General features: G+C 71.3%; 51 protein-coding genes and 2 pseudogenes (2 of these 53 running past the window's edge). 25 read left to right on the top strand and 28 right to left on the bottom strand.

From position 1 onward, the window contains the following. Nucleotides 1–297: the 5' portion of a prolyl oligopeptidase family serine peptidase gene (locus AB0C35_RS22425; protein ID WP_358458818.1), read on the bottom strand. It extends 1,785 nt beyond the left edge of the window; only the first 297 of its 2,082 coding nucleotides appear in the window; its start codon is at nucleotides 295–297; its stop codon lies beyond the left edge, outside the window. A gap of 194 nt (nucleotides 298–491) precedes the next feature. Here AB0C35_RS22425 and AB0C35_RS22420 point away from each other — a divergent pair, with 194 nt between their 5' ends. The 3 genes from AB0C35_RS22420 (at nucleotide 492) to AB0C35_RS22410 (ending at nucleotide 3,572) form a co-directional block, all read left to right on the top strand. Then, a complete protein-coding gene (locus AB0C35_RS22420; RefSeq protein ID WP_358458816.1) occupies nucleotides 492–1,949 on the top strand; it encodes a serine/threonine-protein kinase in 1,458 nt (485 codons plus the stop codon). Nucleotides 1,950–2,033: 84 nt separating this feature from the next. Beyond that, nucleotides 2,034–2,933, top strand: a complete 900-nt coding sequence (mshB, locus tag AB0C35_RS22415) for an N-acetyl-1-D-myo-inositol-2-amino-2-deoxy-alpha-D-glucopyranoside deacetylase (protein ID WP_358458810.1) — start codon at nucleotides 2,034–2,036, stop codon at nucleotides 2,931–2,933. Between the two features lie 96 nt (nucleotides 2,934–3,029). Further along, nucleotides 3,030–3,572: a DUF6113 family protein gene (locus tag AB0C35_RS22410; protein ID WP_358458808.1), complete on the top strand. Its 543-nt coding sequence runs from the start codon at nucleotides 3,030–3,032 to the stop codon at nucleotides 3,570–3,572. A gap of 24 nt (nucleotides 3,573–3,596) precedes the next feature. Here the strand turns inward: AB0C35_RS22410 and AB0C35_RS22405 are convergent, their stop codons facing one another. From AB0C35_RS22405 to rocD, 3 genes are all read right to left on the bottom strand, one after another. After that, complete coding sequence (locus tag AB0C35_RS22405; RefSeq protein WP_358458806.1) at nucleotides 3,597–5,210, bottom strand: DHA2 family efflux MFS transporter permease subunit; 1,614 nt, start codon at nucleotides 5,208–5,210, stop codon at nucleotides 3,597–3,599. A 51-nt stretch (nucleotides 5,211–5,261) separates the two neighbouring features. Further along, nucleotides 5,262–6,230 carry an LCP family protein gene (locus AB0C35_RS22400; RefSeq protein WP_358458804.1) on the bottom strand — a complete coding sequence of 323 codons (969 nt, stop codon included), beginning with the start codon at nucleotides 6,228–6,230 and terminating at the stop codon, nucleotides 5,262–5,264. A gap of 173 nt (nucleotides 6,231–6,403) precedes the next feature. Further along, nucleotides 6,404–7,597, bottom strand: coding sequence for an ornithine--oxo-acid transaminase (gene rocD / locus AB0C35_RS22395; RefSeq protein ID WP_358458802.1), 1,194 nt, complete (start codon nucleotides 7,595–7,597; stop codon nucleotides 6,404–6,406). Nucleotides 7,598–7,776: 179 nt separating this feature from the next. Here rocD and AB0C35_RS22390 point away from each other — a divergent pair, with 179 nt between their 5' ends. The 4 genes from AB0C35_RS22390 (at nucleotide 7,777) to AB0C35_RS22375 (ending at nucleotide 12,399) form a co-directional block, all read left to right on the top strand. Continuing rightward, a complete protein-coding gene (locus AB0C35_RS22390; protein ID WP_358458842.1) occupies nucleotides 7,777–8,232 on the top strand; it encodes an Lrp/AsnC family transcriptional regulator in 456 nt (151 codons plus the stop codon). Nucleotides 8,233–8,259: 27 nt separating this feature from the next. Beyond that, nucleotides 8,260–8,742 carry a ribonuclease E activity regulator RraA gene (gene rraA, locus AB0C35_RS22385; protein ID WP_358458800.1) on the top strand — a complete coding sequence of 161 codons (483 nt, stop codon included), beginning with the start codon at nucleotides 8,260–8,262 and terminating at the stop codon, nucleotides 8,740–8,742. 190 nt (nucleotides 8,743–8,932) lie between these two features. Then, nucleotides 8,933–11,014, top strand: a complete 2,082-nt coding sequence (locus tag AB0C35_RS22380) for a M6 family metalloprotease domain-containing protein (RefSeq protein ID WP_358458798.1) — start codon at nucleotides 8,933–8,935, stop codon at nucleotides 11,012–11,014. A gap of 167 nt (nucleotides 11,015–11,181) precedes the next feature. After that, nucleotides 11,182–12,399 carry a hypothetical protein gene (locus AB0C35_RS22375; protein ID WP_358458796.1) on the top strand — a complete coding sequence of 406 codons (1,218 nt, stop codon included), beginning with the start codon at nucleotides 11,182–11,184 and terminating at the stop codon, nucleotides 12,397–12,399. On the opposite strand, the gene AB0C35_RS22370 is transcribed toward AB0C35_RS22375, so the two are convergent. From AB0C35_RS22370 to AB0C35_RS22345, 6 genes are all read right to left on the bottom strand, one after another. Further along, nucleotides 12,367–13,566: a Cmx/CmrA family chloramphenicol efflux MFS transporter gene (locus AB0C35_RS22370; protein WP_358458794.1), complete on the bottom strand. Its 1,200-nt coding sequence runs from the start codon at nucleotides 13,564–13,566 to the stop codon at nucleotides 12,367–12,369. The two genes, AB0C35_RS22375 and AB0C35_RS22370, sit on opposite strands and share 33 nt — an antisense overlap. Before the next feature lie 74 nt (nucleotides 13,567–13,640). After that, nucleotides 13,641–14,216 carry a TetR/AcrR family transcriptional regulator gene (locus AB0C35_RS22365; protein ID WP_358458792.1) on the bottom strand — a complete coding sequence of 192 codons (576 nt, stop codon included), beginning with the start codon at nucleotides 14,214–14,216 and terminating at the stop codon, nucleotides 13,641–13,643. Between the two features lie 43 nt (nucleotides 14,217–14,259). After that, nucleotides 14,260–18,696: an SAV_2336 N-terminal domain-related protein gene (locus AB0C35_RS22360; protein ID WP_358458790.1), complete on the bottom strand. Its 4,437-nt coding sequence runs from the start codon at nucleotides 18,694–18,696 to the stop codon at nucleotides 14,260–14,262. Then, nucleotides 18,686–19,765: a MoxR family ATPase gene (locus AB0C35_RS22355; RefSeq protein WP_358458788.1), complete on the bottom strand. Its 1,080-nt coding sequence runs from the start codon at nucleotides 19,763–19,765 to the stop codon at nucleotides 18,686–18,688. Before AB0C35_RS22355 ends, AB0C35_RS22360 begins: the two co-directional genes overlap by 11 nt. Beyond that, entirely contained in the window at nucleotides 19,766–21,436 is a 1,671-nt protein-coding gene (locus AB0C35_RS22350) for a trypsin-like peptidase domain-containing protein (protein ID WP_358458786.1), read from the bottom strand. Nucleotides 21,437–21,443: 7 nt separating this feature from the next. After that, nucleotides 21,444–21,791, bottom strand: coding sequence for a CU044_2847 family protein (locus AB0C35_RS22345; protein WP_358458784.1), 348 nt, complete (start codon nucleotides 21,789–21,791; stop codon nucleotides 21,444–21,446). A gap of 85 nt (nucleotides 21,792–21,876) precedes the next feature. Here AB0C35_RS22345 and AB0C35_RS22340 point away from each other — a divergent pair, with 85 nt between their 5' ends. Both AB0C35_RS22340 and AB0C35_RS22335 read left to right on the top strand, forming a co-directional pair. Further along, entirely contained in the window at nucleotides 21,877–22,221 is a 345-nt protein-coding gene (locus tag AB0C35_RS22340; protein WP_358458782.1) for an MmcQ/YjbR family DNA-binding protein, read from the top strand. Next, entirely contained in the window at nucleotides 22,167–23,504 is a 1,338-nt protein-coding gene (locus AB0C35_RS22335; RefSeq protein WP_358458780.1) for a hypothetical protein, read from the top strand. The genes AB0C35_RS22340 and AB0C35_RS22335 overlap by 55 nt, the downstream gene beginning before the upstream one ends. Before the next feature lie 16 nt (nucleotides 23,505–23,520). On the opposite strand, the gene AB0C35_RS22330 is transcribed toward AB0C35_RS22335, so the two are convergent. Next, nucleotides 23,521–24,999, bottom strand: a complete 1,479-nt coding sequence (locus AB0C35_RS22330; RefSeq protein ID WP_358458778.1) for a hypothetical protein — start codon at nucleotides 24,997–24,999, stop codon at nucleotides 23,521–23,523. 220 nt (nucleotides 25,000–25,219) lie between these two features. Then, a complete protein-coding gene (locus AB0C35_RS22325) occupies nucleotides 25,220–25,771 on the bottom strand; it encodes a dihydrofolate reductase family protein (protein ID WP_358458776.1) in 552 nt (183 codons plus the stop codon). Between the two features lie 137 nt (nucleotides 25,772–25,908). On the opposite strand from AB0C35_RS22325, the gene AB0C35_RS22320 reads away from it, so the two are divergent. Further along, nucleotides 25,909–27,126 carry an alpha/beta hydrolase fold domain-containing protein gene (locus AB0C35_RS22320; RefSeq protein ID WP_358458774.1) on the top strand — a complete coding sequence of 406 codons (1,218 nt, stop codon included), beginning with the start codon at nucleotides 25,909–25,911 and terminating at the stop codon, nucleotides 27,124–27,126. 8 nt (nucleotides 27,127–27,134) lie between these two features. Here the strand turns inward: AB0C35_RS22320 and AB0C35_RS22315 are convergent, their stop codons facing one another. Continuing rightward, on the bottom strand, nucleotides 27,135–27,788 hold the full coding sequence (locus AB0C35_RS22315; protein ID WP_358458772.1) for a hypothetical protein: 654 nt from the start codon (nucleotides 27,786–27,788) through the stop codon (nucleotides 27,135–27,137). 536 nt (nucleotides 27,789–28,324) lie between these two features. On the opposite strand from AB0C35_RS22315, the gene AB0C35_RS22310 reads away from it, so the two are divergent. Continuing rightward, complete coding sequence (locus tag AB0C35_RS22310) at nucleotides 28,325–29,773, top strand: MFS transporter (protein WP_358458771.1); 1,449 nt, start codon at nucleotides 28,325–28,327, stop codon at nucleotides 29,771–29,773. 84 nt (nucleotides 29,774–29,857) lie between these two features. Here the strand turns inward: AB0C35_RS22310 and AB0C35_RS22305 are convergent. From AB0C35_RS22305 to AB0C35_RS22285, 5 genes and pseudogenes are all read right to left on the bottom strand, one after another. After that, a pseudogene (locus tag AB0C35_RS22305) lies at nucleotides 29,858–31,315 on the bottom strand (Hsp70 family protein); the annotation flags it as partial. Nucleotides 31,316–31,444: 129 nt separating this feature from the next. Continuing rightward, nucleotides 31,445–32,254: pseudogene (locus AB0C35_RS22300) on the bottom strand (serine/threonine-protein kinase); the annotation flags it as partial. Between the two features lie 45 nt (nucleotides 32,255–32,299). Next, a complete protein-coding gene (locus tag AB0C35_RS22295; RefSeq protein WP_358458840.1) occupies nucleotides 32,300–32,872 on the bottom strand; it encodes a hypothetical protein in 573 nt (190 codons plus the stop codon). Between the two features lie 165 nt (nucleotides 32,873–33,037). After that, nucleotides 33,038–33,217 carry a DUF397 domain-containing protein gene (locus AB0C35_RS22290; RefSeq protein WP_358458769.1) on the bottom strand — a complete coding sequence of 60 codons (180 nt, stop codon included), beginning with the start codon at nucleotides 33,215–33,217 and terminating at the stop codon, nucleotides 33,038–33,040. Next, nucleotides 33,205–33,987: a helix-turn-helix transcriptional regulator gene (locus AB0C35_RS22285; RefSeq protein ID WP_358458767.1), complete on the bottom strand. Its 783-nt coding sequence runs from the start codon at nucleotides 33,985–33,987 to the stop codon at nucleotides 33,205–33,207. The genes AB0C35_RS22290 and AB0C35_RS22285 overlap by 13 nt, the downstream gene beginning before the upstream one ends. A 131-nt stretch (nucleotides 33,988–34,118) precedes the next feature. Between AB0C35_RS22285 and AB0C35_RS22280 the strand changes: the two genes are divergently transcribed. The 6 genes from AB0C35_RS22280 (at nucleotide 34,119) to AB0C35_RS22255 (ending at nucleotide 40,790) form a co-directional block, all read left to right on the top strand. After that, nucleotides 34,119–34,499: an ATP-binding protein gene (locus AB0C35_RS22280; protein WP_358458765.1), complete on the top strand. Its 381-nt coding sequence runs from the start codon at nucleotides 34,119–34,121 to the stop codon at nucleotides 34,497–34,499. Nucleotides 34,500–34,735: 236 nt separating this feature from the next. Then, nucleotides 34,736–35,518, top strand: coding sequence for an IclR family transcriptional regulator (locus AB0C35_RS22275; protein WP_358458763.1), 783 nt, complete (start codon nucleotides 34,736–34,738; stop codon nucleotides 35,516–35,518). A 132-nt stretch (nucleotides 35,519–35,650) separates the two neighbouring features. Continuing rightward, nucleotides 35,651–36,820, top strand: coding sequence for an aromatic ring-hydroxylating dioxygenase subunit alpha (locus tag AB0C35_RS22270; protein WP_358458761.1), 1,170 nt, complete (start codon nucleotides 35,651–35,653; stop codon nucleotides 36,818–36,820). Then, nucleotides 36,817–38,214: an aldehyde dehydrogenase family protein gene (locus tag AB0C35_RS22265; RefSeq protein ID WP_358458759.1), complete on the top strand. Its 1,398-nt coding sequence runs from the start codon at nucleotides 36,817–36,819 to the stop codon at nucleotides 38,212–38,214. The genes AB0C35_RS22270 and AB0C35_RS22265 overlap by 4 nt, the downstream gene beginning before the upstream one ends. A 4-nt stretch (nucleotides 38,215–38,218) precedes the next feature. After that, on the top strand, nucleotides 38,219–39,553 hold the full coding sequence (locus AB0C35_RS22260; protein ID WP_358458757.1) for an FAD-binding oxidoreductase: 1,335 nt from the start codon (nucleotides 38,219–38,221) through the stop codon (nucleotides 39,551–39,553). A gap of 46 nt (nucleotides 39,554–39,599) precedes the next feature. Then, complete coding sequence (locus tag AB0C35_RS22255; protein ID WP_358458755.1) at nucleotides 39,600–40,790, top strand: FAD-dependent oxidoreductase; 1,191 nt, start codon at nucleotides 39,600–39,602, stop codon at nucleotides 40,788–40,790. A gap of 288 nt (nucleotides 40,791–41,078) precedes the next feature. Here AB0C35_RS22255 and AB0C35_RS22250 read toward each other — a convergent pair whose 3' ends face one another. The 3 genes from AB0C35_RS22250 to AB0C35_RS22240 are packed head-to-tail and all read right to left on the bottom strand — an operon-like array spanning nucleotide 41,079 to nucleotide 43,989. Then, nucleotides 41,079–42,614 (bottom strand): serine/threonine-protein kinase, encoded by a 1,536-nt coding sequence (locus AB0C35_RS22250; RefSeq protein WP_358458753.1) that lies wholly within the window; start codon nucleotides 42,612–42,614, stop codon nucleotides 41,079–41,081. Beyond that, nucleotides 42,611–43,390: a hypothetical protein gene (locus tag AB0C35_RS22245; protein WP_358458751.1), complete on the bottom strand. Its 780-nt coding sequence runs from the start codon at nucleotides 43,388–43,390 to the stop codon at nucleotides 42,611–42,613. The genes AB0C35_RS22250 and AB0C35_RS22245 overlap by 4 nt, the downstream gene beginning before the upstream one ends. Next, nucleotides 43,384–43,989: a hypothetical protein gene (locus AB0C35_RS22240; RefSeq protein WP_358458749.1), complete on the bottom strand. Its 606-nt coding sequence runs from the start codon at nucleotides 43,987–43,989 to the stop codon at nucleotides 43,384–43,386. The genes AB0C35_RS22245 and AB0C35_RS22240 overlap by 7 nt, the downstream gene beginning before the upstream one ends. Nucleotides 43,990–44,145: 156 nt before the next feature. Here AB0C35_RS22240 and AB0C35_RS22235 point away from each other — a divergent pair, with 156 nt between their 5' ends. Continuing rightward, nucleotides 44,146–45,090 (top strand): zinc-binding dehydrogenase, encoded by a 945-nt coding sequence (locus AB0C35_RS22235; protein WP_358458747.1) that lies wholly within the window; start codon nucleotides 44,146–44,148, stop codon nucleotides 45,088–45,090. A gap of 36 nt (nucleotides 45,091–45,126) precedes the next feature. Here the strand turns inward: AB0C35_RS22235 and AB0C35_RS22230 are convergent, their stop codons facing one another. Both AB0C35_RS22230 and AB0C35_RS22225 read right to left on the bottom strand, forming a co-directional pair. Continuing rightward, nucleotides 45,127–45,900 (bottom strand): methyltransferase domain-containing protein, encoded by a 774-nt coding sequence (locus AB0C35_RS22230; RefSeq protein WP_358458745.1) that lies wholly within the window; start codon nucleotides 45,898–45,900, stop codon nucleotides 45,127–45,129. Between the two features lie 70 nt (nucleotides 45,901–45,970). Continuing rightward, entirely contained in the window at nucleotides 45,971–47,143 is a 1,173-nt protein-coding gene (locus tag AB0C35_RS22225; RefSeq protein ID WP_358458743.1) for a prolyl oligopeptidase family serine peptidase, read from the bottom strand. A gap of 125 nt (nucleotides 47,144–47,268) precedes the next feature. Between AB0C35_RS22225 and AB0C35_RS22220 the strand changes: the two genes are divergently transcribed. Then, a complete protein-coding gene (locus tag AB0C35_RS22220) occupies nucleotides 47,269–48,789 on the top strand; it encodes a TNT domain-containing protein (protein WP_358458741.1) in 1,521 nt (506 codons plus the stop codon). A gap of 7 nt (nucleotides 48,790–48,796) precedes the next feature. Here AB0C35_RS22220 and AB0C35_RS22215 read toward each other — a convergent pair whose 3' ends face one another. Beyond that, nucleotides 48,797–49,471 (bottom strand): hypothetical protein, encoded by a 675-nt coding sequence (locus AB0C35_RS22215; protein WP_358458739.1) that lies wholly within the window; start codon nucleotides 49,469–49,471, stop codon nucleotides 48,797–48,799. 68 nt (nucleotides 49,472–49,539) lie between these two features. Continuing rightward, nucleotides 49,540–50,334, bottom strand: coding sequence for a class I SAM-dependent methyltransferase (locus tag AB0C35_RS22210; RefSeq protein WP_358458737.1), 795 nt, complete (start codon nucleotides 50,332–50,334; stop codon nucleotides 49,540–49,542). Nucleotides 50,335–50,392: 58 nt separating this feature from the next. Between AB0C35_RS22210 and AB0C35_RS22205 the strand changes: the two genes are divergently transcribed. Both AB0C35_RS22205 and AB0C35_RS22200 read left to right on the top strand, forming a co-directional pair. Continuing rightward, nucleotides 50,393–50,734 carry a hypothetical protein gene (locus AB0C35_RS22205; RefSeq protein ID WP_358458735.1) on the top strand — a complete coding sequence of 114 codons (342 nt, stop codon included), beginning with the start codon at nucleotides 50,393–50,395 and terminating at the stop codon, nucleotides 50,732–50,734. Between the two features lie 83 nt (nucleotides 50,735–50,817). Next, complete coding sequence (locus AB0C35_RS22200; RefSeq protein ID WP_358458733.1) at nucleotides 50,818–51,690, top strand: crotonase/enoyl-CoA hydratase family protein; 873 nt, start codon at nucleotides 50,818–50,820, stop codon at nucleotides 51,688–51,690. A 39-nt stretch (nucleotides 51,691–51,729) separates the two neighbouring features. On the opposite strand, the gene AB0C35_RS22195 is transcribed toward AB0C35_RS22200, so the two are convergent. Beyond that, a complete protein-coding gene (locus AB0C35_RS22195) occupies nucleotides 51,730–52,731 on the bottom strand; it encodes a CU044_5270 family protein (protein ID WP_358458731.1) in 1,002 nt (333 codons plus the stop codon). Beyond that, a complete protein-coding gene (locus AB0C35_RS22190) occupies nucleotides 52,728–53,333 on the bottom strand; it encodes a sigma-70 family RNA polymerase sigma factor (protein WP_358458729.1) in 606 nt (201 codons plus the stop codon). The genes AB0C35_RS22195 and AB0C35_RS22190 overlap by 4 nt, the downstream gene beginning before the upstream one ends. A gap of 250 nt (nucleotides 53,334–53,583) precedes the next feature. On the opposite strand from AB0C35_RS22190, the gene AB0C35_RS22185 reads away from it, so the two are divergent. Then, the gene (locus AB0C35_RS22185) at nucleotides 53,584–54,429 is read left to right on the top strand and encodes a polysaccharide deacetylase family protein (RefSeq protein WP_358458727.1); all 846 of its coding nucleotides are present in this window, start codon (nucleotides 53,584–53,586) and stop codon (nucleotides 54,427–54,429) included. A 45-nt stretch (nucleotides 54,430–54,474) separates the two neighbouring features. Here AB0C35_RS22185 and AB0C35_RS22180 read toward each other — a convergent pair whose 3' ends face one another. Continuing rightward, nucleotides 54,475–54,729, bottom strand: a complete 255-nt coding sequence (locus tag AB0C35_RS22180) for a hypothetical protein (RefSeq protein WP_358458725.1) — start codon at nucleotides 54,727–54,729, stop codon at nucleotides 54,475–54,477. Between the two features lie 112 nt (nucleotides 54,730–54,841). Here AB0C35_RS22180 and fdxA point away from each other — a divergent pair, with 112 nt between their 5' ends. The 3 genes from fdxA to AB0C35_RS22165 form a co-directional block, all read left to right on the top strand. After that, nucleotides 54,842–55,168: a ferredoxin gene (fdxA, locus tag AB0C35_RS22175; RefSeq protein ID WP_141966697.1), complete on the top strand. Its 327-nt coding sequence runs from the start codon at nucleotides 54,842–54,844 to the stop codon at nucleotides 55,166–55,168. A gap of 171 nt (nucleotides 55,169–55,339) precedes the next feature. After that, entirely contained in the window at nucleotides 55,340–56,425 is a 1,086-nt protein-coding gene (gene dapC, locus AB0C35_RS22170; RefSeq protein WP_358458723.1) for a succinyldiaminopimelate transaminase, read from the top strand. A gap of 175 nt (nucleotides 56,426–56,600) precedes the next feature. Then, nucleotides 56,601–57,175, top strand: partial view of a DUF4178 domain-containing protein gene (locus tag AB0C35_RS22165; RefSeq protein ID WP_358458721.1) — the 5' portion only. The gene runs 40 nt beyond the window's last position; 575 of the gene's 615 nt are visible here — the first part of the coding sequence; the start codon lies at nucleotides 56,601–56,603; its stop codon lies off the right edge, out of view.

Below are 57,175 nucleotides of genomic sequence, written 5' to 3'. Positions count from 1 at the left end.
CCGGTCGGTGGCGTACCCGACGATGCCGCCCGCCTGCTCGCGGGCGCGCTCGCGCCGGGCCCGCTCCTCGGCCGGCAGGTTCTCCTCGCCCGGGACGTCCAGCGCGGCGGGATCGGCGACGCACCGCTCCTCACCGGTGGTGGTGTCCAGCGTCCACAGGCAGGTCACCGGGTCGTCGCCCGCCCTCGTGCGCAGGAACGCGACGCGCGAGTCGTCCGGCGCGATCTGGAAGGCGCGCGGGACGCCGAGGCTGAACCTTCGCGTGCGGGCGCTCTGCCGCGGATAGCTGATGCTCATGGCATCCGAGTCTGCCAGTACGGCGTCCGCCGGTACGGGGACGGTGCCGAAGTGCGAGGCACGGTGACCTCCCGGGCCGTATGATCACGGGTCGTCGCTTGATGGGCGGGGAACGACCCGTGCCCGGGTCCGCGCTCGCGTAAGCTCAAAGCTTCCCCAAACACTTTCATCGTCGCGGGCTTGAGGAGTGGTCAATGCCGGAGCTGCAGCCGGGAGATCCCCGGCGGCTTGGCTCGTACGAGATCGTCGAACGACTCGGCGAAGGCGGCCAGGGAGTCGTCTACGCGGGTGTCGACGCCTCCGGGAACAGGGCCGCCGTCAAACTGCTGCGCGCCGACCTCGCCGGCGACACGATGGCGCGCAACCGGTTCGTCCGGGAGGCGCAGGCGGCCAAGCAGGTGGCGCGGTTCTGCACCGCGCAGGTCCTCGAGGCCGACGTCGCGGGCGACCAGCCCTACATCGCCAGCGAGTACGTGCCGGGGCCGTCGCTCTACAAGCAGATCACCGAGAGCGGCCCGATCACCGGCGCGCCGCTGGACCGCCTCGCGATCGGCACCGCGACCGCGCTCGTCGCGATCCACCAGGCCGGGATCGTGCACCGCGACTTCAAGCCGCACAACGTGATCATGGCCCCGGACGGGCCCCGGGTGATCGACTTCGGCATCGCGCGGGCCCTGGACACCGGGCAGACCGCCGCGACCAAGGCCATCGGCACCCCGTCCTATATGGCGCCCGAGCAGGTGGCGGGCGCGACGCTGACCGAGGCCGTGGACGTGTGGGCGTGGGCGACGACGATGGTGTTCGCCGCGACCGGCCACCCGCCGTTCGGCGACGACACCGTCGTCGCGGTGATCAACCGGGTGATGCACGAGCCGCCGTCGCTGGAGGGCGTCCCGCAGGACCTGCACCGGCTGATCGGGGCGTGCCTGGTCAAGGAGCCGGAGCGGCGGCCGACCGCGCAGCAGATCATGATGGCGCTGATCGGCAGCGGCCCGGGCGGCGCCGGGCAGACCCGCATGGACGACCCCGCGCAGGCCACCACGATGCTCGCGGAGGGCTCGACGCTCGCCGCGGGCGGGCTCGCCGCCGGGGGGATGATGGCGGGCTCCACCCACCCGGGCGGGGCGACCCGCCGCGTGTCGCCCGCCGAGTACACCGGGAACCTGCCGCCCGCGCGTCCCCCGTACGGCGGCGGACCCCCACGCCGGGACGACTGGGAGCCCGAGCGCAAGTCCAAATGGCCGATCTTCGCCGCCGTCGCGGCCATCGCGGCGCTGGCGCTCGTCGTCGGCCTGTTCATGGCGAACCGGGGCGGCGACTCGCCGACCGGGCCCGTCACGCCGTCCGTCACCGACTCCACGACGGTCGAGGAGACCCCGACGGAGGACGAGCCCGAGGAGCCGACCCCGACCCGCACGCGGACGCGCGAGAACACGCCGCCGCCGCAGACGTCCTTCCCGACGCAGGAACCGCCGACCACCGACACCCCGACGGACACGCCGACCACCACGACCCCGACGGACACGCCCACCGGCGGTGGCGGCGGTGGTGACGGCGGCGGCGACGGTGACGGCGGCGGTGATGGCGGCGGCGGTGGCGCCGGTGGCGCCGGTGGCGGCGGAGGCGACCCGGGGACCGGCGGAGGAGGCTGAGCCGGGACGGTGACGACCCCTCCGAGATGCTCGGTGCAGGGCGGTCATCACCCGGGTGTCGCGCCCTGAGTAGGCTCGGTGACTATGAAGGAGCCGCGGATCCTGTTCGTCCACGCCCATCCGGACGACGAGTCCATCGGGACCGGGGCGACCATGGCCAAGTACGCCGCCGAGGGCGCCCACGTCAGCCTCGTCACCTGCACGCTGGGCGAGGAGGGCGAGGTCATCCCCGAGGACCTGCGCCACCTGGCGTCCGACAAGGAGGACCGCCTCGGCGAGTACCGCATCGGGGAGCTGGCGGAGGCGTGCGCGGCGCTCGGCGTGCGCGACCACCGCTTTCTGGGCGGCCCGGGGCGCTGGCGCGACTCCGGGATGATGGGCGCCCCGAGCAACGACCATCCCCGCTGCTTCTGGCGGGCCGACGTCGACACGGCCGCGCTGGACCTCGTCCAGGTCATCCGGGAGCTGCGGCCGCAGGTGATCGTCACCTATGACGAGCGCGGCAACTACGGGCATCCCGACCACATCCAGGCGCACCGCGTCGCGTGGCGGGCCTACGAACTGGCGGCCGACCCGTCCCACGAGGACGGCGCGGAGCCGTGGCGGGCCGCCAAGTTCTACGCCTATGCCACCCCGCGCACCGTCCTCGCCCGCGCGATCGCGGTGATGCGGGAGGCGAAGCTGCCGTTCGCCCGCGTCGCCGGGCTGGACGAGCTGGGCTCCGGCGTCCCCGACGGGCAGGTCACCACGGTCGTGGACGCCCGCGCCCACCTGCCCGCCAAGCTCGCCGCCCTGCGCGCCCACCGCACCCAGATCGTCGTGGCGCCCGAGCAGGTCGGGCCGTTCTTCGCACTGTCGAACAACCTGGGCCAGCAGGTGTTCGGCACCGAGTACTTCATCCTCCAGGCCGGGGAGCTCGGCCCGGTCGGCCCCGGCCGCCGGGAGAAGGACCTGTTCGCCGGCCTGACCGACCCGGGCGCCTGATCGGCCGGCGCCTGATCGGCCCGCGCCTGACGGTCGGCGTCTGATCGGCCGCATGCCCGGCGCGGCAGGGGGGACCGGGCCGGTAGCCTGGCGTCCGTGGACAAGGACGACGAGGAGTGGCGGGTGAGCCTGGCGAAGAACGGCCTCCCGCGCGTTCCCGCCGGGAGCGGTGAGGCGGCGTCCTCCCACCAGCCCATGGTGTACGGCGCCCCCGGCCTGCAACGCGCGGACGGCGAGGCGCCCCTCGACGCGCTCGTGTCCGGTGCCGCCTACGCGGCGCTCGGCCTGCTCGGCGTCCTGTTCGGGCTGTTCGGCTCGTTCATGCAGAACTGGACCACCGGCCCGGTGCCGATCGCGGCGATCATCCTGGTCGTGCTGGTCTTCTGCATGGTCCGGCTGGCCGGGCTGGGCATGGGCGGGCGGCTCGGCGCGACGATCCCGGCGGTCATGTGGGCCCTCATGGCGTTCGTCATGTCGATGCGGCGGGCCGAGGGCGACCTGGTCGTCCCCGGGACGACCGCCGGATACGTCTACATCATCGGCGGCATGGTGGCCGCCGTGGCCGGGGTCATGCTGGTGCCGGCGGCGCGCCCGCCGGGCGACTGGCTGCTCGGGAAGGCGGCGCGTCCCCGCGGGTAGCGGCCGTCAGGAGGCCGTGGGCCGTCAGGAGGCCGTGTGCGTCTTCTCTTGTTCGACCTTGGTGAGCATTCCGGCCCGGTGGCCTCTCAGGGTGAGGCAGGCGGCGGCGCTGAGCAGGACGACCGCGATCGGCAGCGCCAGCGTCGGCTTCAGGGCGTCCACGAAGCCGTGCGAGTACACCTGGGCGGCCAGTTCGTGGATGCGGTTCGCGACGTCCGGCGGGACGCCGGCCGGGAGCCCCTGCTGCGGGCCGCCCTGGGCCGCGCCGACCTCCAGGCCGCCCTCGGCGGCGCCGGCGAAGCCCTGCACGAAGCCGTCGCGCAGGTCGGGCGGGACGGCTGACGAGCGGGCCGCCGCCTCGTCATGGAGGGCGGCGGCGAGCCGGTTCTGCAGGACGGCGCCGACCGCGGCGCTGCCGAGCACGGAGCCGACCTGCCGGATCGTGTTGTTGACGCCGGACGCGGCGCCCGCGAGGCGCGGCGGAACGTTCCGGGTGGCCTCGGTGGCCATCGGCGGGAACACGCCGCTGACGCCGAGTCCGATCATGGTGAGCGGGGCGATGAACGCGGTCCAGTCCGTCGCGACGCCGGCGATGACCGCGACCCACAGCATGCCGATCGCGTAGAGGGTGAGGCCCGCGATGAGGATGTACTTGCCGCCGATGCGGTCGGACAGCCGGCCCGCGACCGGCGAGAGGACCGCCGACAGGGCCGAGGTCGGCGCGAGGATGAGCCCCGCCTGGAGCGCGCTGTAGCCCAGCACCGACTGCAGGTAGATCGTCAGCGGCAGGAACATGCCGATCATGCCGATCGACACGGCCGCGCCGACGAAGTTCAGGACGGTGAAGTTGCGGTCCTTGAACAGGGAGAAGGGGACGAGCGGCTCCCGGTCCTGCCGGGTGCTCTGGTGGCCGGCGAAGGCGGCGAACAGCGCGGCTCCGGCGGCGATCAGACCCCAGATCCACGCGTTCCAGTCGTGCTTCTGACCCTCGGTGAGCGCGAACGTCAGGCAGAACAGCGAGGCCGAGGCGAGCAGGACGCCGAGGAGGTCGAAGCGGTGCCGCACCCCGCGGGTGTGGCCGGGCAGGATCCAGACCGCCATGACCAGCACCAGGGCGCCGATGGGCAGGTTCACGAAGAAGATCCACCGCCAGTCGAGGCTGGTGACCAGGAGGCCCCCGACGGTCGGGCCGGCGACGGTGGACACCCCGGCGACGGCGCCCCAGACGCCGAGGGCGGTGCCGCGCCGGTCCGGCGGGAAGACGGCGATGATGATCGACATGGTCTGCGGCATCAGCAGCGCGGCGCCGAGGCCCTGCACGGCGCGGGCGGCGATCAGCTGGGTGGGGTCCTGCGCGAGGCCGCAGACGAGGCTGGACAGCGTGAACAGCGCGACGCCGGCGATGAACAGGTTCTTCTTGCCCCACAGGTCGCCGAGCCGGCCGGCGGTGATCAGCAGGACGGCGAGCACCAGGATGTAGGCGTTGACGACCCACAGCACCTGGTCGAGCGAGGCGTCCAGCTGGTCGATCATGCTCGGGATCGCGATGTTCACGATCGTCAGGTCGAGCAGGGTCATGAAGAAGCCGAGGGAGAGCGTCAGCAGGATCGCCCAGGGATGTCCGCGCCATCTGCTCATCAGGGAACTCAGGTTAGTCCACGGGGACCGGCGCGGACGGGCGCCCCGGGGCTAGCGGACGGCGTCCACCGAGTTCGCCGCGCCGTTGCGCGACACGTAGTCGCCGACGCGGTCCTCCCGGACGGCCGTGAACAGCTCTCGCGCGCCGTTCTCGTCCAGCAGCACGACGCTCTGGTCGCCCCGCCTGTCCATCTTCTCGACGGGCGCGGTCAGGTACTCCAGCAGCGACGTGTCCAGCAGCCGGCGCGCGAGCCCGCGCAGCGTCCCGGACGTCACCGACCCGTCCACGGTCACCGAGCGGGACGCCGCCCGGATGAACCGGTCGATCTTGATCGGGTTGCGGGTGTCCAGCGCCTTGTCCGCGAGGGCGTGCAGGAACGCCTGCTGCCGTTTGATCCGGTCGAGGTCGCCGCCGGGCAGGTTCCAGCGCTGCCGGACGAAGTCCAGCGCCTCGGTGCCGTCCAGATGCTGGCGTCCCGCCTCCCAGGTGCGGTCGTGCATCGGGTCGTGGGTGCGCTTGGTGATGGTCACGTCCACGCCGCCGAGCGCGTCGGTCATCTCCACGAATCCGCGGAAGTCGAGGGCGGCGTAGTGGTCGACGCGGACGCGTGTGAGCTGCTCCACCGTGCGGATCAGCAGCGCCGGACCGCCGTGCGCGAACGCGGCGTTGATCTTCGTCGTGCCGTGCCCGGGGACGGGCACCCAGCCGTCCCGGGGGATCGCGATCACCGAGACCCGCTCGCCGTTCCCGGACAGATGCACCAGCATGATCGTGTCGGCCCGGGCGCCCATCGACGGCATGTCCGCGCGCCGGTCCGAGCCGATCAGCAGCCAGTTCTCGCCGCGTCCGGTGGACGACGGCCGGCCCGCCGCGGTGGGCATCGCCCCGGCGATCCGCTTGACCTCGTCGTCGTAGGCGCCTTGCAGCAGGTAGAGGCCGGCACCGAGCAGCAACGCGACGCCGAGCGCCAGCCCGCCGCAGCCGACGGCCACCCGGCGCCTACCCCATTTCCGCAGCATGCGCCCGACCCTGCCCGTGAGGGCGCGCCGGTCGGCCGCGCCATGCGGTCACCTGGCCGGGTCTTTGACGATTCCGGGGTTTCCGGTGACGCGAAAGCCGCCGCCGGGCGCCGTTGACCGGCGGCGGCCTGCTCGCGGTGCCCGGTCGCCCGAGCGGGACGTCCCCGGCCGGATCAGCCCTTCAGGGCTATCTCCAGCTGGTCGAGGGCCCAGTCGAGGTCGTCGCGCTCGATGGTCAGGGGCGGGGCGAGGCGGAGGGTGGTCTCGTGGGTCTCCTTGGCGAGGACGCCGAGGTCCATGAGGCGCTCGCTGACCGGGCGCGCCTTGCCGTGCAGTTCGACGCCCGCCCACAGGCCGCGCCCGCGGACCTCGCTGACGAGGTCGCCCGGCAGCCCGCCGAGGCGCTCGTGCAGGTGCGCGCCGAGCGTCCTGGAGCGCTCCTGGTACTCGCCGGTCTTCAGGATCGCGACGACCTCGCGGCCGATCGCGCAGGCGAGCGGGTTGCCGCCGAACGTCGAGCCGTGCTGGCCGGGCTTGAACACCCCGAGGATCCCGGCGTCGGCGACGACGGCGGAGACGGGCATGATGCCGCCGCCGAGCGCCTTGCCGAGGACGTAGACGTCGGGGACGACGTCCTCGTGATCGCACGCGAAGGTGGCGCCGGTGCGGCCGAGGCCCGACTGGATCTCGTCCGCGATCATGAGGGTGCCGTTGGCCGTGCACAGGTCCCGCACCGCGCGCAGGAACCCGCTCGGCGGGACGTTCACGCCCGCCTCGCCCTGGATCGGCTCGATCAGCACGCCGACCGTGGAGCCGTCCATCGCGGACTTCAGCGCGTCGACGTCCCCGTACGGGACCGTGCGGAAGCCCGGCGTGTAGGGGCCGTAGGAGTCCTTGGCGTCCGGGTCGGTGGAGAAGCTGACGATCGTGGTGGTGCGGCCGTGGAAGTTGCCCTCGAAGGTGATGATGTTCGCCTCGCCCGCGGGGACGCCCTTGACCTCGTAGCCCCACTTGCGGGCGGTCTTCAGGGCGGTCTCGACGCCTTCGGCGCCGCTGTTCATCGGCAGCACCATGTCCTTGCCGCACAGCTCGGCGAGCTCGGTGACGAACGGACCGAAGTTGTCGTGGTCGAACGCCCGGCTCACCAGGGTGACGCGGTCCATCTGCCGCTTGGCGGCCGCGGTGAGGCGCGGGTTGCGGTGCCCGAAGTTGACCGCGGAGTAGGCGGCCAGCATGTCCAGGTAGCGGCGTCCCTCGACGTCGGTCAGCCAGACGCCGTCGGCTTCGGCGACGACGATCGGGAGGGGGTGGTAGTTGTGCGCGCTGTGCTCGTCGGACATCGCCCTCAGCTGGTCGGTCGGCCTCACGACGCTCCTTCACGGCTCGGCCCGGTCGTCCTTGACCGGGCATAGCTGGGGCACCGGGCAGGGGCCCGGTGCCGAGGGGGAGGGCCGGGCGGGTCAGGTGGCCGCCGGTCCGCTTCCCAGCGTATGTTCGGGGTCGACCGTCGACCAATGACAAAGACTGACTTAGGGGGTGTTATTTGTTGCGTCTTGATGACCTTGACCGTCGAATCGTTGCACGGCTCCTGGAAGACGGCCGCGCCTCGTACGCGCAGATCGGTGACAAGGTCGGGCTGTCGGCCCCGGCGGTGAAGCGGCGCGTCGACCGGCTCCGCTCGGACGGCGTCATCAACGGCTTCGCGGCCGTCGTCGACCCGGCCGCGCTCGGCTGGACGACCGAGGCGTTCATCGAGATCTTCTGCACGGGTGCGACGTCCCCCGACGAGATCTACTCAAGCGTGCGCGGCCATCCCGAGGTCGTCGCCGCCTACACGATCAGCGGCGACGCCAGCGCCCTCGTGCATGTGCGGGCCCGCGACATCCGGCATCTGGAGCAGGCCCTCGAACGGCTGCGGCGCGAGGACAACATCACCGCGACGAAGACGTCGATCGTCCTGTCCCGGCTGATCGGCCGCCCCACCGACGCGCCCTCCCACTGACCGATTACCGCCCAGTAGGCTGCCGGGATGGACTTCGCGACCGCTGACCTCATGGACGACTTCGGGGACGAGCTGCGCAGCTGCGAGACGCAGTTCCTGCGCTACGGCGGGCGCGCGTCGTTCGCCGGCCCGGTCTCGACCGTGCGCTGCCACCGCGACAACGGGCTGGTGAAGAAGCTGCTCAACACCCCCGGCGAGGGCCGGGTGCTGGTGGTGGACGGGGGCGGTTCGCTGGCGTCCGCGCTGATGGGCGACATGATCGCGGCGGCGGCCGTGGCGAACGGCTGGGGCGGGGTCCTCATCAACGGCGCCGTCCGCGACGTGGCGGCGATGCGCGAACTGGACATCGGCGCGAAGGCCCTCGGCACGAACCCGCGCAAGAGCGCCAAGGACGGCGCCGGTGAGGTGGACGTCCCGGTGACGTTCGGCGGCATGGAGTTCCGCCCCGGCGACTGGCTCTACAGCGACGAGGACGGCATCGTCGTCGCGGAGCGGGACCTGCTCGCGTGACGCCGTGATCGCCGGGCGCGCCCGCAGCCGGCCGGCGTGACGCGGTCGGCCGGTCCGACCTGGGCGCGCTGTGCGACATGCCAGGGCGGACAACGCGAGATCGGCTAAGTCGGCCGTAGCCGGGCGCGATCTCCTGCCTTACGTTCTGCGCAGCCCACCGGAGGCGCAGTTCACCACAGGCAGGGGAGACATGCGCGCCAAGAACATGCTGCTGGTGCCCGCGACGGCGATGGGTCTGGTCGTGGGACTCGCGGCCGTCCCGGCCGCCGCGCAGGCGGAACCCGTCCCCGAACAGACCGCGATCCCGAAACCGACCGCCAACCCGTGGCAGATGCGGCACTGGCCGCGGACGCAGCCGTGGCAGCGCGCCCAGCCGTCGCCCCGCACCTTCGCGGCGGGCGCCCCGCGTCCCATCGACCCGCAGCGCTACGAGCTTCCCGACACGATGACGTGGGACGACTACACGCCGGTCCCGGGCACGTCATGGGCCGACCCGTCCCGGAAGGGGTCGGTGAAGAACTTCAACGGCGCGATCGTCCTGGTCGACTACCCCAACCAGCCGTTCGAGGTGACGCGGCCGCACAACTCCAGCATCTTCGGCAACCCCGTCGGCGTCAGCGACGTCCCGCGCGCCGGGGTCGCCGCGTTCTACGAGGACTTCCTCAACAAGCCGCAGGAACTCAACCACGGCCACACCCTCCACGAGTACTGGATGGAGGACTCCGGCGGCCGGTACGGGGTGGACCTCACCGCGTTCGGCGCGTACCAGATGCCCGCCAAGGACCACGAGTACGGCGTGGACAGCCGTATGCAGGGCGGGATGGGCTGCCCTTCGGGCGACACCTGCGACCGTGACCTGCGCGAGGACGCGCGCGCCGCGTGGATCGCCGACGTCGGCGAGGAGGAGGCCGCCAAGTACGACTTCGTGTTCTTCCTCAGCGCCGGGCAGGACGAGTCGTCCACTTGGCAGGAGTTCGGGGAGATGAAGTTCGGCACGAAGGAGAACGTGCCGCCGGAGTGGGGACCCGGCGACCCGAACCTGCCGAACTGGGTGGACACCCGCTACATCGACTGGACGTCCTGGCAGGCCGGTTCCACCATCTGGCCGAACGCCACGTCGGGCAGCTCCACGCAGGCGGAAAGCTCCGGCATGTCGGTATTCGCCCACGAGTTCAGCCACATCCTGGGCATCGGTGACAACTACAACAACCCGTACAGCGTCCCGCCGCGCCGCGCCTTCAGCGGCCCGTGGGACATGCTCAGCCGCGGCACCTTCAACGGGCCGGGCGGCCCGCACAGCCGGTGGACGATCCCGGCGACGGGCGGTGCGTCCATGGGCGCGCAGCACATGCTCCGCAACAAGATGAAGCTGGGCATCGTCGACCCGGGCAAGGTGCTCCGGCTCGACCGCGAGGCGCTGGCCTCGTCCGGCATGGTCGTCGCCAGGGTGACGGCCCGCGCCACCGAACCGGGCGGGAACGGTCTCGCGGGCATCAACCTGAGCCTCGGTGAGGGCGGCGACAAGAGCCCCGCCTGCGACACCTCCACCGACCCGCTCTGCGACGGCGGCGGCTACGACAACTACACCATCGAGGTCGTCGACCGGATGGGCACCGACTCGTTCACGCCCGACTCCGGCGTCCTGCTCGCGAAGACCAAGGACCGGGACCGGGCCCCGTTCATCTGGGTGAAGGACGCCAACCCGCAGGACATCGACAAGGTCGACTTCGTCATGCCGGACGGCACGCCGCGGATGATGACGATCGGCGACTACCGGCAGCTCTCCGACGCGCTGTACCACGCGGGGACGGACTCCGGCAGCGAGTACGAGTACGTCGACGAGGCCAACCGCCTGCACTTCTACATCCTCGACCTGCACCGCGACGGGAAGGGCGTCCTGTCCTACACGGTCGCGATCCGCTCACTGGACGGCGCCGGGCCGCAGCCGCGCGGCGTGCGGGTCGGCAACGGCCGCGCCAGGCCGACCGGCGGAGGCTGGATGAAGTGCACGCTGACGCTCCACAACAGGGGCACTGGCGGGACCGGCCACCACGGCTCCGACGTCTTCCGGCTCAAGGCCGCCGTCACGGGCGACGGCTGGACGACCTGGCTGCCGAACGAGCTGGCCACCGCCGAGGCCGGGGACCGCACGAGAGTCGAGGTGTGGGCGAAGGCCGGGCCGGGCGCGGACCGCCGCGCGGGACTGCGGCTGACGGGCACCTCGGAGAGCGACCCGTCGAAGTCCGACACGGGGACGTGCCGCCTGCGCTGACCCGGAACGTCCGCGGACGGTCCCCGGCCCACCGGGGGCCGTCCGCCGACGCCCGTCCGCAGCCGGCGGTTCACCCGGGTGACGTAATGGCGGCCGAAAACTAAGTTGCATGTCCGGAGGTCTGTCGGCGCCGTTTCGGCCGTCCGGCCTGGGATACGTTGCGGAACGTGATGATCTTGAAGCGCATCGTGTCCGGTGTCCGCAGTCGGAGGATCGCGCTCGTCGCGGCGGGCGCCGCGCTGGCCGCGCCGGTGGCGGCGGTGCCGGGCGTCGTCCACGCGGCACCGGCGCGGGCGGCGGACCCGGACCTCCGCGACTTCGACCTCCGCCGGGGATCCGACCGCACCGCGCCGATCCGGGCGCTCGACAGGAGACTCCACAGGAGCAGCGTCGATGCGCTGCTCAACTCGTCCGGCCAGAAAAGGCTCCGCCGCGGCTGCGGCAAGGCGGCCGCTGTGCCCGCCCACTCGCTCGTGTACTGCTTCAACAAGGCGGACTCCAACACCAGGAATTGGGTCCCGCAGGGCGTCACGACCGTGTCGGACGCGGTGGGCGGCGAACAATGGGCGGGCGGCGGCAGGCCCATCCTCGTGTCCTGGCACGACAGCGGCCGCATCAGGCTCACATTCGTCAACCCCGGCAAGCGCACCTACCGGCATGTCCTGCTCGTCTACCCGACGATGCGGGGCAACCAGCCGACGTACACCGACATCGGCATCCACGCGGGCGGCATCGCCTGGTACGGCGACAAGCTGTACGTGGCCGACACCCGCCACGGCGTGCGCGAGTTCGACATGCGCGAGATCTACGACCTCGCTAAGAGCAAAGCGGGCTCGACCAGCAGATCGGGCCGGGTCGGCCTGCACGGCGAGAAGTACTACGGCCACGGCTACCGGTACGTGATGCCGCAGACGGGAAGCTGGCAGTTCGCTCACGGCAGGACAGGCGGCAAGTGCCGCGGCTCTGGGCCGCTCCGCATGTCCTGGGTCGCCGTTGACCGCACCACCTGGAACCACGTCCTCATCGCCGGTGAGTGGTGCCGCCCCAAGGGCCCCCAAGGACGCGTGGTCACCTGGCCGCTGCGGGCGCTTTCCGGCACCCGCACCGTCCACGCCGACTGGGCCGCCTGGCTCCCCGGCGACCGAATCCAGGGCGGGGTCAGGACGAACGGACACTGGTGGTTCACTCAGGGCCGCGGCAAGAAGCGCGGCCGGCTCCTCATGACCCACCGCGGCCTGTGGGACTGGAGCCGCGTCACGTACCGCACCATCTCGCACGGCCCCGAGGACCTGGCCTGCTACCGGGGCCGACACCGCATCTGGACGGTCGCCGAGTACGCCCGCAAGCGAGCCCTATGGAGCTTCCCCGCCGACTCCTGCCGCTGACCGCGATCGGAGGGGGGCGGTGGCCGTCCGGCGGCGCATCTGCCCGAGGGCCACCGCTCCCAGCGCCAGCATGCCGAGGCCCGACCCGATCCAGCCGAGCGACGCGTAACCGGCGCCCGCGTCGATCGCCATCCCGCCGAGCCACGGGCCCATGGTGATGCCGACGTTGAACGCGACCACGTTGCCCGCCGCGACCAGCGTCGCCGCACCGTCCACCATCCCGAACGCCCGCGTGTTGAGCGTCGGGTTCGTCGCGAACCCGGCGAAGCCGAGCAGGAACACCAGGACCACCACCGGGACGGGCGACCGCGCGGTCAGGGCCAGCGCCACCGAAACGGCCACGAGTCCGCCGAACCCGGCGTACAGGGTCGCGATGCCCCGCGCGTCGGCCGTCCGCCCGCCGATCGTGATGCCGATGAGTGCGCCCACCCCGTACAGGGCGAGCACACCGGGCACCCACGCCTCCGCGATGCGCGTCGTCTCGGTCAGCAGCGCACCCAGATAGCTGAACGTGACCAGGCACCCGCTCGTGGCCAGGGCCGTCGTCCCGTACAGAAGCCACAGCCGGGGGACGGCCACCGCGCGCAGCTCGTCCCGCACCCGGCGGACCTCGCCGCCGGTCCCTCCGCCGGGGATCGTCGCGGCCACCGCCGCCATCACGGCCACCGACATCGCCGCGACCGCCCAGAACGCGGCCCGCCAGCCGAGATGCTGACCGATCACCGTCCCCGCGGGCAGCCCCGCGATCGCCGCGACCGTGAGCCCGCCGGCGACGATCCCCATCGCCTTCCCCCGCGCGTCCCGGGGGACGAGGTCCACCGCCGTCGCCGCCGCCACCGCCCAGAACCCCGCGTACACGAACGCGCCCACGACCCGCGTGGCGAACAGCACCCAGTATTCGGGCGTCACGGCTCCGACCGCGTGGGTCACCGCGAACACCGCGAGGAACGCCAGCAGCGCCCGGCGGTGCGGCCAGCGCCGGATGAGAACGGCGAGGACGGGCGCACCCAGGAGCATCCCGATCGCGAACGCCGAGATCAGCAGGCCGGCGTCGGGCACCGACACCCCCAGATCGTTCGCCATGCCGGGCAGCAGCCCCGCCAGCATCAGCTCCGACGTCCCCTGCGCGAAGATCGCCAGCCCCAGTACATAGACGGCCAGTGGCATCGGCGTCGCCCTTTCTGTATCGGTCAGTACAAAATCGGCTCATGAAAAAGGGACGGCGTTGACCGTCCCGTGTCTCAGATGGCGTCCATCGCGGTGTCGGCGATCGACTTCAACGTCCGCCTGTCGGCGCCGCCGCGGGCGGCGACCCGCATGCCGCCGACGGTCGAGACGACGAAGTGCGCCAGCGCCAGCGCGTCCTTGCCCCGGTCGATCTCCCCGGTGCGCATCCCGTCCTCGATGGCGGCCTTCAGCGCGGCCAGCCGCACCCGCAGATCCCGCTCAAGCTGCTCGGCGATCCCCTCGTCGTGCGGCGCCATCTCCACCGTCGTGTTGACGACCAGGCACCCGGCCGGATCGCCGGCGCCGGGTTCGACGGCCCACTCCAGGATCGTCCGCAGCCGCTCCCGGACCGGCCGGCCGGCGTCCTCCAGAACCTCGATGACGCTGGACGTCTTGGTGTCCATGTAGAGGGTCAGCGCCTTCTCGAACAGGTCGCGCTTGCTCTTGAACGTGTTGTAGATGCTGCTGCGCCCGAGCCCCGTGACCTCGCACAACTCCTGCGTCGAGGTCGCCTCGTACCCGTCCGTCCAGAAGGCCCGCATGGCGGCCTCCACCGCCCGCTCCTCCTCGAACTTCCTCGGCCGCGCCATACCCGCACCGTAACACGTTATGGACAGCTCGATCCAATACAGGTCACGACGGCTCCGGCAGCTCGATGATCCGGTGCCGGTCAGGATGCGCCAGGACCGCCTGGCCCAGCGGCAGGGGACCCTGAAGAGCGTCAGGCACCTCCCAGAGTTCTGCTTCGTGACCACCGGCATGACCTGTCAGCAGCACCGGGGAGCCGAACGCGCGCAACATCGTGACCATCGGGTCGAGGGGGTCACCGAGGGAGATCCGGTGCCGGAGCAGGACGAGGTGCAGGCCGCGCTCACGGGTCGTGCTCAGCTGGGGGAGGACCGGCCTCAGCGGGTCCTCGCCGAGAAGATGGTTCCGGCCCGCGATGAAGACGTACACTTCGGGTCCCGTGCCGCTGCGCAGGCGTTCCCGGGTCGCCCGGAGGGCCTCGGAGATCAGCGTTGTGAAGTCCTCGGGCCATGTGGTGTAGCGCAGCCCGGGCCGCTCCCAGAGCTCCGTACGCGACGGGCTCCACAGGCTGCCGCCTCTGTCGAACACATAGACGAGCGTCGTGCCGTCGGCGTCGGGACGCGAGAGGAGCCCATCGATGAGCCCGCGCATCACGGTCGTCTTCCCGGTACCCGAAGGGCCGCTGATCAGCAGATGCCGGTCGGCGTTGAAGTCCACGAACGCGGGTTCGCGAGTGCCGGTCTCGATCCCGATCGGTATGCGCCCGCCCGTGACGACCGGCGGGGCGCTGCCGCGGACCGCGGCCGGACGGTCGGACGCGGACCTGTGCAATTCCTCGGTCTGCGGCCGGACCCGGGGGAACTCTGTGAATCTGCGGAACCGGTCCCTGAAGGTGGGGTCGAATCCGCGGAGGCCGGTCATCTGCCCGGCGTCCGCGCAGAGGACGATGACCGGGTCCTCGCCGTATTCCTGCGACAGCAACCGGAGTTCCTCATGGAAGCCCGGGCCGGTCGCGTCTTCAGCGGTGTCGTCGTGCACCCGGCTCATGTGCAGGAGCAGCACGCCGCCGCGGCTTCCCCGGAAAAGGTCGGTCATCGTCGTGCCCGGCTCGCCGGTGACATGGCCCGACCAGCCGACGGTGGCCTCCCGCACGTTGCCGTGCGACAGAACCCCCAGAGCGGCCAGCATCTGCCCGTACAACGTCGCCAGCCTGGCGATCCGCGGCTCGTCCGTCCCCGCGTACACCAGGTGACGGGGTCGATGCTGGCCCCAGCGCCTGGCAGCGATCTCCGAAACGCAGAGCCGCCGGAGTACGTCCATGACACCCCCGTCCTCGCCGCGAGGGTCGGTCATGAGGAGGTCGGGGAGCGTCTCGTCCGCGTGGTGGTGGGTGGTCCGGACGATGAAGTCTCTGAGGGCCTGTCCGGGTGGATCCGGTGCCAGCGTGAAACGGCGGGGGGAGCCGCCGCCCGCGAGAAGGTAGGCGGTGCGTTCGTCGGGGAACGGGAGGCTCGCCCGCCCGAGGACGCGCTGAAGCGAGGGCGGCATTCGGCCCGCCGCGATCCGCCAGCCGAGCAGGGGCAGGAAACGGTTCCAGATCATGGTGCCTTCGACGGTGGACGAGGACACCAGGAGCTGGACGCCGAGGGCCCGGCCGCGTTGCGCCAGCGAGAGCAGCGTCTCGGCCACCACAGGTCTGCTGGACGGGAACGTCAGCGACACGTCGGCCACCACGAGCAGGCGCGGCAGGTCTCCCGGGGACGGCGCCTCGGCCCGGGAGCGGAGTTCGTCCGACAGGAACTCGGTGAACCGCTGGAGCTTCTGTGGAGATCCGAGCAGTTCGTCGTCCGAGTAGCGGACGTGCGGGAGTGCGAGGGGTTCGCGGAAGGGATGCTCGCCGAGCCCGGCGACGGCGAGGGTGAGGTCCGAGGGTGAGTACGCGGTGGCGAGGGCGAGGGCGATGACGCGCAGGACGTGCTGGCGTGCCCTGGTGTCTCCCACGATCAGGCCGTGCGGGATTCCGGCCGACAGGTCGAGCGGATACAGGGATACGGCGTTACCCTCTGGATCGAGACCGATGGCGGGGTTGCGCGGTGTGGATGCCGGGAGCGCCCACGATCCAAGGGATCCGCCGCCGTTCAACTCGAGAACGTCGCTCTCATGAACGTCGCTCTCGGGAACCTCGGTTTCGGGAGCGGCCGGAGTCCCAACCGGGGTATCGGGTTGTGCGGGCTCCGCAAGCCCGGGGAGCCCGCCCGCCTGGGGACCTTGCTGACGCATCCGTTCCACGATGGGATCGACGGCATCAAGAGAGATGTGCGCCGGGCGGAAGTTCGTATCACTGCGTTCCCCGTAGACCTCGAGGGACGCGGAGCCCGTTCCACCGGGGACTTCTATCCGCCATGCCACGAGGTCGGCGAGGAGAGCGACTTCGTCCGGTGAACAGAAGACGAACCGGATCCCGTGGGCCGGGCGCTCTTCGCAGAGGGCCATGAAGGGCTCGATCAGGTCGGGACGGGCCTCCAGCAGCGGGCCGGTGTCGTCGACGATCACGATCAGGGCGGGCAGTGGGGCGAGCGGCCGTCCCTCGGCGATGGCCGCCTGATAGTCGCCCCAGCTCGGGGTCCCGGCCTCCCGGAGGACGGCTTCACGGCGCCTCCGTTCGGTTTCGAGGACGGCGGGAAGCCGGCCGATCAACGGCGACTCCGCCGATGTGGTGTGGACGGCGGCCGCGACATGGGGGAGGTTCTCCGGTCCGGCGAAGGACGTGCCTCCGGTGCAGTCGGCGAACGCGAAGGTGACGACGTTCGGGGAGTGCCTGAGCGCGAGGCTGAACACGATCGTCCGTAGCAGTGCGTCGCGGTCGCGTCGCGGGCCGGTGATCATGCCGTGCGGGCCGAAGCGGCCGCCGCGCAGGACATCGAGCCACACGGTTTCCGCGTTGCCGTCCAAGCCGATGGCGGTGGAATGAGGGGGACGGTCCCAGTTCTCGCCGAGCAGTTCGTCGACCGTCGCGCCCTGGATGTCCAGCAGGCTCGGGACCGCGGTGGACGGCTGTGAGGCGGGGGCGAGGTGGGAGCGGGTTTCGGGGGTGAGGAGGGCGAAGTGGTCGGTGTCGGCGGTGAGGGTGACCGGGCCGCCCTCGGCGGGCAGGAGGGCGCGGAAGGTCTCGGCGGACGTGCCGGCGCGGCGTTCGATCTCGGCGGAGACGGCTTCGAGGACGTGGCGGGTGTGCAGCGCCTCGGGGCGCGGGAGGGTGTCGAGGAGGGCGTCGCGGGCACCGGGGACGAACTCGTAGCGGGCGCCGCCGGCGGGGCGCAGGAGGCCGCTCAGCAGGACTTCGGCGAGCTGCCCCGGTGCCGAGCCGCCGAGGATCCGGTGCTGGATGAGGCGCATGACGGGCAGGGACGGGACGGACACGGCGACGTGGGCGGCGAGTTCGGCGGCGTCCGGGGAGGCCGTGGCGAGGAAACGGCTGACGCGTTCGCCGATGGGCAGTTCGCGTTCGCGGTGCAGCGGGGCCGTCCCGGACGGGCGGGACGGCAGTGTCGTGATGGCGGCGGGCTGCGGGTCCGAACCGGAGACCAGCCTGGCCCATGCGCCGAGCCAGCGCGGCGCCACCTCCAGGACGGGGACGGGCACACCGGGCGCCGCGACGCCGTCGTACGGAGTGAAACGTAGATCGGTGTTGGGGGCGCCGGGCCGCGGCAGGGCGGCGACCCCCGGCGAGGCCGGCGCGGCGGTGCGCCGCCAGAGGCGTTCGGCGAGGGGCTGGAGTATCGCGGTCGGCCCGGACCGCGCCCAGCGGCGGACGGCCCGGCCGGCGCGTCCGTCCCACCAGTGGGGGCCCGAGCAGTCGCTGAGGATGAGCGCGGCCTGGCGGCCGGACGCGTCCAGGAGCGTGCCGGGATCCTGGGGCGGGGCGTCGGGGGTCGAGGTGATGCGTCCCGTGGTGTCGAGGTAGCTGACGTGCACGTTCTGGAAGGCGCCCTGCCGGAGGAGCGCCTCCGTCAGCTCGCGGGCGAGGGGACGCCAGAGCCGCATGGTCGGGCCCGTGTCGACGACCAGGCTGAGGCTGAGCCACCGTTCGGGTGACGGCACGAGGACGGGCGTCCACATGCGGGTGTCGGCGATGCGGGCGGCGGTCGCGTCCTCGTCGAGCTCAACGCGGTGCCTGGACGGGACGCGCCGTTTCAGCGGCCGCAGCGCCCGCTGCACGCCGAGTGGGTCGGCCAGCATGGGCGCAGTGGGGACGAGGACCTGTTCGGCTTCGGCGCCGGGTTCGGCCTCGGCGGTGGGACGGGGGTGGAGCGCCCTGAGCGGGGTGGGCGGGGGCGGCGGGGTGCGGGCGGGCGGAGTGGCCAGACCTGGGCTGTTCGCGGGCTGTTCGGAGACCTTCGGAGGCGGGACCGGCGGGTCGGGGGGCGCGTCCTGCCCAGGAGGGGAAATGTGGCAGGCGAGCCACAGCATCTCGCTCAGTTCCCGGGCGTCCGGCGGCGGCCCGGCCGCCTCCAGGACCTCCCGGAACCGGTCAATCGTCATCGATGGGTCCGGTCAGGTACGGCATGATCCGGTCGGCGAGGGCGCGGCGGTCTTCGGTGTCGGCGTGGCGGCACAGGTAGACGGCGTTGAGGAGCTGGTCGGTGGCGAGGGTGCCGGCCGTGGAGCGTTCGAGGAAGCGGCGGACGAGGTCGTCGCTCTGGTCGGCGAGCGGCCCCAGGTGCTCGCGGACGATCGCCGACAGCTCGGCGTCCCCCGACGGCTGCCGCAGCTCGACGGTGACGCAGCGCCGCAGGAACGCGGGCGGGAACTCGCGTTCGCCGTTGCTGGTCATCACCACGAGCGGGAACGCGTGGCAGCGGACGGTCCCGGCGGTGACGGTGACGCGGGCGCCGGGCCAGTCGAGCGGAGCTCGTCCTTTGGATGGCGGCGGGTGGGGGCTGGAGGACGGTCTGTCGAGCGGAGCTCGTCCTTTGGATGGTGGTGGGTGGGGGCTGGAGGACGGTCCGTCGGCGGTCATGACCTTGGCGGACGGGTCGGCCCGGCGGGTCAGCTCCGGGATCTCGTACTCGCCCTTCTCGAAGATGGTGAGGAGGTCGTTGGGCAGATCGATGTCGCTTTTGTCGATCTCGTCGACGAGCAGGACGCGGGGGCGGCCATAGGGGAGCAGCGCGGTCCCCAGCGGCCCGAGCCGGATGTAGCGGCCGATGTCCTCGTCACTCGGCGCGTTGTCCCGTTCGGCCGCGTAGAGACGGGTCAGCGGGTCGTACTGGTAGAGGCCGTCGCGCAGGGTCGTCCGGCTGGTGATGGGCCAGTGCAGGACGGGTCCGAGCCCCAGTTCATGGGCCACCGCATAGGCCAGGGTCGATTTCCCGGTACCGGGCGGCCCCGTCACCAGCAAGGGACGGCGCAGATACAAAGCGGCGTTGACCTGCTGCACGGCATCGTCCGACGGACGGTACGTGGTCGCCTGGTGCGCGTTGCCGGAACCGCCCTTCGGCACCTGAAGCACGGGCCCGCCGTCGAACGCGCGCCAGGGCGGCGGCGGAGGGAGCCGGTCGATGCCGTCGTGCGGGAGTCGGCTCCCTGTGTAGAGCAGCCAGTCGGGCACCTATACCTCCATGGCGAGCGGGGGGTCGGGCAGCCGGGACGGATCGTCCCACAGCAGCGTCAGGTCACGTCCGCAATGCGGCGTGTTCTTGGGGGCGACGAGCGCCTCCTTGCGGAGGGCGAGCGCGACCTGCGGAAGCTCACCCGGATGCTTGTCGCCGACGGCGGCGGTCAGCTCGTCGAGGACGCGGTGCCCGCGGCAGTCGCCGTGGGCGGGGGCGTCGCACGGCGTCCGCGTCCACAGCATGACGGGGATGCCGTTGTTGAGCGCGGCCGTCAGCCAGCTCTTCACCGGACGCGACCCGTAGACGAGCACGCAGAAGTCGACGTGGGCCTCCAGCCAGTCCTCGAAGTCGCTGCCCTTGCGCGGCGCGTCGCAGGCGATCGGACGCGGGTCGCTGCGCCCCCGCTCGTTCAGCAGCCGCCACCGGTGGTGGGCCTGGTCGCGCCGGATCGAGTCGGGACGGAGCCGCTCCACGTCCCGGACGACGACCGGGTACCGGCGCATCGGGATCTTGTTGCGGGGGTCGACGTACCACTGCTCGAACGGCTTGCCGAGCCAGCTCTCCGGCACCGCGAACTCGATCATCCAGTCGCGTCCGAACAGCGCGGGCGCCAGCCCCGCCACGCCCGCCTCCACCACCGCCCGGACCCGCCGCTCGGTGACGCGCTCGGTCTTCTGGGACGGCCCCTCGGCGCCGTCGATCCACGTGTGCACGGTGACGTCGAAGGCGTTGTCGAACGTCACCCGCTCCAGCCGGACGATCACCGACGCGGGCCCGGTGCGCGGTGCGGCGGGGGCCGCGCCCGGCAGGTGCCGCGCGGACCACGCCGCGAGCCGGCGCCGCCGGGGCTCGGGCAGGTGCCGTCCGAGCGCCGCGAGGTACCCGGTGAGCCGCTCCTCCGGCCAGCCCTCCGCGACGTACCGGACCGAACCCCACGCGGAGCGGAACCCGCCGAGCGCCGCCCGCCCGACGACCCGTTCCAGATCGGCGGCGAGCGGGTCGGTGAAACGCACGCCGTCCAGGAGTTCCCGCAGGTCGCGCCGGGCCTCCGGGGTCGTCCACCGCAGCGGCAGCAGGTCGTCCAGCTCCTCCCAGTACGTCCGGATGTGGGAGATGGGGAGCATCCAGCCGAGGTCCGCGCGGTCACCGTGCCGGAGCTCGGCGTTCGTCACCATGCCGATGACCTCGCCTGTGGCCGCGTCGTACACGGCCGACCCGCTGTAGCCCTCCTCCAGCCAGTCGCCCGGCGCCGTCTTCAGCTCCCACCATTCGCGCCGCATGCCGCGATGCGGGGACGTCGTCACGGTCGCGTGCCGCTCGTTCTGGTCGGGACGCCGGGGGAAACCGCAGACGCCGAACGTCCTGCCTCCGAGGGTGCGCTCGTGCAGGCCCTCCGGCGCCGCCAGCGGAGCGGCCCGGAACGGGACGGGCTCACGCAGTTCGAGCACGGCGACGTCGCCGATGTCGCCCGCCTGCCGCCAGTCACCGCACCGGACGACCGCGGCGGGCAGATCCTCCAGCAGCCCCGGGAACCCGACCCGGGCCTCCTCCAGCCCGTGGACGGTGTGCGCGCACGTCAGCAGCCGCGTCTCGGTGACGAGGAACGCCGCGCCGAGCTTGCCGCCCGCCGGATGGCCGACCCAGGCGCGCCACTGCCAGTCGTCCACGATGCGGCTAAGCCCCCTCCGGTTCCTCCGGCGCCGCCGTCAGCGGCCGCCCCCAGGTCATCTTGACCTTGAGGTGCCCTTCGACGGAGGTCTTGGCGATGACGGCCCCGGCCGCCGCGTTCAGCTTCACGCCGAACTCCAGCTCGACCGCGTCGGGGTCGAGGGCGCCGCCGCGCAGCGCCGCGAGCGCCGTCTCCGCCGCGTCCCGGACGCTCTGGAACGCGTCCTCGAACCGGCCCGCCGCGTCATGGATCATGTCGCCCGCGCGGGACACCGACTGGAATCCCGGCTCCCGGTCGTCGGTCTCCACGACCACGGTCCCGTTCTCGGTCTGCCAGCGCACCAGTTCGTTCAAGACCGCCCCCTTCGCCACGAAAATCTATCAAGATCATGCGTTCCGGGGTGCTTTGCTGGAGACCACACGGCCGAAGGAGGACACCGTGATCACAGTCGAGCAGGTGCGGGCGCTCACGCGGACGCTCCCCCGCACGTCCGAGCACCTGATCAGGGACCAGGTGAAGTTCCGCGTCGGCTCCATCGTCTACGTCGCCTTCTCGCAGGACGAGACCGTGATGGGTTTCGCGTTCCCCAAAGAGGAACGCGCCGCGCTGATCGAGTCCGAGCCCGCGAAGTTCCACCTTCCGCGCGAATCCGACATGCGCTTCAACTGGGTCCACGCCTGGACGGCGGCGCTCGACGAGCCCGAGATGCGCGAACTGGTGATGGAGGCGTGGCGCATGGTCGTCCCGAAGAAGGTCGCCGCCGCACGCCTCGGCACGCCGTGACGGCCCGCGACCTCGATCGGAGCCGGCTGAGGGACCTGGTTCCGTCGCCGGCGCGGTCCGAATCGGCGTCCGCTCTCGCGCGCCGGCTGGCGGACCTCCCGGCGGACGCGATCGCCGACCTCGTCCTCGACGCCGGCGAACCCTGGTGGCGCAGGACGGCCTGCGCGCTGGCACTGACCGGACGCATCCCCGGCGACCGTGCGACGGCGCTGCTGGACCAGGTCCGTGACCCCGGCGTCATCAACGAGATCCGCCAGGCGCTGCTGGAGGTGCTGGGCGTACCCGGGCAGCCGCATTCCGGGGCGCTGCTCACCTGGCTGCGGGCGCAGGAACGGGATCCGGATCCGGGGTACCGCCTCGATGCGGTGATCATGCTGACGCGCGCCAGGCTCGCCGACCTCACCGCCGCGCCCGAGCTCGCCGAACTGGCCGCCGACCCGTGGTGGCACCGGAGGGAGGCCGGGGAGCAGGGAATCGACGCACTGATCGAGCGGGAGGGGCTGCCCGCCGTCCTCGCCGAGCTCGGCGCCGATTCGCCGCAGCGGCTCGCGACCCGCGGGGCGACCGACGCGCAACGCCGGCTGGGACTGCGGCTCGTGCACCGCGCGGACGGCGACATCACCCCATCGCTCGCCGACTCCGCGACCATGGTGGCCAGAGCGGCCCATGACCTCCTGGCCGGGACTGACGGCGACGACGATGCGCTGCTGGCGCTCGTCCAAGAACGGCGGCCGGGGCACCTGTGGGCTCTGGCGGTGCTCCACCGGCGCGGCCACGCGATCCGTCCCATGTGGGAGGCGCTCGGTTCGCCCCGCGTCCAGTTGCCCGGCGTGCCGTCCGACATACGTGCGGCGATCGTCCGTCAGTACACGCCGGGCCAGCGTGGCACCGACCCCCTGTGGCTGGTCGAGGCGGGATGCCTGGACCCGGCACCGGACGCCAGGGAGCGCGCCGACCGGCGACTCGCACATGCGGTCCGGGCGCTCACCGCAGCGGGCCTGGACCCACGGCGCCCGGTCCCGGTGGGCGAACACGAGGGGTCGGGAACCGGCACCTACCACGTCATCGACACCAATGCGCGACAGGTCAGACTGAGCACGCTGGGCCCTTACTTCATGCTCGCAAACGACGAAGCCCCGGCGATGACGGCCATGCGAGAAGCGGGGTTTCAGTACATCGACGAAGATCTGGCGGCGATCCGCTTCGAAGGACTCCACGTGTACTTCTTCGGAGACCGCGGCCCCCTGACCGTCGGCGACCTGCTGTTCTACTGGCAGGACTGAGACCCCGCCCGGCGGCTCACGCCCGGACGGGCTGAGCGTCCGGCTCCTCCTCGACGCCCGCGCCAGGCCCTGGGGACGACGGGCCGGCCGGGACGCGGCGGCGGCCCCACGCCATCGCCGCGGCGAAACACGCGAACGGCATGGCGGGCAGCATGTAGCGGTAGTCGAAGTCCACCGTGATCGGCGGAACGGCCAGCAGAGTCACCCCGGACACCCAGAACAGGGCGGTCCGCGCACGCGCACGACGCCACACGATCCCCGCCGCACCGACGAGCAGGACGATCCCGAGCACCGTCCCGGGCACGCGCACACGCTCCTGGTAGCCGCGCATCACCCCGGCGTACGGCTCAACGATGTGGAGGCGTCCCGTGCCGTGCGAGTACTCGTCCACGACCGACCGCCGGTCACCGCCGCCGAGCACCGGCAGGTCGGGTTTCCGCGCCGTGGGACGCGTCGGGAAGTGATACCTGGCCTCGGTGCCGACCGTCGGATAGCGGCTCCGGTTCCACGAGAACGTCCGGACGAAGAAGTCGTACGACACGACCTTCACATAGTCGCCCGGCTGGTTCCGGATCGCCCACAGCGCGAACCGCTGCGCGTCCTCGTTGGTCTCCTCGTCGAACGCCTCGCCGTTGGACCACCCGACCGGCGAGCTCTCCTTCCAGATCTGGTGGGACGAGGCGGGCCGGTCGCCCTTCTCGCCGTACGGGCACAGCCGCGCCAGATCCGGGGGCGGCGTGAACGTGTCGCAGTCCGCGAACGCCGCCGTCCGGCCCCACAGGAAGATGCCGTCCGTGCCCGTCATCGCGAACCGGCCGTGCTCCTGCTGGAACCACGTCGCGTACGCGCCGACAGGAAGCACGAACGTCGCGGCTAGCGCCAGATACGCCGGCCATCTAGTCCGCCGGAGCAGCAGATACAGCACCACGATCAGGAACAGCGGCGCCCCCACCGTCCGCGTGACGGCCGCGAACCCCAGCAGCGCCCCCACCAGCGCCGCCCGCCGCCACCCCGTCGCGCCCGGCTTCGCCAGCGCCAGCATCGCCCCGAACACCAGGACGGTGAACAGGGTGTCCGACAGCAGCAGATGCTCCAGCTCGATCTGGTACGAGTCCAGCAGGACCGGCGTGACCGCCAGCGCCGCCCACGTGCGCCGGACCTCGAAGTCACGGACGAGCATCCGGTAGCCGACCACGGCCACCCCGACGATCGCCGCATGATGCAAGGCCGTGACCAGCGCCAAGCTATGGAACGGCTTCAGCGTCCACAGGAAGATCCCGTATCCGGACGGGCGCAGCGGATGCGGGAACGGGTCGTTCGCGATCGCCAGGAAGTCGTAACTGTCGTTGAACCACAGCGTCCCCCGGAACCCCAGCATCACGATCACCCGGAGCACGACGCCCGCGAGCAGCACCGCCGAGAACAACCAGTTGCCCCTGAGCACCGCCAAAGCGGCCCCGCCCTTCGGAAGACGGTCGGAAAGCGGGGAGAGCAACACGGAAACCTAACTGTGGACCTGCGGGCGAACGGCGATGAGGTCGGCCGCACTACGCCGGGGGCGGGGATCCTGGCTGCATTACTCCGACCGCCCACGCACCGCCCGAGATCCTACCAGCGGCCTCGTCCAGGCCCTCGGCCAACGTTTCAGCGAAGCAGCGCTCCCCGCAGGGTGACGCCGTGCCGCGTGCGCACAAGCCCGCGCCGGCTGCCGCACGTCAGAGAGCCGGGCGGTAGTAGAGGAGGACGTTGCCGGATTCGAAGGGGCGGACCCGGATCAGTTCCAGCGGGACCGTTCCGGCCTCGGCGAAGAGCTTGAGGCCGTCCCCGAGGATGATCGGGTTGACCATCAGCCGCAGCTCGTCCACCAGGCCGGCGCGCAGCAGGGCGGCGGTGAGGGTGGAGCTGCCGAGGACCGCGATGCTCCCGCCCGAGGTGTGCTTGAACTCGGCGAGTCCGTCGATCGTGACGAGCTCGGCCGGGGACGTTCCCCAGGAGACCGCGTCGAGCGTCCGTGACACGACGAGCTTGGCGAGGGCGTTCATGCGGTCGGCGATGCGCGGGTCGAAGTCCGCGCCGAGGTCGCCCGTCCAGTAAGCGGCGAGCTCGGTGTAGGTGGTGCGGCCGAACACGAGCGTGTCGACCTCGTCGAGCTGCTCGACGGAGTAGTCGGCGAACTCCTGCCCGAAGGTCTGCCAGGCGAGGCCGCGGCCGGTGTCGGCGTGGTAGCCGTCGGCGCTGATCGCCATGAAGGAGAACATCGTGCGCATGGGATCCTCCGTAAAGGGTGGGATGACCTGGTGTGATCCACAGTGCCGGACGCCCGCGCGGAAGGGAATGCCGCATTCCGCAACGGCGCGGTGCGGGTTCCGCACTGCCACCGGCCGACGTGCCCGATCATGGTGGGGTGAGCGACGAACGACCGCACGCGCAGGCTCCGGACGGCCTGGAACTGCGCCACCTCCGTGCCTTCCTCGCCGTGGCCGAGGAACTCAACTTCGGCCGTGCCGCCGCGCGGCTGTACGTGTCCCCGTCCACGCTCAGCCGCCAGGTCGCCGCCCTGGAACGGACGCTCGGCTGCGTGCTGCTGCGGCGCTCCACCCAGCGCGTGACGCTCACCCTCGCGGGGCAGACGCTGCTCGACCGGCTGCCCGCCGTGCTCGACGACATCGACGATGTCGTGGAGACCGTCCGTTCCGTCGGCGGGGAGCTGGCCGCGCGCATCCGGCGGCTCGGCGAACCGTTCGCCGAGCTGACCTTCGACGACGTGGACGCGCTGCGGGCGGCGTCCGAGCGCCACTACGCGCTCCTCCCCGTCGTCCCCGAGGTGGCGTTCACCCCCGTCGTCGCCGGCGGCGTGCCGGGACTGGTGGCCGAGCCGCCCGATCCCGGTGACGCCTGGACGCTGTTGCTGCACGGCGGCAACTACACCAACGGGTCGGCGTTCGGGTTCCGGTCCCTGGCGAGCGGCCTCGCCGACGCGACCGGGTGCCGAGTGCTGACCCCCGACTACCGGCTCGCGCCGGAGCATCCGTTCCCCGCCGCCGTGGACGACGCCTGCGCCGCCTACACCTGGCTGATCGACCAGGGCGCGTCGCCGGACGGGATCGTGGCGGTCGGCGACGGCTCGGGCGCGGGGCTCGTCCTCTCACTGCTGCTGCGGCTCAAAGAGCGCGGCGGGCCGCTGCCCGCCCGCTGTGTCCTGTTCACGCCTTTCATCGACCTCAGCGCCGCCGTCCCCGAGGCGCTGCCGGCCACGCCCGCGCCGAGCGGCACCAGGCGGGGCATGGCGCTGGGCATCGCCCGCTACCTCGACGGCCGTCCCGCGGACGACCCCCTCGTCGATCCGCTCCACGCCGACCTGAGCGGGCTGCCTCCGATGCTCGTCCAGGCGGCCGCGGCTCACGAAGGGCTGCCGGACGCCGAACGGCTCACCGAACACGCGCGGTCCTGCAAGGTCGACGTCCGGCTGGAGATCTACCCGGTGGACGCGGAGAGCTTCCAGCTCTACTGGTCGTTCCTGCCCGAAGCCGCCGCCGCGATCGCGCAGGTCGGCGCATACGTCCGCGCGGCGGCCCCCTCGGAGAGGCGCACGCCCGGGTGGCCTGCCCCGGACCGTCGCTGACCGACTTCTCAGCGAAGCAGCGCTCCGCGCAGGGTGACGCCGTGCCGTGTGCGCAGCCGCCGCAGTTCCCACATCGCCACGACGGTGACGGACAGCGGGGCTCCCAGCGTGAAGGCCACCCGCATCCCGAACGGCACGCTTTCGTAGGTGCCCCGGAACACGTCGAAGAGGGCGACTTCCCAGACGAGCAGCGTCGCGAGCAGCGGTGGAACCGTCTCGTGGAGGTCCGCCGTCCGGAAGACGTGGACGAGCGACTGCGCGATGCCGTAGAGACCGAAGGGGCCGAGCCACAGCAGGAAGGCGCCCAGGGCGAACAGCAGCGCCACCCGCCATGGCGACGCCGTCCAGTTCGTTTCCTCGTCCACGTAGCCCAGGCCCGTGATCAGTCTCGGCACGGCGAGCGTGACGACCAGCGCGAGCAGCGCCCCGGCGGGTTTGCCGACGCGGCGCAGGAACAGGCGCCGGTTGGGCGGGCGGGCCGCCGCGATGAAGACGGCGACGGCGACCGGGAAAGTCACCGCCAGCACGATGAGGGTCGTGCGGATCTGGGCGAAGCGGTCTTCCAGGACGGCGTCGGCGTCGGACGCCAACCCGTAGGACAACAGCATCCACGTGATGGCGACCAGACCGACGACCGCCCGCAGGACCTGCACTTTCTTCACTACAGGGTCGTGTACTCGGTCCGGCCGGGACGGCGTGAACACCGCCCGCCCAACGGCGAACGGGTTGAAGAGATGCCCGAAGGTCAGCCCCCGCGCCGGAGGCGGCGGCCACGGACCCTGCGGCGGCATGGGCGGCCCACCCGGACCCTGCGGCGGCCACGGACCCTGCGGCGGTACGGGCGGCCGCCCCGGACCCTGGGGTGGCCACGGACCCTGCGGCGGCACGGGCGGCCGCCCCGGTCCCGGCGGGCGTCCTGCTCCGTACGGGTTCCACTGCGCCCCGCCCCCGCTTCCGCCCATCCCGCGTCCTTCCCGCCGCCGTGCCCAGAGGTCATGAGGAGAATCGCAGATTTCACCGCGTGGAAGCGCCTCATTCCCCGCCGTAGTTGCCGCCGGCGCCGCCCGTCAGGCGTGTGCGGCGGGCTTGACGTGCGCGTTTGACGTAAAGCTGACGAGATCCAGTTTTCCCATAGCGTCACTTCTGTTCGCCGCTGTTCGTCATAGCGGCGACTCTCCGGATCTCAGTTAGGCAGAAGATGACACAGGCATACCGGCGTCGAGGGCTCGCTCTCGCGCTCCTCGCTGCCACCCAGTTCGTGCTCGTGCTGGACGCGTCCATCGTCGGCGTCGCCCTGCCGTCCATCGGGACGGACCTGGAGTTCGCGCCCGAGAACCTCTCCTGGGTCGCCAACGCGTACACGCTGACGTTCGGCGGCCTCCTGCTCCTTGGCGGGCGGGCCGCCGACCTGCTCGGCCGGCGCCTCATGTTCATGGCCGGCATGACCCTGTTCGCCGTGACCTCCCTCGTCGGGGCGCTGTCGGTGAACGCGGAGATGCTGGTCGGGGCCCGCGCCGTCCAGGGAATCGGCGCCGCGATCGTCGCCCCGGCCGCACTGTCGCTGATCATGACGCTCTTTCCCGCGGGGCCCGAGCGCTACAAGGCCATGGGCGTCGTCGGCGCGGTGGCCGGGGCGGGCGGCGCGGCCGGGTCGATCCTCGGCGGTGGGCTGACCGAATGGCTCGGCTGGGAGTCCACGCTGTACGTCAACGTGCCGATCGGCATCCTGGCGATCGCGCTGTCGCCCTGGCTGCTGCCCGAGGCGAAGGACCCCGGCGCCCGCGGCTTCGACCTGGCCGGTGCCGTGACGGCCACCGGCGGGCTGGCGCTGCTCGTCTACACGCTCGTCGACGCCAACGACGCGGGCTGGGACTCCGCCCAGACCCTCGGCCTGGGAGCGTTGTCGCTGCTGCTGATCGCGCTCTTCTTCGTCGTCGAGTCCCGCGCCGCGCACCCGCTCGTCCCGCTGCAGATCTTCCGCCTGCGGGCGCTGCGCGGCGCCAACATCGTCACCCTGCTGAGCACCATGGCGATGTTCCCGATGTTCTTCTACATGACCTTCTACATGCAGCAGGTGCTGGACTACGGCCCGGTCAAGGCCGGGCTGGCCGCACTGCCGCTCGCGCTGACGATCGCGGTGACCGCGGGCGCGGCGTCCGCGCTCATCACCCGCGTCGGCGTCAGGGCCGCGATGGCGGCCGGGCTGGTCGTGACCGCCGCAGGGCTGGCCTGGTTCTCCCGCATGTCGGCCGACGGGAGCTTCCTGGTGGACGTCCTCGGTCCGTCCATCGTGATGGGTGTCGGCGGCGGCCTCGCGTTCGTCACCACCACCGTCGGGGCGACGTCGGGCACCCGCCAGGAGCAGTCCGGCCTCGCGTCCGGCCTGTTCAACACCGCCCAGCAGTTCGGCGGCTCGCTCGGACTGGCGGTCGTCGTCGCCATCGCCACCGCCCGCACGACCCACGTCCTCAACGGCGGCGAGCAGGTCGTGGCCGCCGCGCTCACCGAGGGGTACCAGATCGGCATGCTCACCGCCGCGGGGATCGCGCTGGCGGCGGGCCTGCTGGCCCTCGTGCTGATCCCGGGCCGCTCGGCGGAGAACAAGGGCCAGGACCTGGCCGACACCCCAGACCTCGTCAAGATCTGACTCCGGCCGCCCCCTCCTCGTCCATGGGGGCGGCTCGCCCGCCCCTTACCGTGCCCCGTCGGACATGAAGGCGTACGGCATTCGCTCTGCCTGGCGGGTCATGCGGGCGATGTCTTCTTGGGGCAGGGCCGATTCGGGCGTCGCGAGCATCGACCGCCGCTCACCGGTGACCAGGTTCTCGGCCGAAAGGTGGACGTGGCCGGCGGCGTCGACGTCGAAGCAGACTTCGGCCCACGGCACGTCCGGGGGGTCGGCGGGCGGGCCGGGGAGCTGGAGGGTGCCGAGCCACTTGTTGGACGCGGCGATCTCCACCTCTCCCTGGTAGGCGCGGACCTCCACCGTTCCGGGCCGCCCGCCGGCCGGCAGGGACGTGACGGCCTCCGACCGTTTGGTCGGGATCGTGGTGTTCCGCTCGATGATCTTCATGAAGCGGCCGTCCGCGCCCTCGATGCCGAGGCTCACCGGGACGACGTCCAGCAGCAGGACGTCCTTGACCTCGCCCACGAGGATCCCGGCGTGCAGGGCCGCGCCGACGGCCACGCCCTCGTCGGGGTTGACGCTCCGGCCGGGCTCCCTGCCGCCGGTCAGGCCTTTGATCAGCTCGGAGACGGCCGGCATCCGCGTCGCGCCGCCGACCAGGACGACCTCGTCGATGTCGCTCACCGCCATGCCGGCGTCGCCGAGCACCTGGTGGAACGGCTTGGCCGCGCGGTCCAGCAGGTCGGCGGTCAGCCGCTGGAACTCGGCACGGGTGAGCCGCTCGTCGAGATGCAGCGGGCCTGCGGCGCGGGCGATGTGGGGCAGGCCGATCCACGTCTCCGGCGAGGACGACAACGCGATCTTCGCCTTCTCCGCGGCCTCACGCAGCCGCGCCAGCGCGGTGGCGTCCCCTGACAGGTCCACGCCGTTGGCCTTCTCGAACCCTTCCAGCAGCCAGGAGACGATCCGGTCGTCCCAGTCGTCGCCGCCCAGGCGGCCGTCTCCGGAGGTCGCCAGGATCTGGACCATGCCGTCGCCGACGTTCAGCAGCGACACGTCCAGCGTGCCGCCGCCGAGGTCGAAGATCATGACCGTGGCCTCGTCCGGACGGCGCGCGAGCGCCTGGGCGACGGCGGACGGCGCGGAGATGAGCCGCAGGACGTTCAGGCCCGCGATCAGCCCGGCTTCCCTGACGGCCCGGCGTCCGCTCTCGGAGACCCGGGCCGGGACGGTGAGGACCACGTCGGTGACCGGTTCCCCGAGGAGGGCCTCGGCGTCGCGCTTGAGTTTGCGCAGCACGAACGCGCTGATCTGCTGGGGGATGAAGTCTTCGCCGCCGATCCTTCTCCTCCGGCCGGTGCCCATCTCGCGGCCGACCGACCGGACGGTCCGATCCGGGTGCAGGATCGCCTGCTGTTCGGCGCCGCGGCCGACCAGCAGCGTGCCGTCCGGGGCGAAGGCGACCACCGACGGTGTGCCACGCAGTCCGGACGCGTCGGCGACGACGGTGGGCTCTCCGCCGTCCAGCACGCAGACCGTCGACTTGCGGGTGCCCAGGTCGATCCCGACCGCCCGGGGCTTCGCCGTCCCGAAGGGGTGGGTGTAGGCGCGAGTTTCCTCGGGGCCCGCGCTGGTCGCCCCGGCTGCGCCCGCCTCGGCGAGCGCGGTCAGCCGGGCCGGCAACACCGCGGCCGTGGGCCGCATCGCGGGATCGCGCCGCAGGCACTCGCCCACGATCTCCCGCAGCGGCCCCGCCAACTCGCCCAGCCACGGCTCACCGTGCAGGACCCGGTGGACGAGCACGTGCGCGGCGCCCGTACCGAACGGCGCCCGCCCGGTCGCCGCGTACACCAGCAGTCCGCCGAAGGAGAACACGTCGCTGGGCTGCTCCACCCGGCCGCCCCGGCACTGCTCCGGCGACATGTACGCGGGCGTGCCGATCGGGTGCGCCCCGGTCAGCAGGGTCGCGTCCGGGGTGACCGCCAGCCCGAAATCGATCACCTTCGGCCCGTCCGCCGCCAGGAGCACGTTCGACGGCTTGAGGTCCCGGTGGGTCAGCCCCTCGGCGTGGATCGCCGCCAGCGCCTCGGCCAGCGACGCGGCCACCTCGAGCAGCCGCCGTGCGGGCAGCGGACCGTCCGCCCGCACCCGGTCCTGCAGCGACGCGCCCTCGATGTACGCGGTGGCCAGCCAGGGCGGGGAACCGTCGGCGTCGGCGCTCATCACCGGCGCGGTGAAAATGCCCGGCACGCGCCTCATCGCCGCGATCTCGCGGGCGAAGCGGCCGCGGAAGGCGGGATCCGCGGCGTACTCGGACCGGATGACCTTCACCGCGACCCGCCGGCCGCCGGGCGAACGGCCCAGGTAGACCCGGCCCATCCCGCCCTCGCCGAGCAGCCCCTCGATGCGGAAGTCCGCGATCGCCCTCGGATCCTCAGGCCGCAGCGGCTCCAACGGCCACCTCCCCGCATCGACTCGGCCCCAGAGTAACCACGCGATCACCTGGTCAAGGAGTGGGGCGCCCGACCACTCGCGGGCGGCGGAAAGTCAGTCTGGCCCCTGCCGCCCGACGACCCGGCGTGAACGAGGCCGACGGCGGCGCCGGACGAGGAGAAGGACGACGATGACCGGCGCTATCAGACCTGCCGCGACCGCCACGCGCGCCGCGACCGGCAAGCCATCATCAGCGGCCCGAGGAGAAGGCGCCAGGCCGCTCGTGGCATCACCCGGCATAGGTGGACGCGCCGAAACCGACGGGACTGAGAGTTGTTCGCCGGCGGGCCGGGTGCCGCCGCAGAGACCCGCCCGCAGTACGCCGCCGTCCCACCGAGCGAAGACCAGGTACTCGCGTCCCTCGTCCGCCTCCAGCCCGCAACTGGCGCCCTCGGATGCGGTGACCAGATCCTGCCGACGTGAGACCTTGCCCTTGTTGACCGCGCTCACCTCGAAAACCAGAGTCGCGGGATCACCGCTGTCCCGTGTTTTCCAGGGCCCCCACCCCCGAGACCGCACCTGCCGCTGGACGAGTCGTCCGGTGAACACCGCATCGGCCCTGGCATACGCCTCTTGGTCGGTCATGGCCGCACAACTGCACGCGCAAGCCCGTCCGGGTGTCGCCACACCCACAAGGACGACGAGCGCCAACGCGATCAACACTCGACCGGCCGTTGGCGAAAACACGGACCTTGGACGGAACCTGCTGCAAGGTGGTTCCGGACGTGATCGTCCTCCGATTCCGCAGAGTCCCAGCCGACAGGCCGGAGCTCTGCGGGAGTCGTTGGAAGGCTATTGCTGCTTGAGGTCGGTCAGGAGTGCGCGGAATGCACGGGGGTCGAGGAGGAGTCTCGGCCCGTCCGGGTCCTTGGAGTCCCGCACGCCGACGACCTCGGTCAGGACGGCGACCTCCACGCACTCGCCGCCCTGATCGTTGCTCCGCCGTGACTTGCGCCATGTCACATCGTCCACTGGTGCATCGCCTTTCGAATGAAGTCGCGGGAGTCGCTGACGCTTAGACATCGCGCCTGCATCTCTGCGAACGCGCTGACGCAGTGCAAGATATCGCTCGTTTCCTGAGATGTGATGCCCCCGGTCGACATCTCCTGATAGAGCAGTTCCTCGCCGGTCGGCTGGGTGGCGATGCTGAAGGTTCCTGAGACGCCCCGGTAGTACGCCGTCGGAGCTATCTGGAGGGTCACGTGCTCCCACTGGGATGCCTCAAGAAGGTGCTCGCATTGGCGATACATCACTTCGGGGGCCCCGATTTGCCGGGCCAGGACGACCTCTGCCAGGACCACCACGATCCTCGGCGGTGCCTCGCGCTCCAGGAGCTGCTGTCGCTTGAGACGACCTTCGAGTGAGTGCTGAGTGGGCAGCAGGACCTGGGCGTACTCCTTCGTCTGCAGTAGTCCGACGACGAATGTCTCCGCGTACATTCGCAGCAGTTCCGCGGATGACTCGGCTATCGAGTAGTCGGTGAAGAACTTCGGGTGCGCGGAGGACTTGAGGATGTCGTCCCAGACGTCCGTGAGCGTGGTGCCGGTGCCGAGGGCCTCGTCCAGCCTTACCGCGAAGTCTCTCCTGCAGCGGGTCGTTCCGTTCTCCACCTGAGCGATGTAGCTGCGGCTCACGGCAGCGCGTTCGGCGAGTTCAAGGCGCGATAGACCGGCCTCATCTCGAAGCCTGGCCACGTCCTGGCCGAAGGCGATGGTCTGAGGGGTCGGCCTGCGTGCAGCCAACGGAACACCTCCTTGAAACCGGCTCACAACACCTGAGAGCGGTGTGCGTGAGTTGTCGTTCTTTCGTGGTCACATTACGCCTTGGAGTGGATTCTGTGCGGGGAGTCACGAGAAATCGGAGGTGATCGTTCATGCAGGGCCCCGCGGAGATCGTCGTCCCGGTTCAGGCCGAGTCGATCAAGGTGGCACGGGACTGGGTGGAGGAGGTGCTCGCCTGCCTGGAGCAGGACGCCTACCTGGCGAAGGTCGTGGTGTCGGAGCTGCTGACGAACGTCCTGCGGCACACCGCGAGCACGACGGCGACCGTGCGGGTCGTTCAGGCCGACAAGGGGACGGTCGTGGAGGTCTTCGACTCCAGCGACATGCTGCCGGTCGCGGCGTCGGCCGACCTGATGAGCGAGGGCGGACGCGGCCTGGCGATGATGGGCGCGCTGGTCAAGGAGTGGGGCGCCCAACCACTCGCGGGCGGCGGAAAGGCAGTCTGGGCCCTCCTGCCCGAAGGCGCGCCGTGAACGAGGCCGAAGTACTGGCCCGTCTGCGGAAGCAGTACCCCGCCTGGGCAGTATCGGTGGACGGGGGCATGTGGCGAGCCTCCGGCCGCCTCCTCATCTGGGCATCGTCGCCAGAACAACTGGAATCGGCAGTGAACGGCGAACGCCCATTCCCGCCCGACTTGGCGGCCCGCCGCGTCCGGGTGCGGGCGCACTGTGGGAACGGCGGTGGGCAGTGGCGGCAGTATCGTTTCGCTATGCCCAAGGATCGCGTGACCCGAGGCACTCCCGTCCAGGCCGTGGATCGTGCCGTCTCCATCCTCCAGGTCCTGGGGCGGCACGGAGCGGTCCAGGTCACGGAGATCGCCGCGGAGCTGGGCCTGCACAAGTCCACGGTGTTCCGCCTGCTGGCGACCCTGGAATCACGCGGATTGGTGGAGCAGAACTCCGAGCGGGGCAGGTACCGGCTGGGTTACGGCGTGGTCCAGCTCGCGGCCGGCGCGACCAAGAAGCACGATCTGTCGCTGCTCAGCCGGCCGGTGTGCCATGAGCTCGCCGAGGCGGTGGGCGAGACGGTGAACGTCGCGATCCACGACGGGCACATGGTGATCAGCATCGACCAGGTGATCGGCTCGTCAGCGGTCACCACCGTCAACTGGGTCGGGCAGCGCACCCCGATGCACGCCACCTCCGCCGGCAAGGTGTTCCTCGCGAACATGCCCCCGGCGCAGCTCGACGAGGTCGTGGCGGAGGGGCTGGCGAGCTACACGCCCCACACCGTCACCGATCCGGCCGCGCTTGAACGCCAGCTCGCGCTCGTCCGGGACCGCGGCTACGCCACCACCGTGGAGGAGGACGAGATCGGGATGGCCGCCGTGGCCGCCCCCATCCGCTCCCTGGACGGCGAGGTCGTGGCCGCCGTGGTCGTCTCCGGTCCCACGTTCCGGATCAACAAGGACACCATCCCCGACGTCGCCGAGCATGTACTCGCCGCGGCCGCGGAGATCTCGCAGCGCAACGGCTTCCCCAAGCAGGGCTGACCGCCCGCCTCCGGGCGTCGGGAGGTGACCTCTTGACGTCGCAGATTTCGGCGCTCATGCTGTGTCTCGTATGGCGCTTATGTTTCGTCATACGAGACAAAGTGGTCGTTCGCTCCAGGAAGGGTGGCCGCCGTGGGAACCATCACCGGCGCACCGAGCCTCGTCCCGACACTGCCTGGGCGGTACTACACGGACCCCGCCGTCTTCGACGCCGAGACGCGCCGCATCTTCGAACGATCGTGGATGTGCGTCGGCCGCGCCGACGCCGTGTCGCAGCCGGGCCGGTTCCTCCGCACCGAGGTCGGCGGCGAAAGCGTGCTGGTCGTCCGTGGCCGCGACGGGGAGGTCCGCGCGTTCCGCAATCTGTGCCGGCACCGCGGCGCCCGGCTGTGCACCGACGAGTCCGGCACGGTCGGCACGTCCATCCGGTGCGTGTACCACGCCTGGACGTACGGCCTGGACGGGCGGCTGGTCGCCGCGCCGAACATGCGGCGCATGCCCGACCTGGTGAAGGAGGACTACGGTCTGCATCGGCTCCGCGCGGAACAGTGGCTGGGATATGTCTGGGTCAACCTGGACCCGGACGCGCCACCGCTCGCGGCGCAGGTGGAACCGCAGGTGGCCGCCCGTCTCAGCGGCCTCGACGTTCTGGACCGCTACGGCATCGACCGTCTTGGCGCGGCGACGACGATCGTCTACGACGTGGAGTCCAACTGGAAGTCGATCGTCGAGAACTTCACGGAGTGCTACCACTGCCCGACGATCCACCCGGAGCTCACCGCGGCATTGCCCCAGTTCCGTTCCGGCTACGGCAGCATCAGCGGCGGCGGGGCCTCCTTGGCCGAGCACGTCGAGGGGTTCTCACTGTCCGGCAAGTCGGCCCGTCCCCGGCTGCCCGGCCTGCTCGCGGAGGATGAGCGCCTGTTCCAGGCGATCGTGCTCCGCCCCAACGCGTTCATCATTCTGGTCCCGGACCACGTGGCGTTCTTCCGGCTGGAGCCGCAGGGGCCGGGGCACACCCGCGTCGTCGTCGACTGGCTCTTCGACCGCGAGGCGATGGCGGCGGACGACTTCGACCCGAGCGACGCCGTGGCGATCCTCGACATCACGAACCGGCAGGACTTCGAAGCCTGCCGGCGGTGCCAGCTCGGCATGCGGTCCAGCGCCTATCGAGGCGTGCTCGTCCCGGCAGAGCACATCATCGGCGACTTCCACTCCTACTACCTCGACGCGCTGGGCGACGCACCTGCGACGTCGCAGCAGCCGACTCCCGCCGACACATGCGAAATGGGTGCGCCATGACCAACGTGACCATCGACGCCGTGGAAAGCCGCAACCCGGCGACGGGCGAGGTCGTCTTCACCGCACCGGCCACCGCACCCGACGACGTCGGTGCCACGGTCGGCCGTGCGCACGCGGCGCGGGAAGCATGGGCGCGGCGCCCGATCCTGGACCGCCAGACGGTGCTGCGGAGATTCGCCGACCTGGTCGAACGGGACGCGCCGCGGCTGGCCGACCTGATCGTCACCGAGATGGGCAAGCTGCGCCGCGACGCCGTCGCCGAGGTCTCCTGGACCGTCAAGTCCGCGCGCTGGTACGCCGACCATCCACCACCGGTGGAGCGCCGCGGCGCCGCGGTGGTCCGCCGGCGCCCCCTCGGCGTCGTCGCCGCCATCACACCATGGAACGTGCCGCTGCTCACCCCCGCGTGGAAGTGGCTGCCCGCGCTGCTCGCGGGCAACACGGTCGTGTGGAAGCCGTCCGAGCTCTCCTCCGGCACCGCGGTCGCCGCGCACGAACTGCTGCGCGAGGCCGGCCTCCCTCCGGGCGCCATGGAACTCGTCCTCGGCGGACCCGACCCGGCCCGCGTGCTGTGCGCCGACCCGCGCGTGGCGTCCGTGCACTTCACCGGCTCCACGGCGGCAGGCCGCGCGATCAGCGAGAGCCTGGCCGGACGCTTCATCCCCTGCGCCCTCGAAATGGGCGGGCTGAACCCGGCGCTGGTCTTCCCGGACGCCGATCTGGAACACGCCGCAGACTGCATCATCGCCGCCGGCACGGCCATCAACGGACAGAAATGCACCGCCACGCGTCGTGTGCTGGTGCATGAGGCCGTCGCCGAGACCCTCATGGACGCGCTGGCGACACGTGTCCACGGCCTCACCGCCGGAGACCCCGCCCGCCCGGACGTGGACCTGGGGCCGCTGGTCCACCCGGCCGCCGCGGCCCACGCCGAGCAGGCGGTGGCCGCCGCGGTGTCACGCGGTGCGCGTGTCGTCGCCCGCTCGTCGGCCCCGTCCGGCGCGGCCGTGGCGCCGGAGGCGTTCTTCTCCGCCACTCTGCTGACCGACCTCCCACCGGAGGAGCCGCTGCGCCGCCACGAGCTGTTCGCGCCGGTGCTGTCCGTCGAGACCTTCCCCTCCGCCGTCGCCGCATGGCCGATGGCCGACGCGACCCCGTTCGGCCTCAGCGCCTCGGTTCACACCGCCGATCCCGCCACCGCCGCGGAGGCGGCCGAGGTCCTGCGCACCGGCGTGGTGGCGGTCAACCGCCGCGGCGACGACGTGGACCTCGAAGCGCCGTTCGTGGGGACGAAGGACTCCGGCAACGGCCACCCCGAAGGCGGGGAGTACATCTACTCCTCTCTGACCGCCCTGCAGGCCCACTACCAGGACGTTCCCGTCCCTTCGAGGTGATCAAGTGCTCTCCCTCCCCCGAGCCGCCCGATACGTCATCGTGGGCGCCGGCGTCCACGGGCTTTCCACGGCCTGGCATCTGGCCAAGGACCTGGAGGCGCGTCGCGCGGGTACCGGGGCGGACGTCCTCGTCATCGACAAGTCCGCCGTCGGTGCCGGCGCGTCGGGCATCGCCTGCGGGGTCGTCCGCAACAACTACTTCCAGCCGGCGATGCGCGAGCTGATGGCCCACTCGGTCGACATCTGGGAATCCGACCCGGCGGCGTTCTCCTATCACCCGGTCGGATATCTGCAGATCTCCCCCGAAACCATGCGGGCGGACGTCGGCGCCATCCACGAGCAGCAGCGCGAGATCGGCTACCCGTCGACCTTCGTCGAGGGCGCCGCCGACGCTCGCCGCTACCTGAGGCGCATCTTCCCCGACTGGCGTGCGGCCAACGTCACCAGCGTCCTGCACGAGCATCGCGGCGGCTACGCCAACAACATGGCCTCCATGCGCGGCCTGGCCGCCAAAGCCGAGGCCATGGGGGTGCGCATCGTTCCGGGTACCCGGGTCACCGGCTTCGGCCTGGACAACGCCGCGGTGACCACCGTTCACACGAACCGCGGCGACATCCGATGCGAGCAGGTCGTCATCGCCGCCGGGCCATGGGTCCGGGACCTGTGGAGCATGCTCGACCTGCCCCCGAGGGTGAAGATCCGCGACCCGCGCGGCGAATTCCACCAGAAGCCGATGTGGACGTACTGGTCGCTGCAGGAGGGCACGCTCGAAGTGGAGCCGGCGTTCCTGACCGACGCGGAGGGCGAGGCGCCGCCGGTCGTCCACCTCGACAGCGACGCCCCGCTGCACGACGCCGACGGCACCCTCGTGACGGACGAGATGTGGGGCATCTACTTCAAACCGGACCTCCACTTCGGCGGCGTCCAAGGCGGCGCCGTCCCGCTGCGCGTCGACAGGCCCGCCGACGCGGTGTCGGTCGATCCCTACGGGCCGGCCGGCACGGACTTCGTCGTCGGCGCCGACTTCGCGCGGTTGTGGACCACCGGCCTTGCCCACTGCCTGGAGCGGTTCGAAGGCAAGCAGCACCTGTTCTCCAAGCAGCCCTCCGGAGGCATCGGCTGCTTCACGCCCGACAGCTTCCCGGTGTTCGACCGATTCCACGAAAACGTCACCGTCGTCGCCGACTCCAACCACGGCTACAAGATGATCGGCGTCGGTGCGCTCGTCGCGAAGGAACTCCTAGGCGAACCCCAGGCGCTGCTCGACCCGTTCCGATTCTCGCGGTTCGAAACGGGCCGGCTCCATCCGGTCAGCCACTCTCCGTTCCCGTGGAGTTAGACGCGCCCCCACCTGGGGCGCCTCACCCGACGCAGAGAGGAACACCATGTCCCCTAGCCCGGACGTCATCATCATCGGAGGTGGGCTCGAGGGATTGAGCACCGCATGGGCGCTCGCGCGACGCGGCGTGCACAACGTCCTCGTGCTGGAGCGCGGCACGCTCTGCTCCGGCGGCACCGCCAAGTCCAGCGGCGTCGTGCGATGCCACTACGGCGTGCCCTCCCTCGCCGCCATGGCCTGGAACGGCCTACAGGTGTTCGAGAATGCCCAGGACCTGCTCGGCCAGGACATCGGCTTCCAGCAAACCGGCTACGTAGTGGGCGTCGGACCGGAGAACATGGCGGCGCTGGAGGCGAACCTCGCCATGCACCATCGGATCGGCATCGACGTCCAGATCATCGGCCACGACGAGATGCACGCCCGGTGGCCATGGGCCGACCTCGCCGACTTCGCGGCCTTCGCCTACGAGCCGCGAGGCGGCTACGGCGACGCGTACCAGACCGGTCAGGCGTTCGCGCACGCCGCCCGGCGGCTCGGCGTGTCCATCCGGCAGGACGCCCCGGTCACGGGCATCACCCTCGACTCCGCCGGTCGCGCGGCCGGCGTCGTCGTCGCAGGCACGGAGCACATCCACGCCGACAGCGTCATCGTCGCCGCCGGCCCTTGGTCCGTACCGCTGTGCGCGCCGCTCGGCCTCCACCTCCCCATCCGGGCGCAGCGCGAACAGATCCTCCTCGTCGACCCCGGAGAGCCGATCACCAACGCGCCGGTGTTCTCCGACCTCGTGAGCCTGCAGTACGTCCGCACCGAACGCTCTGGTGAACTCCTGGTCGGCAACAGCGACCATTCCAGCCCCGAGTTCAACGACCCGGACCACTACTCCGACCACGCCGACGAAACGTACATTGCCGACGCCGTTGAAAAGCTCGACCGCCGCCTGCCGAAGCTCCCCGATCCGCGGCTGTCGTCCAGCTACGCCGGGTGCTACGACGTCACACCGGACTACAATCCCATCCTGAGCGCCACCCCGATCCACGACCTTTATGTCTGCGCGGGATTCAGCGGCCACGGCTACAAGATCTCACCGGCCGTGGGTGCGCTCATGGCCGACATCGTGACCCAGAGCGCCGTCTCCGACCCGCACATCAATCCCGACGACTTCCGCCTCGAACGCTTCGAACAGCACCAACCGCTCACTAGCCGGCACCCCTACGCAGGCGCCGGCCAGATGCGCTAATCCACAGGCCCCCGGAATCCCAGCATCTCGCACGACCGCTGCGAGCAGCACCACCGAGAACACCCGCGCAATGGACTTGGTGCCGTTACTCGTCCAGCACCTCGATCATCGGTGCTGAACCCTCGTTGACCGTCCCCATCGCCTCCTGCGAGACGCCTTCCCTCTTCCCCTTGATCTGCATCGGCGCGATGCTCGACACGAGGTAAGTCCCCGGCGCCAGCACCCTCGGGCCCGGCACCCGGAGTGTGAACGTCTGCGTCCACTTGCTCTGGAACGCGCATTCGGCCTCTATGTAAGGCTGCTCTTCGTGCTTTTCGCTTCCACGAAGACGGCGCCTGGTCCGGTGGGGAGCTTCTTCGGCTTGGCCGGGGGAACTCGGTAGAAAGCCAAATACCAGTCCTTGGACGGGGCGTCACTTTCGTACCATCCGAACCCATAGTTGCCCACGACGTCCGTCCGTTTCGTGTGCTCCCCGAAACACTGGCGTCTGCCCCCTGGGAGGTACTTCGCGCCGGCCGGCGTCCAGGCTCGGAATTGCTGGACCAACCGCAGGGCCGTCCCAGGTTTCACCCTGGCCGGGGTGACCGTCATGATCAGATCCATATAGGGGGTGTCGGACGCGGGCATGTGGGGCTGCCCGGTCAGCACTCCCGGTCGAGTGAAGTAGGCGTGGATCCCGCCGCGGCTCTGTCCGCCGACGCCCGGCCCTGAGGGCCAGAACACCCAGGCGGCGATCACAGCGCCAACCCCAACGGCTCCGATGCCTGCGGCCCCCTTCGTCCCGCCGACCTTGGACAAGAAGCCCTTAGACACGGACGTGCCTGTCTTGGCCATGAAGTCCGCCGTCGCAGCGCCCTGCGCATAGGCCATCGATCCCGGTGCCGCCATACCGGAGCCGATGGTGCCTGCCGCTGTTGAAGAGGCGCCAGGGGCGAGTAGGGCACCTCCCAGTGCCGCGAGTGGGATCGTCGTCGCCACGGCGGCGACGGCCCCGAGCGCGAGGAGCCCGCGCCGCTCCCAGTCGGGTCCGTACGTCCGGACGGCGATGGCTTCAAGTTCGTTCACAAACTCGTGGGCGTTCCAGAGCCGGTCGGCCGGGCTCTTGGCCATCCCGCGCTCGATGAGCGGACGCAGGGAGTCGGGAACTCGTTCGAGTGGTGGCGGAGTTCTGGTGTGCTCGGCTTTCAGCGCTTCCAGGGCCGTCCCGTGGAACGGTTTCTCGCCGCTGACGCATTCCAAGAAGACGCAGGTAGCCGCATAAAGGTCGGTCGCGGGAGTGGCAGGCTCGCCCGCCCACTGTTCTGGTGCCATGTAGGCGGGAGTGCCGGCCTGTCCGCTCTGCCCGGTGAGCACTGCCACCCCGAAGTCGATGAGCTTGCTCTGCCCGTCGTCTTGGACGAGCACGTTCGCGGGTTTGTAATCCCGGTGCACGACCCCGACCGCGTGCGCCGCCGCTAACCCAAGCAGCGAGCCCTTCAATGTTGCTAACGCGGCCTCTGGCGCCAAGGGTCCGTCGTGTTCGTCCAGGACCTTGCGGAGCGGACGTCCGGCGACCGCCTCCAGGACGATCGCCGCTCCCCAGGGCGACTCCAGGTAGTCCAGCAGTCGCGCCACATACGGGTTGACGACCCGCTTGAGCATCTCCGCCTCGGTGCGGAAGGTGTTCCGCGCTTCGGTGTTCCCCAGCAGATCGACCGCAAGGTACTTGATCGCCACCGGCGCGCCGCCGGACTCATGTCGCGCGAGTACGACCTCGCCCTGTGCCCCTGCCCCTAACGCCGCCAGCTCGACGAACCCGGGCAGAGGGTGTTCGCGCGACGTCATTGACCCGTGTTGGTCTGGATCTCGCTCACGACGAGCGGTGTGGGCTGGGACGTCTCGCTCTCGGGTCCCAGGTCGCCGCCCTGAGGGGCGCAGGCCGACCCTTCGCAAGTCCAGGTGAGATTCCACGTGATGGTCGCGGTGATCTGGTAAGCGCCCCCAGGCTGACCTGCCGACGACCGGCGGTAGGTGTAGGTACAGCTCTCGCCATTCTTGCTTCCTGCGTCATCGCACTTTTTCTGTGCCTCGCCCATGTTCCAGGTGACGGAGACGGGAGTCGCCGTGGCCTGGATCGTCTGGGTGTCGTCGCCGATCGGCTCCGTCTCCACCACATCAAAGCCATCCACCCAGAGGGACGTCCGCATCCTGACGTAGGTCTTGCCGTCCGGTGCTGTGTGCACGATGGGCGTTAGAAGTTCGGCGGAGCTCTCGGCCGCCGCCACCCAGTCGAGCGTGGACAGCGTGGCCGGCGGCGGATTCTCTCCCTCGACTGGGACGAACCCCACGCCCTCGTTTTCGGTCAGGCCCACGGGGTCGGGTGGTTCCACGGGACCCGAGTTCCCGCCGCCGGGTGATCCACCCTGCCCACCGGACCCGCTTCCTCTATCAAAAATCTTGCAGTTGAACGGGTCACCGCCCTTGCAATCGTCGGCTTGGGCGGGGGCGGCGATGAACGCTGGGGCCATCAGCGCCGCCGCGAAGATCGCGGCGGAGGCGAGACGGCGGTGGTTACGGGAATGGGGACGCATCCTGTGTCCTTCCCTGCCGGCGGTCAGCATTTCTTTTCCCGAACGCTCGCGGCGACCTTCCAGACGCCGGAGTCGTACTGAAGTGTCGTCCGGAAGAGGTGGGTCCCACCCGGTCCGCCGCCGAGACGTTCACCGGTCTCGGCCGAGTAGCGGTAGCCGACGAGTGTCCGGATGCAGTCGACGACATAGACCTTCGTGCTGTCCTTGGACCGGGCGTACACGCGGGGGTTGAAGGTGCTGGTGTAGCGCCAGATCTCACCCTTGGCCCTGGTGGTCTCTATCTGTTCGGTGATCTGGGTAAGGAGCGGGTCCATTGCGACGGCGTCCAGTTCGGACGGGTCGTTGGTCTCGTAGGCCTTCTTGTAGGCGTCCTGGTAGGCGCGGTAGCGCTGGAGGACCGTCTTGAAGAGTTCCGCCGTGGGGATGGCGGAGGGCGCGACGGCGGTCGGGGCGGGGGCGGCGCCGCCGCCGCCGTCGAAGGTGCCCTTGGGGGCCAGTTCGCCGTTGGAGGACGCGCCGGACGAGCCGCATCCGGTGGCCGCGCACAGGGTCAGGGCCAGCACGATGACCGGCACGGTGGTGGCGCGGTGGGACCCCAGTGGGGAGGAACGTACCAACCGGGCGCGCATCGCCATCCCTGAGCGGCAGCCGACAACGGGGCGGAATACGCGCGAAAGCTTACAGAGGTCTGTGGGGCGAGAAAAGCGAATCGTTGCGAACGACTTGACCTCAACCATGGTCGAGGTTGCAGGCTGCGGGTGAACGATGTGATCGGAGGGTTTCGTATGCGTGCCGTGTGGTTGAAGGAGTTCGGCGGGCCGGAGATGCTGGTGCCGGGGGAGGCGCCCGACCCGGTCCCCGGCGCCGGGCAGGCGCTGATCGCGGTGGAGTTCGTCAACATCACGTTCGTGGAGACGCAGATGCGGGCGGGCGCTGCCCCGTTCCCGATGAAGGAGCCGCCGGTCATCCTCGGCAACGGGGTCGGCGGTGTGGTGACGGCGGTCGGTCCGGGCGCCGACGGGGGACTGGTCGGACGCCGCGTCGTGAGTGCCACCGGCGGCTCAGGCGCCTACGCGGAAATGGTCGCGGTGGACGCGGCGGGAGTCCTGGAGGTGCCGGACGCTGTGGCGCTCGACGACGCGGTGGCGTTGCTGGCGGACGGGCGCACGGCGGTGATGATGCTCAGGGCGGTGGAGCCGAAGCCCGGCGAACGGGTCCTGGTCGAGGCGGCGGCCGGTGGCGTCGGGACGCTGTTCGTCCAGCTGGCGAAGGCGGCCGGGGCGGTGGTCGTGGCGGCGGTCGGCGGCTCCCACAAGGCGGAGCTGCCGATGCGGCTGGGCGCGGACGAGGCCGTCGACTACCGGGAATCCGGCTGGACGGAGAAGGCCGGGCAAGTCGACGTCGTGCTCGACGGTGTCGGCGGCGACGTGGCGCGTGAGGCGTTCACCCTCCTCCGGGAAGGCGGGCGGATGATCAGTTTCGGTTTGGCGAGCGGCGAGTGGGCGAACATCCCGGAGGAGGACGCGGCGGCGCGCGGGGTGACGCTCGTCCAGGCGACCGCCACGCCTGAGGAGTTGCGGGAGTTCACTCAGACCGCCTTGGCGGAGGCGGCTGCGGGGAGGCTGCGGCCGGTGATCGGGCAGCGGTTCCCGCTCGATGGCGCGGCCGACGCGCACGCCGCGATCCAGTCACGTGCGACCGTCGGCAAGACGCTCCTGGAAGTCCGCTAGGTCGCGCTCGGTCGGGGCGCTCTGTGCGGCGGGTGGTCACCGGCGCGTTGCCGCGGTCACGAACAGCGGGAGGGCGAGGTACATCCGCCCGCGCCGGCCCCGTTCACGCTGCTCGGCGATCCAGGCTTCGGCCTGCGCGTCGCTGATCGCCCCGGCCGAGCGCGCCTTTCCGGCGAGGTCGGCCAGGACGGGCACCATCGCCGCGTCGGTGAAGATCCAGGTGTGGGCCTCGACGGTGACGTCGGCGAAGCCCGCGTCCAAGAGGAGGTTGCGGCTGCGGCGGACGACCCGGGGGGCGGGGACGAGGTCGGCGCGGGCGTGCACGATGGTGCGGGTGAGCGCGGCGTCGTCGGCGTCGATGACGAACGTGTCCCAGTCCTGCCCGATCAGCGCGATGCGGCCGCCGGGGGCGAGGACGCGCCGTGCCTCCGCGACCGCGCGGGCGGGGTCGTCCAGGACGTGGTACACCTTGTCCGCCCGGTAGCCCTGCAATTCGCCTTCGGCGAAGGGCAGGTCGTAGGCGTTCGCCACGCGGAAGTCCGCGGCGGGCCAGCGCTCGCCGGCCACGGCGATCATCCGCTCGTCGGGGTCGATGCCGACCGCCCGTGCGCCCCGCTCGGCCATCTCGACGGCCGCGCGGCCGGATCCGCATCCGACGTCGGCGATCGCCGCATCCGGCGCGATGCCGAGCAACTCGTAGGAACGAGCACGGAGTTCGACCGCCCCGGGAATGTTGTCCGCTATGTCGAGCAGAGCGATGAGCGCGTCGGTGTCGGCGCTGGTACGGCCTGGTGCTTGAGCCTTGTCCATGTCCGAGACCCTGCCGCTTAAAGTTCACTTGAAGTCAAGCGGGCCCCTTGATCACAGCGAAATGCGTGCCCTAACGCACCTTCTTGAGGAACGTGCCGAGGGTGCGTTCGTAGGCGGCGGGGTCGATGTTCCAGGATTCGGTGTGGTCGCCCGGGGTGGTGATGTGGGTGACCATGCCGGGCGGGGCAGTGGCGGCGAAGGTGTAGGCGGGGCCGTTGGCGACCGTGGCGTCGTCGGCGGCGGTGAAGAGCAGGACCGGGGTCCGCAGGTCCGGCGCGTACAGGCGGTGGTCGAAGTCGGTCAGGTCGATGCCGATGCGCCACTCCAGGACGTGTTTGGCCACGCCGGTGATGAAGCCGGGCAGGTTGCGGGCGGCGCCTTGCTTGTCGAGGGTGGCGTTCCAGTCCAGGACGGGGGAGTCGAGCACGACCCCGCGGACGAACGAGTGGTCCTTGCGCAGTGTCGTCATGACCATCGCGCCGCCCATGGACCAGCCGTACAGGACGACGCCCGTCGCTCCGTGCACGCGTGCGTAGCCCATGGCGGAGACGACGTCCTGCCATTCGGTGTCGCCGAGGTGGTTCTTGCGGTCGCCGGACGAAGGCGCACCCACGTCGTTCCGGTACGCGATGGACATCATCGGCATTCCCGCCGCGTGGACGGCGCGCATCGCGCGGAACGTCTCGGCCTTGTCCGCGTTGCGTCCGTGGACGCCTATGACCCATGTGCTCTTGGGGGACGTCCCCGGCAGCAGCCACGCGGGCATCGGGCCGACCTTGGACGGGTAGGTGACGTCCTGGAACGGCAGTCCGAGCGCCGTCTTCGGGTCGCCGTCGTACACCCAGTGGTCGATGGTCGCGGGAACGCCCTTCGCGAGGGGGCCTTCGACAACGGACGAGACCTTCCGCACGACATGTCCGCCGTCCCGGCTGACGACCGGCCCCAGCAGTGCGCGCCCGCCCTTCCAGACGAGCGCCCACGTGCCCGGACGTTCCGTCGCCGCGTCCCTGGGCAGCGTGACCGTGCCGTTCCCCGCGTCCACGATGGTGAGCGGGTACTCGGCCGAATGGTCGACCTCGATGGCGACGCCCGCGAAGTACCAGCCGATTCCGCCGACGACCGTGCACAGCAGCACGATGATCGCGACGGCCGTCGCCATCAGTGGGCGGACACGGCGGCGGCGCCGGGGGATCGGCGGATCGGTGATCGCCGGAGTCGGCGACTGTGGAGCGGCGGTCGACACGACATAGGAACTTAGCCTCCCCTGAGCGTCGCGAACGCCCGGGTCACTCCGCAATATCTTGATCCGTGCGGTTAATCTGCCGGAAAGGTGCCATCGGGGGCGACCGGACGCATGGAGGGCGCGTCGTGACAGGGCGGGGCGTGACGGCGCGGGACGAGCGCATCGCGGACATCGAGGGCCGGGTCGTGGAGTTCGCGCGGGGGACGGCGCCGCCCGGGTGGCGGCGGATCGACCTGCACTGCACCGCGACCGTCGCCGTCAACGACGTCGCCCTGACGGTGCTGACCGGCGAGGACGGGATCGTCACGGCGGAGAGCGTCCCGGAGGAGCTGACCGGGCTGCTGATGGACCTGCGCCGCGCGCACTACCTGTCCGAGCGGGGCACCTGGTTCTCGATGGTCGCCATCATCGAGCCGGAATCCGCGCGGTCCCTGTACAACCGTCATTTCGATCCGCTGTGGGATCCGCCGATCCCGGTGGACTACTGGCGCCGTGACCAGATCGTCATGCCGCGCGACGGCGTCCACGTGCCCGGCTGGCTGCGCGACCGCCTGGCGGACCGCACGCCCGCCGACCACGCGGCGCCGGACCCGGGCCCGCTGAACCCGGCCGAGCAGATGGAGCTGCTGTCCGACCAGGTCACCGTCCTGGTCGCCGACCATGCCCCGCCGCTGTGGACAAGGATCTCCGGGTACTACCAGGCGGCCGGCTGGCACGTGGAGTTCCCCGCGATGACGTGCCACCGGGCGGACGCCACCACGACGCCGTGGACGCCGCCCGCCGCGCTCGCGGCCCTCCTGGACCGGCTCCGCGCCGGGACCCACGCGTTCCAGGGCTCGGCCTGGTCCCGGATCGACTTCGAGGTCGTGTACGACGACGGAGACGTGCGGTGCCGCGCGGATTTCATCTACGACGAGGAGCCGCAATGGGCTTCCGGGCCGTCCGCCGCCGATGTGCGGCGCGAGCTCGTCCGGTTCCCGCGCGACGACGTCCCGGAGTGGATGAAACGCCGGCTCGGCGCCCCGCCCGAGCCGGTGACGCTGACCGACGAGCCGCCGCCGGCCAGGGAACCCGACTGGGTCGACACGCTTCAACACCGCCTGGACCAGCTCCGTGTGGACCGTGCCGCATACCGCGTCAGGGACACCGCCGATGGCGCCTGGTGCCTTCTACCCCAGGGCGACCGCTGGGCGGTGTTCCAGATGCGGGACGGTGAGCGGCACAAGGAAGTCGTGTTCGACGACACGGAAGACGCCGCCGCCCATCTGCTCGGACGTCTTCTGCTCCACCCGCGTCACACCACACCGGATGGGCCGTTCGAGCCGCTGAAGGGCGAACCTCCGCTGTCTCTACTGCGTGACCGGCACGTGGTGGAACTCTCCGCAGGGACGGAGGTGGACAGGTACGGCGGCTCGGACGGCAACGTGGCCTACGCGGCGCGGACCCCGTACCCGTACCGGTCGCTGCCGCCCGAATGGCAGGACCGCCCGTATCACGTCTACCGGCTGCTGCGGCCGATGGAGACGCTGACGGGCACGGCCGTCGCGTGGTTCGGCCAGCCGGGCGGCGGGACGGCCCACGTGTTCCGGCGTTCGATCGCCGACCTTCTCGCCGACGGCGCCCTCACCGAGGTGCGGGACGCCTGACCGGCGCTCAGACGCTGCCGATCGCGGAGACCAGCCCGAGCGCCAGGACGAGGTCCAGGTGGATGAACGTCTCCAGCTTCGCGCCCGGCGGCACGTCCGTGTCGACGTCGAGGCGGTCGAGGACGGCGAGCGCGGCGGGGCTGTCCAGGTCGTCCGCGAGGGCGGCCTCCGCCTCCGTCGCGTACTCGCGGCTCATCGGACGGCCCGGGGCCGTCGCCCACTCGGCGACCGCGCCGCGCCAGCGGCCCAGCCGTTCGGTGGCCCGCGCGACCTTCGCCTCGGTCAGCTCCAGCGGCTCCCGGTAGGGGACTTCGAGCATCGCGAGGCGCACCGACAGCGGGTCCGCGGACGCCCACTTCCCGGTCTCACGCGGCACGGTCAGTCTGAGCGCGCCCCGGCCGGCGCCCCCGCCTTCGGCGGACACCTGGACGTCGGCGTCCGTGATCGGGGCGCCGAGCACTTCGAACGGCGCGATGTTGTAGTCGGACCAGTCGTCGTCCTGTGGGAAGGATGAGGTGCTCACGACCTGGACATGCCGCCCCGCCCGCTCCGCGACGCGGCGCAGCAGATCGGTGACCACCAGGACGCGGCGGCCGGCGCCGTCCAGCACCTGGACGCGCAGGCCGCGGCCGCCGGGCAGCGGTTCCGCCCGCCCGGTGCGATGGTCGTACAGCCGGAGCATGCCTCAACCCTAGGCCGGGCCGCACCACGCCACGGCAGCGGGTCAGCGCGGCGGGACGCCGCGGCGGGTCAGAGCTGCGGGTCGGAGGGGAACGGCCCGGTCGGCAGCGGCGCGGCGCTGTCGGCCTTGCGGACGGCCGCGAACCGCAGCCGCACATAGTCGGCGACCCACCCCGACTCGCGGCGCAGCGCCGGCGCGGCCAGGTCGTTCACCCGGTCGAGCAGCGGGTCGACCAGCTCCGGCGGGACGTCCGACAGCGCGCGCGCCGCGTACGCGCGGATCCAGTCGGCGGCGCCGTTCGGGCCCTCGGTCATCCGGGTCGGCCGGTCGGCGTGCTCCAGCAGCCGCAGCGTGAACCCGGCCTCCTCCAGCTTGGCCGCGTACTCGGCCGGGGTCGGGAAGTACCAGGGCAGCTCGGGCTCGCCGAGCCCGAACACGCGCCAGGCGGTCTGCATCGCGGCGATCAGTTCCGCGCAGTTCCCGGCGCCGCCCAGCTCGGCGACGAACCGCCCGCCGGGACGCAGCGCGGCGTGCACGCGTCCGATCACGGCGTCGGGGTCGCGGTTCATCCAGTGCAGTGCGGCGTTGGAGGCGATCGCGTCGAAGGACTCGCCGACGGTGAAGTCGTGGGCGTCGCCGACGATGAAGGACAGCCCGGGGTTCAACGCGGTCGCCTGCGCGACCATGTCGGGGCTGCCGTCGATGCCCAGCACCTCGGCGCCCCGCTCTGCGATCTCCGCGCTGAACGTCCCGGTGCCGCACCCGAGGTCGATGACCCGCTCGCCGGGTTGCGGATCGAGCAGGTCGACCAGGGGCGCACCGTGCGCGGAGACGTACCCGAAGGCGGAGTCGTACGTCGTCACGGCCCAATTCACTGTCATAATTTATCGGACAAAGGCGAGCGGGGAGGCGGCGTTCGTGATGGCGGACATCACGTCCGAGGTGCGGATCGCGGGTTCCGAGGGGCCGGACGGTCTGACCCTGCGCACCTCGGGCCTGTCCGCCGGGGGCCTGCCGGAGCTTCGCGTGGAAGGGCTTCCGCCGTACCTCGGGCAGGGCTGGGCGCGCGTCCTGGCCGCCCTGGCGCAGCGTCTCGCGGCGTCCGCGGAGATCCCTGCGAGCGTCGTCCTCGGCCCCGGAGTAGAGATCAGTCTCACACTCGCCGGCGACGGTGCGCTGGTCGCCGTCCCGCCGCCCGGCAGCGATCCCGGGGACTGGCGCCGGGACGTCCTGCTCCGCCTGTTCCCCGAGGCCCGCACCTGACCTGGGCCCCACCTGCCCCAAGCCCCGCCGGTGGCAGTTCCTAGAATCTGATTCTGTCCAGCCGGTCGGAGAAGGGTTCGCAGGTGCCGTACACAGAGATCGAGTACGAGGTTCGGGACGGGATCGCCACCGTCACCCTGAACCGTCCGCAGAAGATGAACGCCTACACGTTCACCATGCGGAACGAGATGCTGGACGTCTTCGACAGGATCGACGCCGACGACGACGTGCGCGCGGTGGTGGTGACGGGCGCGGGACGCGCGTTCTGCGCGGGCGCCGACCTGAGCGGCGGCGGCGACACCTTCGACAAGGACAAGACCAAGGACATGTTCGCCGGGGAGAACGACGTCTTCGAGGACGGCACCCCGCGCGACGGCGGCGGCACGGTGGCGCTCCGGATCGCCCGCTGCCTCAAGCCCGTCATCGGGGCCTTCAACGGCGCCGCCGTCGGGGTCGGCGTCACCATGACCCTCCCGATGGACGTCCGGCTCGCCAGTGAGAAGGCCAGGTTCGGGTTCGTGTTCGCCCGCCGCGGCATCGTCACCGAGGCGGCGTCCAGCTGGTTCCTGCCCCGCCTCGTCGGCATCGCGCAGGCCATGGAATGGGCCGCGACCGGCCGCGTCTTCGGCGCCCAGGAGGCCCTCGACGGCCGTCTCGTCTCCCGCGTCCTCGCCCCGGACGAACTCCTGCCCGCCGCCTACGCGCTGGCCCGGGAGATCGCCGACAACACCTCCGCGGTCTCCGTCGCGACCATCCGCCGGCTCATGTGGTCCGGCCTGTCCGCCCCGTCCCCGTGGGACGCCCACGTCGCCGACTCCCACCTCATGACCGCCCTCGGCGGCGCCGCCGACGCCGTCGAGGGCGTCTCCGCCTTCCTGGAGAAGCGCGACGCCGTCTTCCCGATGCGCGTCAGCAAGGACCTCCCCGCCGACGTCCCCGACTGGCCCGCCCGGTGAACCCCGCCGGGCCCACCACCCCCCGGCGGGCCCGGCGGTTCACGGCCGGCGGCCGGGGCGGTCGACGAGCCCGGACGCCTCCAGCGCCTGATCGATCATGACGGTTCCCGCGGGAACCGGCCTCCGTACGCCGGGGAACGTCAGGTCCCCGGTGGCGACGGCGCGCGTTCCCAGGTAGCGGTAGGACCCGGCCGTGAGCACGAACTCGTCGCGAATACCGTTGTCGCCCGTCCGGGTCACGGCCACACCGGGCCGTCCCAGCGCGTCCTTCGCGTCCTTCCGGATCTCTACACCGGGGATCTTGCCGATGGCGCGGTACACGGCGGCGCGTCCGGACCCGGGGATGGACGGCTCGTTGGCCAGGAAGCCCGTGAGGCGCCTGAACACCCATTGGTCCCGGCCCATGCGATAGCCCTCGCCGCCCATCTCCGCGTCGTATTCACGTGCCCGAGCCCGCATCTCGGCCACCAGCGCGGACGGGTCGTCGGGCAGAGCGCGCAGGTAGTCGTACCACTGTGCCGGTGTCCGCTCCTCGCTGTCCTCGTCGCTCTCGGCCCAGTTCTCGTGATCGACCTTGAGTTCCCCGCCGTTCGCGTACCGGGCGGTCTTCAGGCCGTCGAACCGCGTCCAGGTCTCCTGGTGCACCTCGTGTTCGGGGGCCCTCGGGTCGGCCCGGCCGTGAAAGACCTTCGTGTAGACCCACTGGTGGTCCGCGGGACGGTGATCCTGCCGGGTCTCGACGATCTGGGCGGCGCGTTCCAGGAGCACGGTGGCGCTCGCCGGACGTGTGGTGACCGGCGGCGGTCCGCCGTCGTCCGGCAAGGCGATCATCACCCCGGCGCCCAGTGCCGCGACGGCCGCGCCCGCCACCCCGAGCCGCCGCACCGGCATTCGCCGCCGTACCCGCGTCCGCCGCCGGTTCGGCATCCGTCGCGGGTCCGTGGCTGCCAGCATGAGCCTTTCCCGCCCCGGTGCCAGACGATCACGGTCGGGCGCCCCGATCTCGTCGCGGAACGCGCGAAGCTCTTCGAGGTCGTTCATTCGGTCCCCTCCTGGACTCGGGTCGGGTCGATTCCGCCCAGCGCCTCGCGTACCTTCCGGCGGGCCCGGTTCAACCGGGACCGCACCGTCCCGACCGGAATGGACAGCGCCTCGGCGACCTGCTCGTAGGACAGGTCCGCCCAGGCGATGAGCAGCAGCACGTCCCGGTCGCCGGGGGAGAGTTCCGCAAGGGCGCCCGCGAGCTCCCGTGCGGAGGCCGCAGCGCTCACCCGCGCGTCCACCCGGTCCATGGAGTCGGCCACCGGATCGACGCCCGTCCGGGCCAGCGCCCGGAGCATCCGCGTCTCCGCCCTCCGCTGCTTCCCGATCAGGTTCGCCGCGATCCCGTACAGCCAGGGACGTGCGTCCGCCCGCCCCGGGTCGTAGCGCCGCCGCTGCCGGAAGGCCGCCAGGAACGTCTCCGCGACCAGGTCGTCCGCCGCCTGGTCGCCGAGCCGCCTGCGGACGTACCGGTGGATGAACGGCGCGTGCCGGTCGTAGAGGACGGCGAAGACCTCGGGCTCGACCCGAGACCGTCCGATCAGGGAGGCATCGTCCTCCGGCGCCGCCACCGTCGGCGCGTCCCGTGGACTGGCGGTCATACGGCTCCGTCCATCTGCGGTTACCCGGGCGAGGCGTCGCACGGCACCTTGTCTTCACCCGCACCCCCGCGGAGGGTTCACGCTCTCTTGGTACGGCACCCCGGTCGTTCTGCGGGACGAGGGGTTCTGCATGATGGTGAGGTGATCCCGGGGTCAAGGACGATCTTGACTTTGCGGACCTTTGTGACGTGTGTTGCCAGTGTGACGGGGGGTATGAAGCCGCCCGGGGCAACACGTTCGGGGGTACGTGGTGCGGATCAGGAATCTCATCTTTATTGGTGGGTTGCTGCTCGTCGCCGGATGCGGGCAGGGTGCGGACAAGTCGGCGCGGACCGTGGGGGAGAGCGCGGCGCCCGGCGGGACGGCCGCCGCGCCCGGCGCGGCCGAGGTGTTACGCGGGCCTGCCGGGCCGCCTCCGCCGAGGAAGGTCGACTGTGACCGGCTGAAGTGCGTCGCGCTGACCTTCGACGACGGGCCGGGGCCCTACACCGGGCGGCTGCTGGACACGCTGAAGGCGGGCGGTGTGCGCGCCACGTTCTTCATGGTGGGCCAGAACGTCCCCTATCACCGGGACGTGGTCCGGCGGATGCCGCTGGACGGGCACGAGGTCGCCAACCACACCTGGTCGCACCGCGATCTCACCGAGCTGTCGACCGCGGGCGTGCGGTCGCAGATCCGGCGGACGCAGGAGGTCATCGAGGACGCGTCAGGGGTCGAGCCCACCCTGATGCGGCCGCCGTACGGGGCGACGAACGGACGGGTCGGCCGCGCCGTCGGGATGCCGCAGATCATGTGGAGTGTGGACACCCAGGACTGGCGCTACCGGAGCGTCAGCCGGGGAGCCAGGGTCGGGATCAATCAGCCCGAACGCGGCGACATCGTCCTGTATCACGACATCCACAAGTCCAGCGTCGACTGCATCCCGAAGGTCGTGGACGGGCTGAGGAAGCGCGGGTTCACGTTCGTCACCGTGTCGGAGCTGTTCCGGGGTGACCGGCTCGAACCCGGGGAGATCTACACCGAGGGAACCCTGGAGGCCGAGCTGGTGACGGCGAGCCCGCCGCCGGCCGGGTCGACCGCCGGCCCGCCGCGATAGCCGGGCCCCGCCCGCCCGCCGCGGTAGCCGGGCCCCGCCCGCCGTTCAGGTGCTGCGGGGCCTGCGGCGCGGGGGAGGCTGCGGCGGGACGACCTTGGCCGCGACCATGATCTCTTCGGGGACTTCGACCAGCTCACCGTTGCGGCGGCGCACCATGAGCGTGTTGCCGGACCAGGATTCGAGTACGCCGACCACGTCGCTGTACTCTCCCGTTGGCAGACGACGGCGCAGCGAGATCCGCTGCCCCACGTCCGCGCGACTGATGGTGACCACCAGGCGCGCGGCGAAGCGGCCTGACATGAAGGACCCCCGCTGTCGAATCGATGGCGCCGTGGTGGCCATACTATTCACAGCGAGCTTGCGGTGAGCCGTGACGTGCGGCGGGGCCGGAAAACCGAGAGGAGTCACTGACGTGACCTACGTCATCGCGCAGCCCTGCGTGGATCTGCTCGACAAGGCATGCATCGAGGAGTGCCCGGTCGACTGCATCTACGAGGGCAAGCGCATGCTCTACATCCACCCGGATGAGTGCGTCGACTGCGGTGCGTGTGAGCCGGTTTGCCCGGTTGAGGCGATCTACTACGAGGACGACACGCCTGAGCAGTGGAAGGACTTCTACAAGGCCAACGTGGAGTTCTTCGACGACCTCGGGTCGCCGGGCGGGGCGTCCAAGGTCGGGAAGATCGACAAGGATCACCCCATCGTGGCCGCGCTGCCTCCGCAGAGCCACGACGACTGACGGCGGCGCGCGGCGCCGGGTCGCTCCCCGCGGGGTGCGGCCCCCGGTGCGGCCTGCGCCGATTTCGGGGCCGCGGCCTCCCACGTCCGGTGGAGGGCCGCGGCCCCGTGGGTCTTCGAGTGACCAGCGGGTCTTCGAGTGACCCGTGGGTCTCTAGCTGAGGGGTGGGACGTGTTCACGCTGCCGGACTTTCCGTGGGATCGGCTGGCGCCGTACAAGGAGCGGGCGCTGGCGCACGCGGACGGCATCGCCGACCTGTCGGTCGGGACGCCGGTGGACCCCACGCCCGAGCCGATCCGCGCGGCGCTGGCCGGTGCGGCGGACGCGCCCGGATATCCGCAGACCTATGGGACGCCGCGGCTGCGCGAGTCGGTCGCGGGATGGCTGCGGCGCCGCGCCGGCGTGTCGGGCGCCGACCCGGACGCGGTGCTCCCGGTCATCGGCACCAAGGAACTGGTGGCCTGGCTGCCGACGCTGCTCGGCGCCGGCCCCGGCGACCGGGTCGTCTTCCCGGAGCTGGCCTACCCGACCTACGACGTGGGCGCCCGGCTGGCCGGGGCGACGCCCGTCGCGACGGACGGGCTGCTCGCCCTCGGCCCGGTCACGCCCAAGATCGTGTGGGTGAACTCGCCGTGCAACCCGACCGGCAAGGTGCTGCCCGCCGCGCACCTGCGCAAGGTCGTCGCGTGGGCGCGCGGCCGCGGCGCGGTCGTCGTCAGCGACGAGTGCTACCTGGAGTTCGGCTGGGACGAGGACAGGCCGCCGGTCTCGATCCTGCATCCGGACGTGTGCGAGGGCTCCCACGAGGGGCTGCTCGCCGTCAACTCCCTGTCCAAGCGCTCGAACATGGCGGGCTACCGCGCGGGGTTCGTCACGGGCGACATCACGCTCGTCAAGCGGCTGCTGGAGGTCCGCAAGCACGCGGGGATGATCGTCCCCGGTCCGGTGCAGGCGGCGATGGCGGTGGCGTTCGACGACGACGCGCACGTGGACGAGCAGCGGGAGCGGTACGCGCGGCGCCGCGCCGCGCTGCGCGCCGCGTTCGAGGGGCACGGCTTCCGCGTCGACCACTCCGAGGCGTCCCTGTACCTGTGGGCCACGCGGGACGAGCCGTGCTGGGACACCGTCGCCCATCTGGCGTCCCTCGGCATCCTCGTCGGGCCCGGCGAGTTCTACGGCCCGGCCGGGGCCCGGCACATCAGGGTCGCGTTCACCGCCACCGACGAGCGTGTCGCCGCCGCCGTCGGCCGTCTCTGACGTCCGCGAACCGCCTTCGGCGCGGCTCGGCGTCGTTCGTGTGCCGTTTCCATGTTTTTCGCCTGCAACCGACTGTTCGTTTGATACGTCTGAACGCGGTATGGGCCTGCGGGGCCGCAGTCGGTAGGATCCGCTGGTCTGCGACGGGGATGTGCACGAAACGATGGAGGTGTCCGTGAGCGGAACGGCGATAGTGATCCTGCTCGTGCTGATCCTGGTCGCCCTGATCGTGTTGATCTTCGTCCTGCTGCGGCGCCGGCAGCCCCCGGCCCCCGCCGCACCCGCGCCCCCGCGCGACCCGTTCGCCGCCGAGGACCAGGTGGCGGGCGATCCGCGGACGCTGAAGGCGGGGGACATGGTCGAGTATCTCGGCGTCCGCTACTTCGTGCGCGGTTCGGTGCGGCTGCGCGAGGGCGGCTTCACCTGGAGCGAGCATCTGCTGGACGCCGACACCATCGAGGGCACCAAGGTGTGGATCTCCGTCGAGGAGGACCCCGACCTCGAGGTCGTCTGGTGGACCGAACACGACATCGGCGACATGACGCCCAGTGAGCGGACCATCGTCGTGGACGGCGTCGAATACCGCCGCGACGAGCACGGGACGGCCGACTACACCAGCGAGGGCACGACCGGCGTCGGCGTCCAGGGACGGGTCGAGTACGTCGACTACGAGGGCCCGCGCGGGAAGTACCTGTCGTTCGAGCAGTACGGCGGCGGGCAGTGGGAGGCGGGCCTCGGTGAACGCGTCCC

The organism is Spirillospora sp. NPDC048819, from assembly GCF_040650055.1.
GTDB lineage: Bacteria > Actinomycetota > Actinomycetes > Streptosporangiales > Streptosporangiaceae > Spirillospora.
The sequence above is the reverse complement of the archived record's forward strand: the minus strand, read 5'-3'. Positions and strand labels throughout refer to the sequence as shown.

Bases quoted from the DNA above. Each gene is read 5' to 3' on its own strand.
- AB0C35_RS22420 (WP_358458816.1), top strand. From the start codon at position 492: ATGCCGGAGCTGCAGCCGGGAGATCCCCGGCGGCTTGGCTCGTACGAG.
- mshB (WP_358458810.1), top strand. From the start codon at position 2,034: ATGAAGGAGCCGCGGATCCTGTTCGTCCACGCCCATCCGGACGACGAG.
- AB0C35_RS22405 (WP_358458806.1), bottom strand. From the start codon at position 5,210: ATGAGCAGATGGCGCGGACATCCCTGGGCGATCCTGCTGACGCTCTCC.
- AB0C35_RS22400 (WP_358458804.1), bottom strand. From the start codon at position 6,230: ATGCTGCGGAAATGGGGTAGGCGCCGGGTGGCCGTCGGCTGCGGCGGG.
- rraA (WP_358458800.1), top strand. From the start codon at position 8,260: ATGGACTTCGCGACCGCTGACCTCATGGACGACTTCGGGGACGAGCTG.
- AB0C35_RS22380 (WP_358458798.1), top strand. From the start codon at position 8,933: ATGCGCGCCAAGAACATGCTGCTGGTGCCCGCGACGGCGATGGGTCTG.
- AB0C35_RS22370 (WP_358458794.1), bottom strand. From the start codon at position 13,566: ATGCCACTGGCCGTCTATGTACTGGGGCTGGCGATCTTCGCGCAGGGG.
- AB0C35_RS22365 (WP_358458792.1), bottom strand. From the start codon at position 14,216: ATGGCGCGGCCGAGGAAGTTCGAGGAGGAGCGGGCGGTGGAGGCCGCC.
- AB0C35_RS22360 (WP_358458790.1), bottom strand. From the start codon at position 18,696: ATGACGATTGACCGGTTCCGGGAGGTCCTGGAGGCGGCCGGGCCGCCG.
- AB0C35_RS22325 (WP_358458776.1), bottom strand. From the start codon at position 25,771: ATGCGCACGATGTTCTCCTTCATGGCGATCAGCGCCGACGGCTACCAC.
- AB0C35_RS22310 (WP_358458771.1), top strand. From the start codon at position 28,325: ATGACACAGGCATACCGGCGTCGAGGGCTCGCTCTCGCGCTCCTCGCT.
- AB0C35_RS22280 (WP_358458765.1), top strand. From the start codon at position 34,119: ATGCAGGGCCCCGCGGAGATCGTCGTCCCGGTTCAGGCCGAGTCGATC.
- AB0C35_RS22275 (WP_358458763.1), top strand. From the start codon at position 34,736: ATGCCCAAGGATCGCGTGACCCGAGGCACTCCCGTCCAGGCCGTGGAT.
- AB0C35_RS22265 (WP_358458759.1), top strand. From the start codon at position 36,817: ATGACCAACGTGACCATCGACGCCGTGGAAAGCCGCAACCCGGCGACG.
- AB0C35_RS22255 (WP_358458755.1), top strand. From the start codon at position 39,600: ATGTCCCCTAGCCCGGACGTCATCATCATCGGAGGTGGGCTCGAGGGA.
- AB0C35_RS22250 (WP_358458753.1), bottom strand. From the start codon at position 42,614: ATGACGTCGCGCGAACACCCTCTGCCCGGGTTCGTCGAGCTGGCGGCG.
- AB0C35_RS22245 (WP_358458751.1), bottom strand. From the start codon at position 43,390: ATGCTGACCGCCGGCAGGGAAGGACACAGGATGCGTCCCCATTCCCGT.
- AB0C35_RS22240 (WP_358458749.1), bottom strand. From the start codon at position 43,989: ATGCGCGCCCGGTTGGTACGTTCCTCCCCACTGGGGTCCCACCGCGCC.
- AB0C35_RS22235 (WP_358458747.1), top strand. From the start codon at position 44,146: ATGCGTGCCGTGTGGTTGAAGGAGTTCGGCGGGCCGGAGATGCTGGTG.
- AB0C35_RS22230 (WP_358458745.1), bottom strand. From the start codon at position 45,900: ATGGACAAGGCTCAAGCACCAGGCCGTACCAGCGCCGACACCGACGCG.
- AB0C35_RS22215 (WP_358458739.1), bottom strand. From the start codon at position 49,471: ATGCTCCGGCTGTACGACCATCGCACCGGGCGGGCGGAACCGCTGCCC.
- AB0C35_RS22205 (WP_358458735.1), top strand. From the start codon at position 50,393: ATGGCGGACATCACGTCCGAGGTGCGGATCGCGGGTTCCGAGGGGCCG.
- AB0C35_RS22195 (WP_358458731.1), bottom strand. From the start codon at position 52,731: ATGAACGACCTCGAAGAGCTTCGCGCGTTCCGCGACGAGATCGGGGCG.
- AB0C35_RS22190 (WP_358458729.1), bottom strand. From the start codon at position 53,333: ATGACCGCCAGTCCACGGGACGCGCCGACGGTGGCGGCGCCGGAGGAC.
- AB0C35_RS22180 (WP_358458725.1), bottom strand. From the start codon at position 54,729: ATGTCAGGCCGCTTCGCCGCGCGCCTGGTGGTCACCATCAGTCGCGCG.